The sequence below is a fragment of the Paenibacillus solisilvae genome (assembly GCF_042656405.1).
Taxonomy (GTDB): Bacteria; Bacillota; Bacilli; order Paenibacillales; family Paenibacillaceae; genus Paenibacillus_Z; species Paenibacillus_Z solisilvae.
In genome coordinates this window covers 1-57,671 of record NZ_JBHSOW010000079.1, presented here as the reverse complement: position 1 = coordinate 57,671, position 57,671 = coordinate 1, and the positions used below count along the sequence as shown (strand labels likewise).

Here is a 57,671-nt window from a genome sequence, read left to right as displayed (position 1 = left end):
CTTGGCACAACCGTAGCGATCCTTCTTGACACGAAGGGTCCTGAAATTCGTCTTGGCAAGCTGGCGGATGAGTTTGAACTTGTACAAGGCGAAACGGTTACACTGACAACTGAAGAAATCATAGGGGACCGCAGCCGCATTCCGGTTACGTACTCCAATTTGCCTGCTGATGTTCATGTGGGTTCGACGGTCCTAATCGATGATGGTTTGATCGGCCTTACCGTTGAGAGCATTGAAGGCACAGAAATTCACTGCCGCATTGTGAACAGCGGTCCGGTCAAAAGCAAGAAGGGCGTCAATGTTCCGGGAGTGCATATCTCCCTGCCTGGTATCACGGAGAAGGATGCCAATGACATCGTGTTCGGTATTGAACAAAATGTTGATTTCATTGCAGCTTCTTTTGTCCGTAAAGCGACGGACGTGCTTGAAATCCGCGAGCTTCTTGAGAAGCATAATGCCAGCCATATCCAAATCATCTCCAAAATCGAAAACCAGCAAGGTGTCGATAACCTTGACGAGATTCTAGCAGTTTCTGATGGTTTGATGGTTGCGCGCGGTGATTTGGGCGTAGAAATTCCGGCTGAAGAAGTGCCGCTCGTTCAAAAACAAATGATTCAAAAATGTAACCGCGCAGGTAAACCGGTTATAACAGCAACTCAAATGCTCGATTCCATGCAGCGCAACCCGCGTCCAACCCGCGCAGAAGCAAGCGACGTAGCCAATGCGATATTTGACGGTACAGATGCAATTATGCTCTCAGGCGAGACTGCTGCCGGTAAATATCCGGTTGAATCCGTTCAAACGATGTCCCGTATCGCCGTTCGTGCGGAATCCGCTCTTGACTACCGTGAGATTTTCACGAAGCAGGCCAATGCGCAGCAAACAACGGTTACAGAAGCAATCAGCCAAGCGGTAGCTAATTCCGCATTGGATCTGCAGGCCAAAGCGATTATCACTTCAACTGAGAGCGGATATACGGCCCGTATGGTATCCAAATACCGTCCGAAATCGCCAATTATTGCTGTAACGCCTATTGAGCCTGTCATGCGCCGTCTTGCATTGACTTGGGGTGTTGTTCCAGTGCTTGGAACATCGGCTGAAACAACGGATGAAATGTTCGATATCGCGGTTCGCGGCGGAATTGATTCCGGTAACGTTAAATTAGGTGATACGGTTATTATTACTGCTGGTGTACCGGTGGGGCGTTCAGGTTCCACGAACTTAATCAAGATCCACACGGTCGGTGAAATGATCGCAAAAGGACAAGGTATCGGTACGCAAAGCGCGACAGGAAGAGTAGTCGTGGCACGTACGCCGCAGGAAGCGATCCAAAAAACAACAGAAGGCTCCATTCTAGTTACCGTTTCGACGGACAAGGAGTATATGCCGGCGATTCAAAAAGCTGCAGCTGTTATTACGGAGCAGGGCGGAATCACGAGCCATGCTGCGATCGTAGCTTTGAATCTGGGTATCCCAGTCATTCTTGGCGTACAGCACGCTCTTGAACTTCTTCATGACGGTTCAGAAGTAACGGTATATGCGGAAGTGGGAATTATCTACTCCGGTCAAGCAAAAGTGCTGTAAGAAACCTGAGCAAGAATATCGAGCTTTGACAATACACATACAGGGGCGATGGTGCGAGGGCACCGTCGCTTTTGTTCATCTTATGCCTATTAAGTGTTGGGAAGGTTGTGATGAGATTGACAGAGCCGGATGCTGCGATATGGCATTTGCATGCACTCAGAGTGAGATATCAAGAAACCGATCAAATGGGAGTCGTATTTCACGGGAACTATGTGACCTGGTTTGAAATTGGCCGTACGGAGTTCGTAAGAACGCTTGGGATGTCTTATCAAAAGATCGAGCAAGCGGGGATGCTGCTTCCGGTAGTTGATTTGTCCTGCAGCTATGTATCGCCAGCCCGCTATGATGATCTTGTTGTGGTCTGCACCGCCATCGAGAGCTTCTCACCGATTCGGATATCGTTCCGTTCTGAAGTCAGACGAATAAGCGTAGGCGAAGAAGCAGGCCTGCCTAAGTTATGGTTAGGAGCTGAGCCGGCAGGCGAGCTGCTGGTCAAAGGCGGTACGAAGCATGTATGGGTGAATGCGCAGTTTAAGCCTTCGCGTCTGGACAAAGCTATGCCTGAGCTGCACAGGCTGCTTGCGCCTGCAGCCGACGGGACGCTTGTAATCGAGGGAGGTAATTAGCATGCTGAGATGGATAATAGCGGCAATTATTATCATACCTGCCGTAGAAATTTGGGGCATTATCAAGATGGGACATTGGATTGGCGGCTGGGCGACATTCTTATTGATTCTGTTAACCGGCTTTGCAGGTGCACAATTTGCAAGATCAGAAGGCCGCAAGGCATTATTGGATGTGCAGCAGCAGCTTCAGTCCGGTCAGCCTCCAGGCCATGCAATGCTTAACGGATTATGTGTGCTCATAGGCGGTTTGCTGCTCATGCTTCCGGGGTTTCTGACCGATATTGTCGGTATTACCTTATTATTCCCGCTCACCCGCCCGTTCTATCGTCTTCAGATGCTGCGGTTTCTGGAGAAGAAGCTTCGTAATGGATCCTTCATCATCCGAAGAAGGTAAAATAAAAAGCAGCTCCCAAGGATGATCGGCGTTGACCTGATCACAGCAGGAACTGCTTTGAATGGATTTATTTGGCAGCGCCCTTCATAATAAAGGCATATAAGTCTTTAAATACATTCGCCCTATGAATAGCGGACAGAATAACGAGCGATACGGGTCCAATAATAAGACCTATGACGCCAAAGAGTTTCAGTCCGACAAACATCGCGATAAGAGTCGGGAGAGGATCCAGTCCAACGCTGCTGGCCAGAACCTTCGGCTCCAGAATTTGTCTTGTAACGAGAATGACGCCATATAGAATCGATAATCCAATACCAAGCTTAATGTCGCCGTAGATAAAGGTGAAAGCGATCCATGGTACCATGGCAGCTCCTACACCCAGATAAGGGAGCAGATCGACAAGTCCGATGAGCAAACCGATGGATATGGCATAATCGACCCGCAGAATCGACAGGCCAATAATGACAACAACCGCAGTAATAGAGATCATAATGAATTGGGCGCGGAAATAACCGAACAATGCTTTTTGCAAATCTGTCCAAACTGCGTTTGTTGACTTCCGGATGCCGTCAGGGAACCAATCCTTCATTTTGTGAAGATGACGGTACCAATCCTTGCCGATGAAGAAAGCGGCGAGCATCACGACGACCATAATGGTCGCCACATTAGGCAGAGATGAGATCAAATTGACGACTCCGTTTAAGATAAAAGTAATCACGTATGTACTTGTCTCTGCAAGCAGATTGGCGGTGCTGGAAATGCGTGCGTTAATGGTCTCATGATAGCTGGGGTTGTTCTTGTAAAAGTCATTGACTTTGCCAATCAAATCTTGAATGTCAGGCGATGCGATAATGGCCTGAAACTTTTCCCGCCACCATTCGATGGTTGAATTGAGCGATTTGGAGAGATGAATGATCTCAACGACCATTTTGGTGACCAGAGCGGTGGCAATCGTAATCACACTGGTTACAAACAGGAGAAGGGTTACGCAAACGGCCAGCCAACGCGGAAATTTAAGCTTCCGGGTCAGCATGTTAACGACCGGATTGACAAAATAAGCAAGCAGCCAGCCGATTATGAACGGATAAACAAGCGGCGTGACATAAATGAGCGCAAGTACAAATACTGCAATTCCCAGCAGAACAAGCAGTGAACGGCCAATACGCCTCCAAACAATGCGGTCCATTTGATCCCTCCTAGTAAGAGCTTCACGAAGTGAAGCTGGCATCGAAAGCGTTACAGAGCTTCACGAAGTGAAGCTGGCCTCGAAAGCGTTATTGAGCTTCACGAAGTTGTTACTGAGCTTCACGAAGTGAAGCCTGCGCCGATCCATGCACAATATTCTATGTCATATTGTAACATGCCGGTTTATGTTTACCAATAAAACGCAAATGAGAACCCAGACTTTACGCTGTATTTACAATTCTATAACATATTGCAAATAGTGAACCTACATAATAGAGATACTCGGCATTTTTTTATCAGGAGGATTCGCATGAATAAACCATTGTCCCAGTATGTCAACCGCGATCTAAGTTGGATTGAGTTTAATCGAAGGGTTCTCGAAGAGGCTCAGGATCCAAATACTCCCCTGCTGGAGCGGGCTAAATTTCTATCCATCATGTCCAGCAACCTCGATGAATTTATGAGTGTCCGAGTGGCAGGCATCCAGGATCAAATGAAAGCCGGCTATACCAAGAAGGATTTTACCGGTTATACACCTGCCGGTTTATGGAAACGGCTTATGAAACGGGCCTCCCAAATGGTTGCTGATCAATATCGCACCTACCGCGAAGTACTGAGAGGACTGGAAAGAGAAGGCATTTGCTTTCGCTCTATAGATGAATTGAACCTCACTCAGCTCGAAGCAGTCGATCGGTATTTTCACGAAATCGTATTCCCGGTTCTCACTCCGATGGCTGTGGACCAGAGCCGTCCATTTCCGCTGCTTCATACGAAAGAGCTCTATTTAGCCATACTGCTCGGGCGTGAAAATATGCCACCTGAAGAAGAACCTTTTTTCGCAATTGTTCAAGTTCCTTCCATTCTTCAGCGTTTTGTTCCCGTTCCGGGACGGCCTGCAAGTAAGAAGCTGGACTTTTTGCTTCTTGAGGATCTCATCGAACGTAATATTAATACGCTATTTAATGGATATACGATGATAGATGTGAATCCGTTCCGTCTCACGCGAAATGCGGATTTGACGTTAAACGAAGAGGGTGCGGAAGACCTGCTCGAAGAGATCGAGAAGGAGCTGCGCCGCCGCCGCTGGGGGATGCCGGTAAGACTGGAGTATGCAAAGGGGATGCACCCCTATGCGCTTCAGATGCTTAAAGAAGAGCTCGAGCAGGGAGATAATATGATTGAGATTGACGGACCGCTCGATTTAACTTTTCTAATGCGGTTTGCCGGCTCTCTTCAAGGCTTCGAGCAGCTGAGATATGACCGTATCGAGCCTGTTTATCCGCATGAGCTTGAGGAGACGGATGATATGTTCGCCCTGCTCCGGCAAGAAGATGTATTGATGTACCATCCGTATGAGTCCTTCGATGCTGTGAATGATTTCGTGACGGATGCGGCTCATGATCCGGATGTGTTGGCAATCAAAATGACACTTTATCGTGTCAGCGGCCAGTCTGCTCTTGTACAAGCGCTAGCTAAAGCGGCCGAAGCCGGTAAACAGGTTACGGTGGTCGTTGAGCTGAAGGCGAGATTCGATGAAGAGCGCAACATTGCATGGGCGCGCCAGCTGGAGAAGGCAGGCTGTCATGTTGTTTATGGTCTGGTCGGCTTGAAGACACATGCCAAGATCACACTTGTCGTTCGCAGAGAGCAGCATATGCTGCGCCGGTATGTCCATGTCGGTACGGGCAATTATAACGATAATACGGCCAAGCTTTATACAGATATTGGTCTGTTCACCTCTCATCCGATCATAGGTGCGGATGCCTCAGCGCTGTTCAATGAGGTCACAGGCTATTCATCTCCTTACGAATGGAAGGCCTTCGGCGTTGCTCCGACGGATTTGAAGCAGAAGCTGTTTGGCTTAATCGACCGGGAGAAGGAGCATGCGATTGCCGGGAGAAAGGCGCATATCATTGCAAAAATGAACAGCCTATCGAATCAAGAGATGATCGATAAGCTGTACGAAGCTTCGCAAGCGGGTGTTAAGATTGAGTTAATTATCCGCGGTGTATGCTGTCTAAGACCTGGAGTTCCAGGGCTTAGCGAGAATATTCGAGTCATTAGCATCGTCGACCGGTATCTGGAGCATTCCCGGATTATCTATTTCCTTAATGGGGGAGAAGAAGAGCTGTACTTATCCAGTGCAGACTGGATGACAAGGAATTTGACCCGCCGGATCGAGCTGATGTGTCCTGTGTTTGACGCAAGGCTGCGTAAAATGCTTGTGAATGTGCTTCAGCTGAACCTCAATGATAATATCAAATCACGTGAGCTGCAGCCTAGCGGCGATTACGTACCTGTAAGGAATGAGCTGCCGCCGTTCAGAAGCCAGTTCGAGGCGAAAACAATTCGTAAATGGAAGAGCTACCTGTAGTCGGGCAGCAAGAGGACGGGAGTCAGGCCCCACATTTTTTTGAAGTCGCCGGCTAATGTATCCACTTCCTTGCGCTCTACAGCGAGTGAGCCATCGGCACGAACAGCACGCAGAAGAAGCCTGCCGCCCGTGTTCTCGATCACCAGGCGGCCGATGGCCTGCGTCTGGCTCCTATCAAGCGCTACAGCGAGCTGCAGCAGGGAACCCAGCCGGCATATCATCATCACGTCTTCCTCGCTTAGCAGCGGCTTATAAGCCGCTGCCAGCTGCCTTGCCCGATTCTTGCTTTTGTAAGAAGCTATTCCGGCACAGAGCAGAATTTCCCTATGGGTCAATCCGTTCATATGGGAATTAATCATCAAGTAAAAGGTGTGTTTCGTGTAATCGTTATAATCGATGCTGGCTCCGATACGATAGAGGGTCGAGGCGGTATCCATCCACAGCCTCGCCTGCCCGGGAAAGACAGGGGGCTCCTGCTTCAGCGAATCGTATAACTGCAGAGCGGCTCTATTCACCTGCATCATATGCTGCTGGGGCGCTTCTGGATGAAGGGCGGCGATATTGTTTACGCTGTAGGTCAGAACGTCATCCATACGCGGTTTTGCGGGAAATCTTGTGGAGAAGAACAGACCATCCCGAAGGCCTGCACCGCAAATGATATACGTGGAAGCCCCGATTATCCGGTATATGGTTCGCAGAATTGCAATGCCGGGTACGATAATATCAACACGGTCTTTAGACAGACCGGGAATTTTGTTGCGTTTATCCAGCGGCTCTTTGCGGATCAGCTCGAACAGATCATCGGTGTCTTTACCTGACATAGGGTAGTTGTGAAAGCTTTCAAATGGATATCTGACATGAGCCTGATGGACTTTGCCAAGCGCCCGAATCGTTCCGCCCACACCTACCAGAGGCAGACCAGGAGACCATTTGAGCCAGCCTTCACGTTCCGCTGCTTCTGCGACAAGCTTCTCAAGCGCCCGCAGCTGATCTTCCGAAACTACGCCTTTGGAGGAGAAACGGCGTGTCAAGCTTACGCAGCCAAAAGGAAACGAGACAGCCTGTACGAGCGTTCTGTCTTTGAAAACAGAAACCTCCGTGCTGCCGCCGCCGATATCGATCAGAAACCCGTCTTTGATATCCATGGAATTGATCATGCCGAGGAAACCGTAGCCCGCTTCCTGCTCTCCGGATATCAGCTCAATAGGCAGACCGGATTCGGCTTCTATGCGGTGAAGCAAATACTCCCGGTTCGAGGCATTGCGGACAGCAGCAGTAGCAACCGCACGGATATGTCCCGTTCGATGATGAGCGCATATGAGGCGAAAATGGTTAATGGTCGCCACCAGCTCATCAATTCCTTTATCGGGCAAGGCGCCGGTGTCATCTATTTGTTCGCTCAGCCTAGCCGCACGTTTGCTTCCATCAATGACACGATGTGCCCCAGTTGCAGTCCGCTCGTATACAACTAGGCGAATGGAGTTGGAGCCGATGTCAATAATGCCGATGCGTTGTTCAGTCATGAGAAGCCTCCGGTTTTAAAAAACTTATTTTTTCTGCTAAAGTACATATTACCACTTGTCCGCTCGATGCAAAAAGAAATGTTTTGGTTGGATTAATTGGAGTGATTTAGGGAAAAATAATGGCAGCATTTGCGCACCAATTATGGCAGAAAAAAACTTTATGATGCCGATAAAGCATTTTTATGTCCAATTTTATTCACTTCCCTGCCGAAATCCGATATGATTAGAACGATGATACGGAACCGAAGCCCTTTTTTGTTATCCACGTCATGAGCAATTGAGCTCGAAGCGCTCTGGCAATTGTTCATTACAGTGCCCTGGGAACTGCCGCTGCTTTGATTACAACGTATATTTAAACGAGCTAAAAGGAGAGAGAAACATGACAGCAACCAAAGGTCTAGAAGGCATTGTCGCTACGACATCCTCAATTAGTTCCATTATCGATGGCGTGTTGACATACCGCGGTATTGATATCGACGATTTGGCAGAACATGCTTCTTTTGAAGAAGTCGCTTATTTACTTTGGTACGGCAAATTGCCTAACCAGTCTGAACTGGATCAGCTGGTCAAACAGTTTGGCGAATTGGCAGCAGTACCTGCCGGAGTAATTGACCAATTGAAACTTTATCCTAAAGATACGAATTCCATGGCTGCGCTGCGCACAGCAGTTTCGAGCCTTGCTTTGTACGATGCGTCTGCAAACGACATGTCCAAAGAAGCGAACATTCTTAAAGCGATTAAGCTGCAGGCTCAAATCCCTACGCTTATTGCGGCATTCGCCCGTATTCGCGAAGGCAAAGAACCGGTAGCTCCTAAGCAGGGAGTAAGCATTGCTTACAACTTCCTTTATATGCTGACAGGTCAAGAACCGGATCAAGTTGCTGTTAAAGCGCTTGACCAAGCACTCGTTCTTCATGCGGATCACGAATTGAATGCTTCTACATTCGCTGCACGTGTTACCGTGGCGACGTTGTCTGATATTTATTCCGGCGTAACTTCAGCAATCGGCGCTTTGAAAGGACCTCTTCACGGAGGTGCTAATGAAGCGGTTATGGTTATGCTTGAAGAGATCGGATCGTCTGCGAACGTTGAGCCTTATATCAACGAGAAGCTTGCGAATAAAGTGAAAATCATGGGCTTTGGCCACCGTGTTTACAAAAACGGCGACCCGCGTGCAAAGCATCTTCAAAAGATGTCCCGTGAGCTTGGTAAATTGACAGGCAACATGGAGCTTTATGAAATGTCCGTTAAGATTGAAGAGCTGGTAACAGGTCAAAAAGGATTGAAGCCTAACGTTGACTTCTACTCCGCTTCTGTTTATACAACGCTTCAAATTCCGCGCGATCTGTTCACACCAATCTTTGCGATCAGCCGTGCATCCGGATGGACGGCCCACATTCTTGAGCAATACGAGAACAACCGTCTAATCCGTCCGCGTGCCGAGTATACAGGTCCAGTGGATCAAGAGGTAACACCAATCGCTCAACGTTAAACGGTTCGCTGATCCGTTAGCGGAAGCCGCCGCCCTGACGGGGTGTCAACGAGCAGCGCCTATGAAGCTGCCAAAGTTGGCTCCCGTCATGCTATGTTAGGGTCCATTTAGCCTCATCACTACAAATTCATTTCTAAAAGGAGAACAACTATGCAGCTCGAAAAATTCGCAATGCCTACAGAAGGCGACAAAATCACGATTGACAATGGTGTTCTGAACGTTCCTAGTAACCCGATTATCCCTTTCATCGAAGGTGACGGCACTGGCCGCGATATTTGGAAGGCTTCCAAACGCGTCCTTGACGCAGCTGTTGAAAAAGCATACAACGGCGAGAAAAAAATCGCTTGGTACGAAGTATTTGCCGGCGAAAAAGCATTCAATGAATACGGAGAATGGCTGCCGGCAGATACGTTGACTGCAATTCGTGAATACATCGTAGCGATCAAAGGACCTCTTACAACGCCAATCGGCGGCGGTATCCGTTCCCTGAACGTTGCACTTCGCCAAGAGCTTGACCTGTATACTTGCCTTCGTCCGGTTCGTTACTTCACCGGTGTGCCTTCACCGGTAAAACGTCCTGAGCTGGTTGACATGGTCATCTTCCGTGAGAACACAGAAGATATCTATGCAGGTATCGAATATCAAGAAGGCTCCGATGACGTTAAGAAAGTTATTGCTTTCCTGCAAAATGAAATGGGCGTTAACAAAATCCGTTTCCCTGAAACTTCAGGTATCGGTATTAAACCGGTTTCTGCTGAAGGTTCGAAACGTCTTGTGCGTTCCGCTATTGAATATGCACTGAAACATGGCCGCAAATCCCTTACACTCGTTCACAAAGGCAACATCATGAAATTCACAGAGGGCGCCTTCAAAAACTGGGGTTACGAAGTGGCTGAACAAGAATTCGCTGACAAAACATTCACTTGGGGCGAATATGACCGCATCAAAGAAGCTCAAGGCACTGAAGCTGCGAACAAAGCTCAGAAAGATGCAGAAGCTGCCGGCAAGCTGATTGTTAAAGATGCAATTGCGGATATCGCACTTCAGCAAGTTCTGACACGTCCTACTGATTTTGACGTTATTGCTACATTGAATCTGAATGGCGACTACCTCTCTGATGCACTTGCTGCACAAGTAGGCGGTATCGGTATCGCTCCAGGCGCTAACATCAACTACTTGACTGGACATGCGATCTTCGAAGCCACTCACGGTACAGCTCCTAAATATGCTGACCTTGATGTTGTAAACCCTGGTTCGGTTATCTTGTCAGGTGTTATGCTCCTTGAGCACCTTGGCTGGCAGGAAGCTGCTGATTCGATCTACAAAGGTCTGGAAACAGCAATCAACAACAAAACCGTTACTTATGACTTTGCCCGTCTGATGGATGGCGCTAAAGAAGTGAAATGCTCGGCGTTTGCTGATGAAATTATTGCAAACCTATAGTTGATAATGACCCCCTAAATTCCCCTGGAAGAGGGACCCCAAGGGCTTTGGCTTTGCCCTTTGGAATCCCTCTTGACTGACGTGGGAGCTGGACTAGCGCCTTGAAGGTGCTTGGGCAGGGGCTTACGCCAATAACGGACTGCTTCACATTGCGTTATTGGCACGCTTGCTGTGTTCGAGGAGAGCCGCTTGATGCGGCTTTGAATAATCGCTGTCGCGATTGTAGAACATGTACAGACAAGATCAACGACAAGATCAAGACTCGCGAGATCAAATAAAAGCTACTGGAGGCAATTCGATCATGGCGATTAAACGTAATAAAATTACTGTTGTTGGTGCTGGTTTTACGGGTGCTACTACTGCTTTGATGCTTGCGCAAAAAGAACTTGGAGATATCGTGCTTGTTGATATTCCGCAGCTGGAGAACCCAACTAAAGGTAAAGCGCTTGATATGATGGAATCCACACCTGTTCAAGGCATCGATGCCAAAATCATCGGTACTTCCGACTATGCGGATACGAAGGATTCCCAAGTGGTTATCATCACAGCCGGTATCGCTCGTAAACCAGGGATGAGCCGTGACGATTTGGTTAATACAAACGCCGGCATCGTGAAATCCGTATGTGAGAATATCAAAGCTACCAGCCCGGATGCTTATGTTATCATCCTCTCCAACCCAGTTGATGCCATGACTTATGTAGCTTTCAATACACTTGGTTTCCCTAAGAACCGTGTTATTGGCCAATCCGGAGTACTTGATACTGCTCGCTACTGTACATTCATTGCAGAAGAGCTGAACGTGTCCGTTGAAGATGTTCGCGGCTTCGTGCTTGGCGGTCATGGCGACGATATGGTGCCATTGGTTCGTTACTCCAACGTAGGCGGTATTCCTATCGAGAAATTGATCCCGGCCGATCGTATTGAAGCAATCGTTCAACGTACACGCGTTGGCGGCGGCGAAATCGTTAATTTGCTCGGTAACGGCAGTGCTTACTACGCACCGGCTGCATCCCTTGTGCAAATGACAGAAGCTATCTTGAAAGATAAAAAACGCATTACACCTGTAATCGCCCTTCTTGAAGGCGAATATGGTTACGATAATCTGTTTATGGGTGTGCCCGCTATCCTTGGCGGCGACGGCATCGAGAAAGTTTTTGAGCTTGAACTGACTGCAGATGAGAAAGCAGCGCTTGATAAATCAGCTGTCTCCGTTCGCAATGTCATTGCGATTGTTAACGGTTAAGGATCAAATTCGAAACAGACCTCGTGAAGCACATGGGACCCTGACTAATTCGTGTCAGGGTCTTCATTTTTTCATCGATGAAAGGAGGGAGTTTCATTGAGTAATCAGGCACGGCAAATGTTGAAGCAGGTGTACGGCTTTGATTCCTTCCGCAAGGGACAGGAGGATATCATCTCCGGATTGTTGGAGGGAAAGGATACCTTGGCTATACTGCCGACCGGCGGAGGTAAATCCGTCTGCTACCAGCTGCCCGCACTGCTGCTCCCAGGCACGACGATTGTGGTGTCGCCGCTTATTTCACTCATGAAAGATCAGGTGGACGCGCTTAACCGGCTGGGTATCTCGGCTGCTTATTTGAACAGCTCACTGGATGCGGCTGCATATCGGGATGTGGTCAGGCAAACCTCGCAGGGCGTCTATAAACTGCTCTACGTTGCGCCTGAGCGTCTGGATGGAACGATGTTCGAATCGCTTGCCAGCCAAATGCATATTCCGCTCATAGCAATTGATGAAGCGCACTGCGTCTCCCAATGGGGACATGATTTTCGGCCAAGCTATCGTCAGCTTGCCAGCTGGATTGGCCGCCTGGAGAATCGTCCGCCCGTTGCAGCTTTCACGGCAACAGCTACACCGGAGGTATCGCAGGATATTGCCGATATGCTCGGGCTCCGCAAACCTAATGTATTCGTTACCGGATTTGCACGGACGAATTTATCCTTGTCGGTCGTAACAGGAACGGATAGACGCAAATTCCTTCGTGATTATTTGGCACAGCGCCCGGATCAGTCAGGTATCGTATATACGGCCACTCGTAAAGAGGCGGAAGAAGTTTGTGAGGATTTAAACCGATTAGGAGTTCCGGCGGCCAAATATCATGGTGGACTGAGTGACCAGGAGAGAGCGGATGCGCAGGAAAAATTCCGTTTTGACGAAATCCGCGTCATGGTCGCGACGAATGCTTTTGGCATGGGAATTGACAAGCCGAATGTCCGGTTTGTTGTTCACTGGCAGATGCCCGGGGACGTGGAGTCTTATTATCAGGAGGCGGGAAGGGCCGGACGCGATGGCGAGGAAAGTGAATGCGTGCTGCTTTTCGAGCCTCAGGATGTTCAGGTCCAGCGGTTTCTCATTGAGCGCAGTACGGCGGATGCAGAGCGCAGAACGATTCAATTAAACAAGCTGTATACGATGATGCATTACAGCCGTTCAGATCGATGCTTGCTCCAGTTTATCGTTAGTTATTTTGGGGAGGCCGATGTACCCTCCTGCGGCAAATGCAGCAACTGCCTGGATACTAGCGCGAGAGTAGATATTACAGAGGATTCACGTAAGGCGTTATCCTGTGTGGGACGCTTGAAAGGAAGATTCGGCGTTTCACTCGCGGCTAAAGTGCTTAAAGGCTCCAGAGAAAAACGCATTATTGAGTTCGGCCTCGATCGTCTATCCACCTATGGCTTGCTGCGTAATTACGTTGAGAAGGATATTACGGATTTATTGTATTACCTCGTAGCCGAAGGTTATCTCCGAATTAGCGAAGGGGAGTATCCGACTGTGTCGCTGACTGCAGAGGCTTTGCCTGTGCTGGAAGGCAAAGTAACGGTGTCGCGTAAACAATCCGCTGCTGTTAAACGCAGAACAAGCGAGAGCTCGGCTGTATCAGCGGCGAACTCACCGCTCTTTGAAGCATTAAGAGAGTGGCGAAGAGAGGCTGCGGCGCGAGAGCATATTCCGCCTTTCATGTTGTTCTCTGATGCAACGCTTAGGGAGATTGCCGACCGGCAGCCGGTGGTGACCGAGCAGCTGCTTGAAGTCAAAGGGGTAGGTAATGCAAAAGCAGGCAAGTACGGCAGTGATGTTATTGCGCTTGTCCGGAATCATCGTGGAGATCATTCAGCCCAATTGGAGAGTGGAACGGACAGCAGCAGATCCGCATCCGTTAAAACGGTCAAACCAGCCGCCGCGTCTGCCAAAATTTCTGGTGAACCGGCCCGGTCAGATGGCCAATCGAGTCATATGCAAACCTTGATGATATACAATGAAGGTCAATCCATAGCCGATATTGCCGCGCTGCGCGGGATGAGCCGGGTGACGATTGAGAATCATTTGCTCCGCTGCGCCGAGGAAGGCGAAACGCTCAATTGGGATGATTTTATCCCTCAGCAGCATGAGGTGCTTATTGTAGAGACAATTGCCGCGATTGGTGCGGAGAAGCTGCGTCCGATCAAGGATGCACTGCCCGGGGATATCGATTATTTTGCAATTAAGGCGGTCATGGTCAAACATAACTTGACTCATCAGCCGGAATAAACCGTTCTCTTTGAATTTGGCTGTCCATTCTAGTATACTTGAAACGATAATAAAGGTTAAAGAGCGGATTGAAGGCAGAATCGAACAAACTTGGAAGTATCGCAAAAATCGAAGCTTACGCTTACGAAGCGAGTTTTTGCTGAGGCATTCAAGGGTTGAATGTCCAGGCAGAGCCTCGCAAAAACTATGCCGATGCTTCCGAAGCGAGTTTTTGCCGAGACATTCAAGGTATTCTTGAATGTCCAGGCATAGCCTCGCAAAAACTTTTAGGAGGAGAATGAATGACGGATTTTTTGTTGTTTTTGCATGTGGTTGGCGCAGCGGGGATGGGATTATATATCGTGCTTCCGGTTATTATTGGCCGCGCTTCCAAGCTTGACGGCGGTGGACAGGCTGGTCTTGCGGAGGGGCTTGTTTCAGCAAACCGGGTTGCGCAGTATTTTTTAGTGCTGCAGCTGCTTACTGGCGGATATTTGATGTCGCAAGGGGAGTACAAAGTAATCTGGATGATTATTGTGACGATCCTTTTCTTAGCGATTGCAGCACTTGGCGGTATTATAAGTAAACCGCTTAAGCAAATTGCGGTATCCATTCAAACCGGGAAAAGCGCTTCTTCCGATATTGCTAAAGCTCGTGTACTAAGCATCATTATTCTACTGATCTACTTGGTGATTATTTACTTTATGAAATTTCCAATCTATAAACAACTATAATTTACTGAGCTGAATGGGGGCGGAGAATCGTGACAAAGATTACACCGGATTTATTGACATTCGGTGAGACGATGGCGTTATTCATGCCGCAGGAGTACCGCGGTATTGAAGGGGCAGCCTCACTTGAACAAAGCTTTGGAGGAGCTGAGAGCAATGTAGCGATTGGGGCTGCCCGGCTTGGCTGCTCTGTGGGCTGGTTCGGCGCTCTGGGCGACGACCCTTTTGGCAGGTCGATCTTGAAGCGGATCCGTGGAGAAGGCGTTGACGTTTCGCGTGCGAAGCTGGTTTCCTCTGCACCAACCGGCATGATGTTCCGCGAAATGATTGCCGGCAAGCTGGCGGTTCACTATTACCGTAAACATTCAGCTGCCAGTCAAATGCAGACTGGTGATCTTGATTTGGATTACATAAAAAGCTGCAAGCTGCTTCATGTGACCGGCATCACGCCGGCATTAAGCGAAAACTGCCGCGATACGATACTGGCGGCTGTCGCAGCCGCTAAAGAAGCTGGAGTTAAGATCAGCTTCGATCCGAACCTGCGGCTTAAGCTGTGGTCCATCGAGGAGGCACGGCGTGTCGTATTGCCGCTGGCCGAGCAGGCGGATTACTTCCTGCCGGGCTGGGACGAGCTGCGGATGCTTTACGAGACAGATGATTTTGAAGTAGTCAAAGACAAACTGTCGCATTTGAAAGCAATCAGCATAGTGAAGGGTGTCGGAGACACAACTGTTGTTATGGATGGCGGACAAACGGTAGAAGTGCCTTTCTACCCGGCGGATAAAGTCGTAGATACAGTTGGAGCGGGTGATGGTTTCTGCTCGGGCTTTCTGGCAGGCATCCTGAAGGGGATGACACCGGTGGAAGCCGTACGTTTAGGCAGCATCAATGGCTCGTTGGTCGTTCAAATGCGGGGGGACTGGGAAGCGCTGCCTGATTGGCCGACCGTTGAGCGCCGTCTCTATGACAAAGGCTGGGTGGAACGGTAATGGCAGATGCACAATCGTCCAAAGGTCATCGGCGCCGTGAGCAAGTGATGAACCTGTTAAAGCGGCAGGGCCGAATTACGATCCAAGAAGTAGTGGAGCGGTTTGGTGTTTCGGAGGCCACGGCAAGGCGGGATCTCGAGCTCATGGAGAAATCAGAGCCGGTAATCCGGACGATTGGCGGAGCTATGTACGATGGCATGAACACGGTGCGTGAGCTTCCCTTCGCCGAGAAGGAAGGTCTTTCTTTCCTGGAGAAGGAACGGATAGCGGAGGCTGCTGCTGCTTTAATTGAAGAAGGCGACGTGGTTGGATTATCCGGCGGCACGACGAATTATTATTTGGCTAAGCTGCTCAAGACGCGCAGGGGAATCACCGTAGTCACGAATACAGTCAATGTGGCGATGGAGCTTGCCGGAAGCGATATTCAAGTCGTCGTTACCGGCGGCATGATGCGCCATAACAGCTTTGAGCTGTGCGGACCGCTGGGCGAGGGAATGATCGGACAGCTCAATCTTGGCAAAATGTTCCTGGGTGTAGACGGTGTCTCTTCAACCGGCGGTATTACGACCTATTCGGAGCAGGAGGCACAAATCGCCAAAGCGATGATCCGCCGTTCACAAGCGACCTATGCCATGTTCGATCATACCAAAATCGGCCGAACCTCGTTATTCTCGATTGCTCCCCTGTCAGAGCTGCAGGGCTTCATTACGGACATGCCGCTCCCGCAGCAGCTTGCTGCAGCAGCGGAATCCTTCGGCATCCAAGTCTTTCTTGCGGACAAGGAGCGCCATTCGACTGATTGACCGACTAGTTAAGCAATGTCAGCCTGGGAATTGTATCCAGTGGCATTGCATTTTTTATTGAGGCATACGATTATAGATTGCTGTAATTATTTTCCTTTCTCAAAAAAATGATAAAAAGATTGAATAATCCCTGTTATTATGAGCTAATTTTGATATACTTCCTCTTGGGCGGTCTTTGTTTGCGCTTTCGCGGGCTGACAGGATCGTTATGAACCAGATGATATACGAAGTTAATGTTAATCTGCAGGATACTTCGTCAAATTTGAGGAGGAATTGCTATGTCTGAGAAACGAATCGTCGGAAATGCGTCTCATTCCTATGAAGTGGCAGAGGGCTGGGGAAAGCTGCCTGAAGGGATCACTTACGGCTATACGCATGGTATTGTGGTGGATGCTAAGGACAATGTGTATGTACATAACACAAGTAAAGACGCCGTTGTAGTATTTGATAAAGAAGGTCAATTCATAACCTCTTGGGGGGCGGAGTTCGAAGGAGGGGCACACGGTTTCTACCTGCATACGGATGCTGACGGGATCGAGTACTTATACTTCGCAGATACGAACCGGGCGCTTGTCGTGAAGACAACCTTAGATGGCAAAGTACTGCTGGAGATCGGGATTCCTGACCGGTCAGACCTGTATGATTCAGAGCGCCGTTACGTGCCGACGGATGTGTGCGTAGCGCCAAACGGGGATATTTATGTTTCCGATGGCTACGGCCAGTATTATATTCATCATTTCGACGCTAAGGGCAATTATATCCGCACTTGGGGCGGACGCGGTTCGGAACCGGGACAGGTTATCGAGCCTCATGGGATTTCAATTAATCTGCGCGGAGACGAACCGGAAATTTATGTAGCTGACCGTGCTAATCATCGTATTCAAGTGTTTACCTTAGAAGGCGAGCACAAGCGTTTCATTGATCATGATCTGGACCGCCCTTGCAGCTTCTATTTCTTTGGTGATGAAGTTTATCTGCCGGATTTAGACAGCCGGATTACTGTTTTGGATAAGAACGACAGACTCATCACACACTTGGGTGAAGATCAGCAGGCCTATAAGCAGCAAGGCTGGCCTAACCTGCCTAAAGATTATTACCGCCCTGATAAGTTTAGTTCGCCTCACGGTGTGTGCGTGGATTCACGCGGCGATGTGTACGTGGCAGAATGGATCTTCGATGGACGGGTTACGAAATTAGTCAGACAGAAGTAGTAAAAGCTTTTACCAGCTATCTGTCTTCATAAAGAGTAAAAAGCCGACGGTGATTGTATCTCCGTCGGCTTTATTAGGATTAGGACGATTGTGAGCTATAAATCTGTTTGCCATTGACCCAAGTCGAATGAACGGCCGTAAACGTCTCATCCGTCAACACAAGGTCAGCCAGCTTACCAATTGCTATGGTTCCGGTTTCCTGCAGCAGTCCAAGCTGCTTGGCCGGGTTGGTGCTGGCAAGCGTACTCACTTGAGGCACGGTTAGTGAGGTATTGGCAAGCATGAAGCGAAAAGCATCGATCATGGTCAGGGTGCTTCCTGCCAAGTTGCCTCCAACCCGCAGTTTAGCGACACCGGCAAGGACATCCACGGTCATTCCGCCCAAATCGTACTGCCCGTCACCGAGACCTGCGGCAGACATGGCATCTGTAATAAGGATGACTTTATCTGTTGTTTTGGCTGACATTAGGAGCCGTATTGCAGCAGGGTGAACATGATGGCCATCCGCAATAAGTTCCGCATAGATACGGTCTTCTGTCAGAACAGCGCCAAGCGTTCCTGGCTCGCGGTGATGAAGGCCGCGCATGGCATTATAAGTATGAACGGCTTGGGTAAGTCCAGCCTCCGCTGCGGCGATAATGTCTGCGTACTTCGCATCCGTATGTCCGCAGGCGGCTGTTATACCTTGTTCAGCCAGCCAGGAGACCAGCTCCAGTCCGCCTTCCTTTTCAGGTGCGAAGGTAAGCTGTTTGATGATGCTCGGATGCTGCTTGTTCCATTCCTGCAGCCAGTCCACTCGGGGCGGCGAGATAAAGCTGGGGTTTTGTGCGCCCGGCCACAGTTCGCTTATGAATGGGCCCTCCAAGTGAACGCCTGCGAGCGCTGCATAAGGCATGGGATGCTGGATGTATGCTGATGCTGCCCGAAGTACGGAATCAATATCCTCGCGCGAAGCCGTGACCGTTGTTGCCAGCATTCTGGTTGTACCTTTAGAAGCGTGAAACTTGGTTATTGTATCGTATGCATCCTTGTTTGCCTCCATAAAGTCAGCTCCATAGCCGCCATGAACATGCACATCGATAAAACCCGGCAGCAGCCAGCCGCCATCGCCGTCAATGGTTGGGATACCGGAAGCAGAAGCTCCTTCACAGCTCCCGCCTGCAATTTCTGTTATAACTCCGTTTTCGATCGTCAGATGCCCTTCCAGTATGGAATCTCCGATAACCATTTTCACATGATTAATACGCCATTTACCAGCAGCTTCGTTCATATCTCACAACAACCTCCCAGCCTCTTTATCCAGCAGTACGATAACATTTGCATGTGTTTGCAGCAAGGATGCCGGGCACTCTGTCGTAATTGGCCCCGTCAGAGCCCGCTTTACAATCTCGGCCTTATCAGCGCCTTTAACGACGAGCAGCACAGTTCGAGCTTTCAAAATCGAACCAACACCCATCGTAACGGCCTGCTTCGGCACTTCATCCAGGGAGCCGAAGAAGCGCGCGTTCGCCTCTCGCGTCTCCTCTTTAAGCTCGACAATATGGGTACCGCCCTGAAGCTCTCCATTCGGTTCATTAAAGCCGATATGGCCGTTATGCCCAAGTCCGAGTAATTGAATATCTACAGGCTGTTCTTCAAGCATACGGTCATATTCTTTGCATTCAGCCGCCAGATCCGGGGCTGTTCCTTTGGGTAAATGAGCCTGCTTACCTGGCAGATCAATATGTGCAAACAGATGCTGCTTCATATAATAAGCATAACTTTGGTCATGTTCAGGCGGCAGACCGACATACTCATCGAGGTTAAATGTAGTTGCATCTCTAAAGGAAATCTCGCCTCTTTGGTACATCTCTATTATTTTTCCATAAATACCGACTGGTGTCGAGCCTGTTGCAAGGCCCAGAGCCGCGTGTGGTTTATTGGCAAGTGTGGTTGCGAACAGCTGTGCAGCGTACTGGTCAAGCTCAGAAATCGTATCAAAAAATTTTAATTCCATCGGTGAACGCCTCCCAGTTGATCGTATTGAGTTAATTGTAAATCAAATCGACATCTATGACAATTAAAATGATTAAAAAATTCATTATAGTGATTTATACAATCATAATGTGGAAAGAGTGGTGAAGCTTAGCTTGTCCTAAATGGGGTACCGAACCTGGCAGGACCTTGTATTCACAGGAAGTTAAGGAATCAGTTTGCTGATTTTGCGCATCCACTGTTCGGGCCATGGAAATGGTTTGGACGTATATGGCGTTTAGGTAGGAATCTGCGTTATAGTAGAAGCATTCGCATGGTTGGTCGGAGCCTCATTGGAGGCGGAACACCTGTTGTGACACAATCGGGGCAGATGATTGTATTGTCAGAATATAAGCATTGTTAACAATGAATAGCATAGTAGCAGTGGCATTTCAGCTGGAGGAGATATACAGATGGCAGAAGATCGGACAGATGGCCCGGACAATGAAGAGCAGTACAAGACGACGGTTAAGCGCAAAGGCGAGCATATCCGCATCTGTTTGCAGGAGCAGGTGCAGAGTGTAGGAGTTGATACTGGCTTCGGGCGATACCGGTTTCGTCACGCTGCACTTCCTGAGATTAGTTTTCAAGAGATAGATACTGCAGCTTCTTTTCTGGGCAAAAGCCTGCGCGCTCCTCTGCTCGTAAGCTCTATGACCGGGGGCACAGGTGAAGCTTCAGCGATTAACCGCCGGTTAGCGGAAGCGGCAGAAGCCAGAGGCTGGGCTATGGGACTCGGCTCCATGCGCGCTGCCATTGAGAATGAGCGGCTCGCCGATACATTCGACGTACGCAGAGAAGCGCCTACTATACCGCTGATAGCGAACCTTGGCGCCGTGCAGCTCAATTACGGGTATGGCGTCGATGAGTGCCGGCGGACTGTAGAGCTTGCCGGGGCGGATGGGCTCGTCCTGCATCTGAATAGTCTTCAGGAGGTGTTTCAGCCTGAAGGAAATACGGATTTCCGCGGTCTGCTGGCGCGAATCGGTGAAGTTTGCCGCTATGCCGGCGTACCGGTAGGCATTAAAGAAGTCGGCTGGGGTATTGATGCCGGGGCGGCAGCAGCACTTGCTGCTGTGGGCGTAGCTTTCATTGACGTTGCCGGAGCAGGAGGAACCTCCTGGAGTCAGGTAGAGAAATACCGTTCGAGCGACCCTCTTCGTGAAAAAGCGGCAGAAGCTTTCGCGGATTGGGGGATTCCAACTGCGGAATGCGTGCGTGATGTACGTGCCGCCCTGCCTGAAGCCTGCATCATTGCAAGCGGCGGTATGTGCAGCGGAGCCGATGCGGCAAAAGCCTTGGCGCTTGGGGCTGATTTGGCCGGTTATGGGCGGATGCTTCTAAGCGGCGCAGCCAAGCGGGATGATTACACAAGCGGGCTTCATGCGCAGATGGAGCAAATTGAATTTGAGCTCCGCACAGCTATGTTCGGCATTGGAGTCCGTACGATCGGAGAGCTTCGTGCCACCGATAGACTGACAGAACGATAAAGCGTATGAGACTCGAGCTGACTTTAACTCGTTATCCCCGTGCCTTCAATTTTGACCGTTGCGTTAACCTCGAATTTCAATCTTGGATAGATGAACTGCCAATCCTTCCATGTTTTCTCGCTGCCGGCATGCGTTGCGCGGTAATGAAGCCCAAACCCGAATGGATCCACGCCAGCCTGCTGCACCTTAATAAGCAGGCGCTTGGCTTCCTGTGAGACCTGAGTCTTGAACGCCTTCTCCAGTCTGTCCCAGTCCTTGTTATAGATACCGATCGGAGCTTCCTCGAATATACCGCTGATAAGCATGTTCAGTTTCAGCACATAGTCTCCATCTGACGATTTCATAATCCGGTAGTGATTAGTGATTTGACTGACGGAGAGCACAAGTTCTACCCCATCTACGTTTGCCGTAACCGTGGATTTATCGTACGCGTTGTGGATCTGATTGTACATTTCGGTTTCATGAGGGTTCAAGCTCAGGACAAGCTTCTGCTTGTTAAGCAGCCCGACTCTTGTAATGACATAACCATTTTTTTCACCCCTCATAATCGGGAGAACCGGATCAAGCCCCTTCTCCTCCACTTTACGCATGAAATCAAAGATGTACTGATAAATGATGTAAGAGGATTCGGTTCCGTCTTTGCCGAAGATTAGGAAGATTGTATTTCCGGGATACCGTTCAGTGGTCGGATTAATATTCAGAACCGAGGCGGCATCCGGTTTTCCGATGGCTATATAGGCAACGTTCTGAACATCGCGCCGCCGGCCCAACCAGTTGATGATATCGTTGAAATCATTTTTGACCAGACCTTCGCCCAGCAGGTACAGCTTGCAGTGGCCAAAATCCAGTTCCTTATCGACATGGGATTTGATTAACCGCACCGCCTCGGCAATGGTCGTTGCATGGAGCGTTTCGATTTGGGTCTTTGCAGCACCCGGCTCGATTTTCGGAGAAGTTACCGCCAGGCGAAGCGTGACGATGAACCCTTTGGCATTTTCTCCAGTAGGTTTGTCTATGCCCATAGCGACGACAAAGAAGCGTTTATCGATATCTTTGAAGCCGCAGCCGGTAAGCGACAGGGCGATTAACATGAATACGGCTGCAAGCTTGAGAGATTTGCTGGTCATGTGGAAGTTTTCCTCCTGAAGGCTAGAACGAATAAGAATAGGACGCTTCCGATCTCAATAAACATGCGAAAAGTCAACCAATACGACGAGATACTGAAGTTCTCCTTCTCATTCAACAGAATGGAATACGTTAAAGTAATCACGGCGAAAACCGATGTGATGATCCAATTTTTTTTGGGTGTCTGGATGCAATCGACCTGAGGACTGCTCTTGGGCAGGCAGCTCTTCACGAACTCCATGGCCTGATGCCAGCCGGAGGTCGTGTAGATGAGCGTTAAGTTCAAATAGAGCAGCAAAAAGAAAAACATAACCCGCTCAATGAAACCATACCCCATAAGCATAGAATCTGCTGTGACGCTCCAGATGTACAAATAATTATCCACTGTTTCGGTACCGTGAAAGCCGATCGGAACGAAGAAGGTCATCAACAGTATGAAAGTACCGGTTAATGGAATTAACCATCTGTAGCGGATTCGGAAGTTGGGCGGATTCAGCCGGTTATAGATGGCATAGTTAATATAGCCTGTAAACACATAGGTTGCGGCACTCACCGGCTGCAGCTTCGGAGGCTTTGTCCAATAATTCGCAATCGTTCGTATGGCATCCCAATCAATGGCAGTGCTCCTCGTGGCTTTGATCAATATAAACAGCAGCAGAGGTGCATTAATAATGAGCCCAATTTCGATGACGAATATAACGGTCAAGGTCGACCGGCTGGAAGTGTAGATACAGATTAAACACAGAAATGCAAGTACGACAATCGGACTGGTATCCGGATTGAAGAAACGATTGATCAGAACTGCATAGGACACCAGCGCAATGGAAGAAGCGACCAGCCACAAGACAGCCATGAACAGCAGGAAAGGAACGATCACGAACTTCGGGAAGAATTCCGCTAAGATTTCCGGCAGGCCTTTACCGGGGAAGCTCTTCATCACTTTTGTAAACATAAGAGCAAGCGAAGAGCCGATAACAATAGCGACCCCCATGGAGCTGACGGCTCCATCGTAACGAAATCGCAGCAGAATATGCGGAACGAACAGCATCAGATTCAATAGACTGACTAGAAAAACATTGTAGTAGAAGTAACGGTTCATGGTTCGTTCACCTGTCCGATGTCACCAATTGGGGGTTTTGTCTTTCCGATAAATCGAAAGTAAGGCTTGCCGAAGCTTCTGAGATCGGACATATAGACCATGTAGACAAATATGCCGAGCGCTACACCGGTTATGCCGAAGAAGATTGCCGGGACGATTAACGGGTACTTCAAGAACCTTATGGCTGCTGACATATTATTGACGGGTACGACGAAGTTAGAGATGGCGACAACAGAGGTCACAATGATCATGATACTGCTGACAAGCCCGGCCTGCTGCGCCGCTTGACCTAATATTAATCCGCCTACTGTCGTAGCTGTGGAACCGATATATTTGGGCAGCCTTAAGCTGGCCTCGATCAGAGACTCAATCATGAATAACATGATCGTTACCTCGATAAAAGAAGGATAAGGCACGGCGGAGCGGCTCCCTGCAATAGAAAAGGTGAGCTGCACGCGGAAAATCTCCGGATTGTACGAGACGATGGCCACGTATAATGCAGGCAGCGTTATCGTCAAGACGACAGCCGTATACCGCAGCAGAATCAAGAAACGGGTCATCCAGAAGGAATCGTAGTCATCATCGACCGCATGAATGAAATCATAAAACGTAGCCGGCAAAATGAGGGCAAACATAGAGCCCTGCATGATCAAAATGACCTTCCCTTCCTGCAGGCTGCTGCATACGCGATCCGGACGTTCTGTAATCATCATTGTTGGGAATAACCGGTACCGGTCGCCGAGCTCTTTCTCCAGCTGTCCGGTAGCCATGAGGAAATCCACTTGAATACTAAGCAGCTTAGTGCGTACATTCGACAGCACGTTTGGATCTACTCTTTGATTGTCATACAGCATTTGAACCCGGGTTTTGGACATGGAGCCGACCGTCTGCTCCTCGATGCACAGCTCTGGTGATGGATAGCGGCTGCGGATAATGTTGATCGAATCAATTAAATCCTCGCTAAGTGCGATCTGCGGTCCAAGAATAGCGGTCTCGACGTTTGTTTGCGGATTCTCATTGCGGATGATCCGGGCGGCATCAAGGGTATAGACAGCGCCGTTTAAGCTGAAGAGCACGAAGCCGCGAAGCAGCGTATCGGCCCATTTTGCCGAATCATCCAGCTTCTTGTAGGAAGGGTTCTGATTCACAACTTGATCGAAGGGCTGCGTTTGCTTCATGAACGGAACAAGAATATAATCGCTCACTTTACTTTCATCACATAAGGTAGATATGTAGGCCACTTCAATGATTAACGTATCATTACTCACCCGATGCGTCGTAAGGTCTTTTGCTTTTGCAAATAATGTTTCAATCCTGTTCAGCATAGCGGCAACCTTCCTTTGCGAGAGCATAATCAACGTAAGCTGGATTAGTATGGAACAAAAGGAAGAAAAATATGCCACAAGGCACTTATTTTTGCCAGAATGGTCAGCATTGAAGTACAATTTAATAATCATCATTATTAAGAATGTATTAATTTCATAGGAGTGAACCGCATGACGGCAGCATGGTACGAGCAGAGCTTTGGCTCTGATTATATGATTGTTTATCGCCATCGGAACTGGCAGCAGGCTGAATCCGAAGTACAGCGGATGGTGGGGTGGATGGAGCTTCCCGAAGGTGCAGCCGTGCTGGATATAGGCTGCGGCATGGGCAGACATGCGCTTGCGCTTGCAGGTCTTGGTTATCGGGTAACGGGAATCGATCTATCGGAAGCGCTGCTGGAGAAGGCGATAGAGCATAACGAAGGGGGATTGATTGAGAGACTTGTTCAAGGGGATATGCGCCGGCTTCCGTTTGAAAACGGTCAATTCCAGGCAACTGTCAATTTGTTTACTTCCTTCGGCTATTTTGCAGATGAAGCTGATAATTCATGCGTGCTGAAGGAGATTCGGCGGGTGCTGAAGAAGGATGGACGGTTTTTGATCGATTTTCTTAATCCGGCTTACGTGGAAGCGAATCTGGTGCCGTACTCCGAGCGGATAGATGTGGAGTCAGGTTTACATATTGAAGAAATCAGAACAATTAAGGATGGCTGGGTCTTAAAGAAAATCAAGATTGGCCCTGCCGGCAGCGGCAGCAGCGGCAAGCAATCCCGCAGCTATCAAGAGCAGGTGAGGCTGCTTTCTCTGCAGTGGTTTACGGCTGCGCTGGCAGAAGCCGGGCTCTCCCTTGAGCATGTCTATGGGAACTATCAAGGCGATGAGTACCAAACAGAGCAGTCTCCCCGAATGATAATGATTGGGAGGGTATTCGATTGACCGAATCGGGATTAAAGGTTGTAACGCTGTGGCCAGGCGATATCTTGCAGGTTAAGGTGCCGCTGCCTTTCTCGCTCAAGTGGGTGAACAGCTATCTGATTAAGGATGAGAGAGGCTTCACCCTTCTTGATCCGGGGCTTCACACCTCCGAGGCAAGAGCAGTTTGGGCGGCCGTCATGGCTGATTATGATATTGCATTCAAACATATTCATACGATTGTGCTGACCCATCAGCATCCGGATCATTACGGCCTTGCAGGCTGGTTTCAAAGCCAGACCGGTGCTCCGGTGCTAATGTCGGAGAAGTCCTATGCTTACACGCAAAGACTGTGGGGAGATCGCCGGATATTCGGTGCTGATCTCGCTGCGCTTTATTCGCTTCATGGCACTCCGCAGCTGCTGCTGGAGCAGATTAGCCCCCATTTGGAGAGCTTTGTTGAGAAGGTTAGCCCTCAACCCGAAGTGACATTTATTGAAGCTGGCCAGTCGCTGAAGTTAGGTGGATTGCATTATGAATTAATCGATGCACCGGGACATGCGGGCGGACAGTTATGCTTCTATTCGCGGGAGAAGAAATGGATGTTCTGCGGTGATCAGGTGCTGCCGAACATTACTCCGAATATTAGCGTTGTGCCCGGCGAGGAGGGTGATCCCCTCCAGCAGTTTCTTGACAATCTGGCCGGGCTTAGAAACTTTGAGGTTGAACTGGCTTTCCCAGGGCATAGAGATCCGTTCTCAGCCTTTGACGGACGCATCACGGAGATTATCGAGCATCATGCGCGCCGACTGGATACGATGGAGCATTTGCTCGCGGAACGATCCTACACGGGTTTTGCCATGTGTGAAAAGCTGTTCGGTACGCGAATTGCCGGGAATATCCATCAGTTCCGGTTTGCCATGTCGGAGACGCTGGCCCATCTCTATTATCTGGAACGCTGCAGCCGAATTAGTCATGAGGATCAATCCGGAGTAATTGAATACAAAGCTTGATTGGTATGAGACAGCTCGTATCAACAGTAGGCAAATGCTGGTATAATGAGTGGGATCGTCCATATCCCACTTTTTCTTTTTTTATCCTACTCGTTCAAAAGGAGCTTACTTAACCATGTATGTATCTCGTTCTGAATCGCATCAGCATAATAAAAAACGCAAAGCGCGCAGGATGAAGCGGCTTCTTGTCATAAACTTGATTATGATCGGCATTATAGGCGGACTGGTTATCGTTTATTTTACATTGGGAAGTAAGAACGGAGCGAAGAATGCAGCCGACGGCATTACGCAGCAGCAGACGACGGATAAGCCGTCCGTCACCGACGATCATCCATCCTCTGAGCAGCATTCTGATGATGGCGGTGATGCGCCGGCGAATGGATCGAATAGTTCGCACCAGCCTTCCGATAACGGCGGAGGAGGGACTGCCCCAGGCACAGGAGCTGACGCTGGAGCGGATAATGGAGCAGTTAACGGCAAGGGGACAGATACTGGCTCGGGCTCAAACAATGGAGCAGTTAACGGACCAGATGCAGGAACGAACGTAAACAGCGGAACAAATGGTGGAACAGCTGGCGGAACAAATGCAAACAGCGGTTCCGGCAGCGGGAGCGATCCGGATAACTCCGGAGATGCTGCAGGAGGACTTGAAAACGACAATAAAGTGACGCTGTCCTTCGTGGGGGATATCCTGCTTGCCGGCTCGGTTGATGCGCTCATGAAGAAGAATGGTTATGAATATCCTTATCTAAAGGCGCTGCCTTTCCTGACGGCACCCGATCTGACGGCAGCCAATCTGGAAACGCCAATTACAGAGCGCGGCGTGCCGGCACCCAACAAATCCTTTGTATTCAAAGGATCGCCCAAATCTCTTCCGGCATTTAAGCAAGCAGGCTTTGATATCGTGAATCTTGCGAACAATCATACGCTCGATCAAGGCGTAGAGGGACTGTTCGATACGATAAACCATCTCGGAGGGGCGAAAATCCCTAATATGGGTGCAGGGCGCAATGATTCTGAAGCCTTTAAGCCTATGATTCTGGATGCGAAAGGTGTACGCGTTGCTTATCTGGGACTGACCAGGGTAGTACCGGTCGGTTCATGGAAAGCGGAGAAGAATCGTCCAGGGCTTGCGGAAACTTATGATGCAAGGCGGGCCCTCAAAGCAATTAGAGAGGCGAAGAAGCAAGCGGATATCGTTGTCGTTATGGTTCATTGGGGCATTGAGCGTGCCGACAAACCGAATGCCGTACAGAAGGAACTGGCACATGCTTATATTGATGCCGGTGCGGATCTGATTATCGGCAGTCACCCGCATGTGCTTCAAGGATTCGAACAATACAAAGGCAAATGGATTTCATACAGCCTTGGTAATTTTATATTCAATATGACAGCCACTGACAGGACCAAGGATACGGGAGTGCTGGACGCCGTTTGCTCTCAGAAAGGCGACTGCTCCTTACGGTTTCACCCGATGCGGGCTGTGAATTCTCAGCCTATTCCGCTTGTGGGTGACAAGGCCGCGGCTCTTCTGAAGCGAATATCCGGCTTATCGTTCAAGGCTTCGTTAGACCAAGACGGATATATCAATGCTAAGGGGTAATAGAATGAGCGTGATGATGAATTCATGTGTGGCGCATCGCGGTGCATCAGGACTTGCGCCTGAGAATACGATGGAAGCCTTTCGTGAGGCGCTCAGCTTCCCCTACGTGGAATGGATTGAGCTTGATGTTCAGCTTTCCATGGACGGCGTTCCGGTCGTTATTCACGATGATACATTGAGACGGACGACCAACGGCTCAGGTCGTGTAAGGGATTATACAGCTGAGCAGCTGGCTGGCCTTGATGCAGCGCGCTGGTATTCCAAGACGCTTGCCAGAGAGGGGATCCCGACGCTTGAGGCTGTGCTGGACGCAACGATAGGCCGCTGCCGGCTAAATATTGAGCTGAAGACATACGGGGGCCGTTATCCGGGGATGGAGAAGAAGGTTGTTGATCTGCTGTACGCAAAAGGGCTTGAGCATGATACCGTTATTACATCGTTTGATCAAGCGGCCCTTCGAACGGTCAGGCAGCTGTCAAAGGATGTGAAAACCGGCTTGATTATTGATGCAGCTCCATGGATGCTTGTGTCCAATTTAAAGGAACTGGATGCGGGATTCCTTTCCATTGGCTACACCCGCATTTCCTCCGGCTTAATGAAGGCCATGCACAAGGCAGGAATCACCGTTATGGCATGGACGGTCAATGATATTGCAATGATGAAGAGGCTTGCAAAGCTTGATTCCTCGATCTTGATCTGCACCAACTATCCGAATCGTTATGGAGAAGCATTCAACGTCACCGTCAAATAATAAGCAAAGGGATGTTCCGCAGGTCAAGTTGACCCGTGGAGCATCCCTTTCTTTGGTATGATTTATAAGTCCTCTAGGGCGATCGTAGTATATATCTCCTTGCTGGAATGTGCTGAGTCAATTTTACATGAAAGCACTAATCCTGGGAAAGCGTGGAGCAAGCATTGTGGCAATTAAACCGAATCTACTGGAAGGAAGAGAGATGCTTATGAACGATTGGCTGTCTGAATGGGGGATCCGGCTTATAATCGGGGCAGGGGGAAGTACATTAATTGCCGCCGGCGCTTATCGACTGCGGTCCTTGTCACGCTCAGGAATGTGGTCGGCAATTATTATGGGAACCAGCTATGTTGTACTTGGAAGCCCGGTATGGGTGGGGGTCCTTCTAGCATTTTTCCTGTCGTCACCCGGATGGTCCAAATGGAAACGGCATCACCGAATGAAGCAGAAGGCAGAGAGCAGCTATGCAAAAAGCGGCCGCAGGGACGCGTGGCAGGTGTGGGCCAACGGCGGACTTGGCCTTATCCTCTGCGCGTGCCATGCCATATGGCCAAGCGAAGGGTGGCTCTATGCTTTCGTTGGTGTTATGGGGGCAGTGAATGCCGATACGTGGGCAACGGAGATCGGCGCGCTTAGCCGAACCTCAACGCGCGCGATACTAAGCGGTAAGCCTGTCACACCGGGCACGAGCGGCGGTGTCACGCTGCTTGGCAGCTTGGCTGCGCTGGCTGGCGCCGTCTTTATCGGCCTCGCCGCCGCGCTGCTGGCGCCGCAGGCTTCAGCCTCGCCAAGCACGCTAATAGCCGCTGCCGCAGCAGCCGGTTTTGCAGGCGCCTTTGCGGACTCGCTGCTAGGCGCGACAGGGCAAGCCATGTACCGCTGCAGCCTTTGCGGCAGCGAGATGGAGCGCGCCGAACACTGCGGTGCTCCCGCTGTACAAACACGCGGCTTTGCCTGGATGACGAACGATGCCGTGAATATGGCTTCCTCTGGAATCGCCGGCTTTTTAGCCTGGTGTATAGGCTTATGGCTTCACTGATGCTTAACAAATATATTAACTCGAGACTTTGGTTGACAGCGCATTCATTCTGCTAGTATTCTAACTCTAATATAGAAGTATTTTGGAAATTTTCTAGTAGTTTAACAGAATTATTGAAAGGGGCTCGAACAACGTTGAGAATTGAAACGGCAGATACGTTTCCGACCAAGGAGACCATTCTGCGTGCAGTTAACGTCAAGAAAGTATTTGGACGCGGCGACACAGCCGTAACTGCAGTTAGAAACATCAATTTGGATATTAAAAGGGGCACGATGATAGCGCTTAAAGGACGGTCCGGCTCCGGAAAGACCACGCTGCTCAATTTGCTCTCAGCACTCGATCAGCCGACGGAGGGACAAGTTTATTTTAATGGCCAAATCATATCCAAGCTGCCCGAGAAACAGCGCAGCGCCTGGCGGAGATCTAATATCGGCCTTGTGTTTCAGGCATTTGGACTCATACCGCTAATGTCTGCTTACGAGAATGTGGAGTTCGGGCTTCGTATTGCGGGTGCCCCGAGCAAGCTCAATAAGGAGCGCGCGGAGAAGGCGCTCGAGTGGGTAGGCATGAAATCGCGCATGAAGCACCGGCCGCCGGAATTATCCGGGGGTGAGCAGCAGCGTGTTGCCATTGCCCGCGCGATTGCGCATCAGCCGCTAATTTTACTAGCGGACGAGCCGACTGCCGAGCTCGACAGCCGAATGGGGCTTCAGGTTATTAAAGTATTTCGGGATTTGGTACAGAACCTAGGGATGACGGTCGTAATGACGACACATGATCCGGGTATTATGGAAATCGTCGACCACGTCATTGCATTGGAGGATGGGGAGATTGTTACAGAACCAAGCACATAAACGAACGAATCGGCTTGTTAAGCAGACGGCTGCTGCCTTACTTGCGGTTACCCTGCTTTCAGGCTGTTCGCTGCTGCCGCAAAAGGAAAAAACACTGCAGCCGCCGCTGATTAAACCGGCAACGGAAAAGGTTGATGCCGTTGAAGTCAAGAAGGGGACGATTGAACGATTACTGAAAGGTGCGGCAACTGTCGTATCCAGCCATAAAGTGCCCTTATTTTATAAGCAGAACGGCCGGCTCAAGGATGTGTACGTGAATCAAGGTGATGTGGTAAAGGCGGGTCAAGTGGTAGCAGATCTCGATCTGGGAGATTTGGAGCTGCGAATTCAGCTTCAGAAGCTCAGTGTGGAGCGTGTAAGCATTCAATATTATCAAGCCAAGCAATCCGGAGCGGATGATAAAGAGCTGCGGCTCCGTCAGATCGATTTGGAGCGGGAGCAGATTGCTTTGGACTCATTGGAACAGCAGCTGACCGGATCTAATCTGACTTCGCCAATCAACGGAATCGTTTCTTATGTGGATGAGAAAAATTCGGGCGATGGTGTAAACGGCTATGTACCGCTCGTATCCATTGATGATCCGACTCAGCTTTATCTCGTTTATACCGTAGATGATCCGAAGCTGCTCTCCGCCGTACAGCTCAATATGGATGTAGAGGTAACCATTTCAGGTGTGAAAACGAAAGGTAAAGTGTTACAGTCACCTTCCAGTGCACCGTTTACCGATAACAAGGATCTCTCCGACCGTAATTCCAAGCTGCTGTATATCGGGGTTACCGATAAGAATGCGAAGCTTGAGCTTGGCAAAAGCGTCGACATCCTAATTTCACTCGAGAAGCATGATAATGTTATCGTTCTGCCTCGCAGCGGTCTGCGGACCTATCTGGGAAGAACCTATGTGCAGATTATAGACGGAGACCGCCGTAAAGAAGTCGATGTAGAGCCGGGTATTATGACATCGACTGAGGTTGAAATAAACAAAGGTCTGGAAGTCGGCCAACAAATTATTTTGAATAATAATTAGTCCGTGATAGGGTCGATAGAAGGGACAGAAGAGGTGAAATGATGGCCTTATGGACGATGATTTTTCGGAAAATGGCGAAAAATCGTTGGCTTCAGCTTAATTTGTGGTTTGGACTAACGATTTGCGTTGCACTTTTCAGCTCGATGCCGTTGTATTCGCATGCCATTCTCCAGCGAACGTTATTTAAAGAACTTCAGCAGCAGCAGATCGATTCGAATATTTATCCTGGATTATTGCGCGTCTCCACCTCTATTAGCGGAGGCAGGGAGTTCGATATGCTTCGCAGCCAAATTGCGAAAGCGGATACATATATGAAGAATGCCCCCGAACGGTTGGGACTTGACTCACAGTCCTATCTAATGATGCGCGCTACCCAATCCTTCCGGGTGCTGCCAGCCAATGCAACGGAACGGGAAGCGAAAGAAATGACCATTAATGGCAGCATCCGTACGGTTTCTGATCTGGAGAACAGGGTTCATCTGATCGATGGGAGAATGCCGGATCAGAAGCGCAGTGATGGCGTATATGAAGCGCTGGTCACACAGAAATATTTAATTGACCTCAAGCGCGACTTGGGCCAGGAATTCATTTATACGAATAAGGATAATGGGAAAAAGATTAGAATTCTGCTCGTCGGTCTGATTGAAACGAAGGAAAATAACGGCTACGATCAGTTCAATGTGGAATATTACAACTCATCTTTTTATATCCCATATGATCAATTCCAGCATGATTTTGTACAAAATGAGAGCATCCTGAAGCTTTCCGTTCTGATGTGGCAGTATTCGCTCAATTACCAGCAAATCAATATCGATTCCATAGAATCGTTTTTGGCTCAAAATGCGGCGATAAACAATTATTTCAATATGCGGCTTGGCATTGCTTCCGTAGAAATGCCGGCTAAAACGTCGATTGCCACATTCATCGAGAAGAAAGAGAAGCTCGATATCATGCTCTGGTCGCTGTACTCGCCGGTCATGTTCATGCTTGCTTTCTACTTGTACATGGCTGCTAATTTAATTATTGACCGTCAGAAAACAGAGATCTCTGTTCTTCGCAGCCGCGGCGCAAGCAGATGGCAGATTATGTCCGTTTTTGCGGCCGAAAGTATTATTCTCGGAGTGCTGGCACTTGCAGTAGGACCTTTTATCGGTATTTATTTCACAAAGATATTAGGTGCTTCCAGCGGATTTCTTGAATTTGTTCAGCGATCCTCGCTGCCGGTTGCTATGAACAGCACGTCTTACAAAATTGCTGCATTAGCCGTAGTTGGATCGATCATTCTTATTCTGGTTCCTGCTTTTCTGGCGACGCGTATTTCCATTGTCGGCCATAAGCAGCAGCTGGCCCGCTCGAACAAAATGTCGTTTTGGCATAAAACCTTCATCGATATCGTTTTGCTGGGCATATCAATCTACCTGCTGGTTGGCTTCAATCAGCGCTTGGATCAATTGAAGGAATTGGCGCTTGATCCTAACGCCATTCAGGTTGACCCGCTTCTGTTCTTTATGCCGGCTATTTTCTCACTTGGCTGCGGGTTGTTTGCACTGCGTATCTACCCATGGTTTATTAAGCTCATCTTCTGGCTTGGCAAACGCTGGTGGACACCGGCACTCTATTCGACCTTGCTGCAGATCAGCCGTTCCTCCTCGCAATATCTGACGATAAAGGTCTTTCTTATCATGACGATCGCGATGGGTCTTTTCAGTGCGAATGCCGCACGTACCATTAACGGTAATATGGAAGATAAAATCCATTATACGACAGGGTCGGATATCCAGCTTAGTATCCACTGGGATAACGATGCCCCGCCGCCTCCGCCGCCGGGTGGAGCACCGGGAGCACCGGCTGAAGATCCTTCAGGTATCGCAGCACCCAAACGGGTTTCGTACACCGAACCTCCTTTTATCACCATGACGGAGCTTGCGGGTGTGGAGACGGCAGCCCGGGTGTTTAAGAAGGACGATGCCCATTTCAGTTCGGATGGGGGAGAAGACGTTACAACCCTGTACGGAATCGATACGTTTGATTTCGGACGAGTGGCCTGGATGCGCGATGGGCTGCTTAATTATCCGATCAACAGCTATTTGAATTTGATTGCCTCTGATCCCAAAGCTGTACTTATTTCTAGATCCATCGCAGACAAATACAAGGTTAAACCGGGCGACCGGATCTCGGCTAACTGGAGCGGGCTGGATTATACAGGCTTTATCGTTTATGGCATTATTGATTATTGGCCGGGCTGGAATCCGCTTCCGGTAGGAGGCGTAAGTGAAGAGAATGACAGTAATGTTCAGAAACCAAATCTGATTGTCGGTCATTTATCCTACATTCAGAATCATCTCGCACTTGAGCCCTATCAAGTTTGGATCAAGCTGAAGGAAGGCGCGGCAAGCAAATTAATCTATGATGATCTCGTGAAGAAGGAAGTACCTGTAGAAGAGATGATCGACGCCAATCAGCAGCTGATCCGTTCCAAGAACGATCCGTTCCGGCTTGCGATTAATGGGGTTATGACGCTCGGATTTGTTATATCAATGATGATTAGCTTCTTTGGTTTCCTCTTGTTCTGGGTATTGACCTTAGCAGGAAGGACGCTGCAGTACGGAATTCTGCGGGCCATGGGGATCTCATTCCTGCAAATTATCGGCATGCTCTTAAGTGAGCAGGCATTGACATCAGGCGCTGCGGTGCTTATCGGCGTATTTATCGGCAACGGGGTCAGCGACATGTTTGTGCCTCTGTTCCAGCTGTCATTCAATGCATCCGAGCAGGTTCCGCCATTTGAAATTGTGCGGCAGCTAAGCGATTATATGCAGCTGTATGGTGTTGTAGGGTTCATGCTGACAATCGGCCTTGCCGTGCTGGGTATCCGTATTTCACGCATGAAGATTACGCAAGCATTGAAGCTCGGGGAGGAATAGGCGATGATTCATTGCGACGGACTTGTCAAAATTTATAAGACCGACGACCTTGAAGTCGTCGCGCTGCAGGGACTTGATCTCCATGTTGAAGCTGGAGAACTGATGGCGATCATCGGAAACAGCGGAAGCGGGAAGTCGACGCTGCTTAACATGCTAGGAGGGCTTGATCGGCCCTCCGCAGGTCAGCTGCTTGTCGATAATAAGGATTTGCTGAAGTTTAATGAACGGGATCTTGTGAAATATAAGCGGGAGACGGTTGGCTTCGTCTGGCAAAACAATGCGCGCAATCTCATTCCTTATTTGACGGCGCTCGAGAATGTGGAGCTGCCTATCCTGCTGAAAGGGCGGCGTAAACGCCTTCGCGCCCTGGAACTTCTAGATGCGGTTGGGTTAAGCCACCGCATCAAGAATAGGCTGAGCGAGCTCTCGGGAGGGGAACAGCAGCGGGTAGCGATAGCGATTGCACTTTCGAATGAACCGAAGCTGCTGCTCGCGGATGAACCGACAGGTTCACTGGATACGAAGATGTCCAATCAAATTCTCGATTTGTTTCGAGAGCTGAATCGGAAGATGGGCATTACGATTGTTATCGTAACTCATGATCCGCTGCTTGCCCGTAAGGTGGATCGTGTCGTCGCGATTCGCGATGGCAAGACATCCTCCGAAATTATTAGACGGACATCGTATGCGGAAGAACTGGCTGCCCTGTCGAACGGTGAAGTATTCACACATGAGGAAAGCCACGTCGAGTATGCGGTAATTGATAAGGCTGGAAGGCTGCAGATTCCTTCTTCATACCTGCAGGCTGATGAATTCAAGGAAAAGAACAAGGTTCGTGTCGAGATGGAAGAAGGCCGAATTATTCTTTACCCGCCGGATAAATAAACGAGCATGCGGAAAGCCGCTAAGCCAATTTGGTTCAGCGGGTTTTCTGCTCTTTTAATTCATAGTTTACAGGGTGGATTAATGAATGTATAATGACAGCATAGAAGTAATAATTTTCTTATTGAATCTACCGGTCAACCGGAGATTCCCGTATCTGCACCTCCCTGATAAGGGGGGGCTGAATGGGGATCTCCTTTTTATTAATATTTCATGCAAATGGAGAGTGATCATGTTATGCCGAAAGTAGTTATTATATCAGGGAGCCCCAATCCAATTTCGCGCTTAAACGGTATTCTGAATCATGTGGAAGGGAGGCTTGCGTCCCTTGGGTGGACTGTGAATCTGCTTCATGTCGCAGCGCTGCCTGCAGAAGATTTGATTCTCGCTCGTTTTGACAGCCCGGCGATCGTAGAAGCGAACAATATTGTTGCGGAAGCTGATGCCGTAGTTATTGCAAGTCCGGTGTACAAAGCAGCTTATACGGGGGTGCTCAAAACCTATTTAGATTTGCTTCCACAAAAGGGATTGGAAGGCAAGGTAGTGCTTCCATTATTTATCGGAGGCACAATTGCGCATTTGCTTGCGATTGACTACGCACTGAAGCCCGTATTATCTGCTTTATATTCACGGCATATTACGGCCGGCGTTTACACCGTAGATACTCAGATTCAGAAGTCCGATGACGGGTCGTTTCTACTTGAAGAAGAGCTTGTTCAACGGCTTAATGCTGCTGTAGCCGGCTTCGTGGAAGCGACTTCCTTGTTTGTGCCTCATGTAGAGCCGCAGCCTGCAACGTAAAACCGCATTGTCCACGAAGGCAGTAAGTGTCAGCGTGCTGCATTAGTAAAGTGTGCTTAGATTATGAGCAAATACTTCGCTATAGCTATTAGAAGGTTGCTGGAGGAGTTCATACACACGGAGATTATCTATGAAACAAAAACAGCGAATCCGCTCTCGCAGGATTCGCTGTTTTTATATCGCTTATTATTTTGTCAGCTGCTCCATTTGGCTGATCAATTCCTCGAACACGCTCATGGCTTGCTCGATTGGCTCAGGAGTGGACATATCGACCCCGGCTTTTTTGAGGATGTTGATGGAATAATCACTTCCACCGCTCTTCAGGAAGCCCAGGTATCGTTCAACAGCCGGTGCGCCTTCTTCTAGAATTTGCTTCGAGAAGCTTGTTGCTGCCGAGAAGCCTGTCGCATATTTGTACACGTAGAAACTTGTATAGAAATGCGGAATGCGCGCCCATTCCATTTCGATGTCTTTATCAATAACCATGCCTTCCCCGTAATAATGCTTGTTCAGGTCATAGTAGATTTTGCTTAGTTCCTGCGGAGTAAGCGAGACACCTTGTTCTGCTTGCTCATGAATAATTTTCTCAAACTCAGCAAACATCGTTTGTCGGAATACCGTCGTCCGGAACTGATCCGCATAGTAGGTTAGCAGATACATTTTCTCCTTCGGATCCGTCGATTTCTTGAGCATGTAATCCATTAGAAGGGCTTCATTGAGAGTAGAAGCGACTTCAGCTAAGAAAATCGTATACTGTGCATCACGGTAATCTTGATTGCCGTCGGAATAGTACGAGTGGAGGGCGTGGCCCATCTCATGTGTCAATGTAAACATGCTGTTCAAGTTATCTTTATGGTTCAGCAGTACATATGGATGTGTACCGAAGGCTCCCCAGCTGTATGCACCGCTGCGTTTTCCTTCATTCTCATAGGTATCGATCCATCCGTCCGTGAAGCCCTGCTGGAGGACGTTTAAGTAATCTTCACCAAGCGGCTTCAAGCTCTCGCTGATTGTCGCTTTGGCTTGATCAAATGTAATATCCATCTTAAATTCATCAACCAACGGAGCGAAAAGATCGTACATATGCAGCTCATCAACCTTAAGCAGCTTCTTGCGAAGCTCCATATAACGATGCATGAGCGGCAAATAGTTGTGAATGGTATTAATCAAGTTCACATAGACGTCCTTCGGAATATTATCTCCGTAGAGTGACATTTCAAGGGTAGAAGGATATTTACGAGCATTTGCATAGAAAACATTCTTTGTGACATTCGCGCTGAGAGTTGCAGCAATCGTGTTTTTCAGCTTGCCGTAGGTCTCGTACATCGCGGTAAAGGCGGCTTTTCGGACTTCACGATCCTTGCTTTCGAGGAACTGTATGTATCTGCCTTGGGTCAGTTCAATCTCTTCGCCTTTCTCGTCCTTTACTTTAGGGAATTTAAGGTCAGCATTGTTAAGCAGGCTGAAGATCGTTCCAGGTGCCTGGCTGATGTTGCCGACTTGAGCGAGCAGGGCTTCTTCACCCTTGGACAAAATATGTGCTTTCTGACGGCGCATTTCCTCCAGTGTATGGCGGAATTTAGCAAGCTCTTGATTATTAATGAATGCTTCTAACTCTTCATCAGTCAAGCTGAGCACTTCAGGAGTAATGAAGGAGAGCGCTTCGCCGGTTTCGACGCTTAGCTTCTTGGACTTATCCGAAAGAGCCATAAATTCAGACTCGGCCGTATCTTCATGATGCTTCATGTTGGCGTAAACATAGAGTCGTTCCACGTGGAGGGAAAGCTCGTCCTCAAGCTCGAAGCAAGCCTTCAGCTGATTTGGATCGGCAAGCTTTCCTTCGAATGCCGCCACTTCTTTCATCTGCTTTTTGGCTTCAGCGTATTCTTTATCCCATGCGGCTTGATCCTCAAACAAGTCTGAGAGCTTCCAGCGGTGTTCAGGTGCTGTTTCGGAACGTTTCGGTACTTGATTCATCGGAATCCTCCTCGATTGGTGGTATGTAGATGGTGAGGCTGCGGGACCTGGGACAGTGCGGTAGGACGCACCGGTAATAGGCAGCAGGGTTAGAGACAATACGAGGGGAAGCCATTTCATTATGCTCACTCTCCAGCAATCGTTTGCCCCTAGTGTAGCCCGCAAGGCGCCTCGTTATGAACCCATTGTTGCTAAACTATAAACAATCAGGAAAAAAGCAAAAGCAATAAACGCGATAGCCGCCAAAGCGACGCCTCTGCGCATGCTTGCGGGCATGTTATTCCGCTGCATAATAACAATGATGCCTAAAGAAAAAGCAGCGATGATGAAAATAATCGTAGCTGTCGTATCCACTTTCGTATGAGCTCCCCTCCGCACAACCTATGCATACCCGCATATGGATATGTTCGATATGCAGGATGATTTTTCCTTCTGCATTATTCAGACAGAACGGAAGGCTTCGAATATCGCTTCGCGTTCTTCCTCACGGCCGGCGAACTCTTCTGGCTTAAAGCGGTTTTGCGCCCAATGAAGCATTTCAGGACGGCTGACGAAGGTATGGCATTCCTCGCCCCATTGATCAGAGATCTCTCTCACGATAAGGGTTTTACCCTGAACCTCAACATTCAGCATGTTATACTTGTCCGTTTTATAAATTTGTACTTTTTTAAACATTACAATCATCCCTTCAGCTTTAAGCTTATATCCTTCAATCATAGCCATAATACGGGGTAGAAATCAAATCATTCGTATGTTAGAATATGTAAATCCTTCGTCTGCGGATTTCAATAGTGGAATTCGGGACGATGCAGATGGGTTTCTAGTCGAGAAGAGCAGAGGAGAGATGAGTCCATGAAACAAGGTTATGAGCAAACAGGAGTTGCGGTGACTTGCAGGAGTTTTGAAGAATATGTACGCATGTTCGATTTGCAGGAACATGAGCTCTCAGCTGGTTATATCTTGGATATTGCTGCCGGAGCGTCATCCTTCACGGCAGATGCTGCGATCCGCGGGCTTGAGGCTTTCGCAATTGATCCCCGTTATGCCATGGAGCCCGATCAGCTCATTTGCGATGCTGAAGCAGAAATTGCAGTTTCAACAAGCAAGCTTGAGAAGTTGGCTGATCAATTAGATTTATCCTATTATGGTGATTTGATCAAACACAGGGCTGGCCGGGAAGCTTCATTAACCAGATTCTCCGCCCACTTCAGGAATGAAGAAGAGCGTAATCTTCGATATCAGGCTGGAAGTCTTCCGAGACTGCCGGTTGCAGACGGGCAATTCTCACTGATTCTTTGCAGTCACTTTTTGTTTCTGTACGAGGAGCAGTTCGATTACAGCTTTCACCTGGCAGCTATAATCGAGATGATGCGCGTTTGTAAGCCGGGCGGCTGTATCCGAATTTATCCCATTATGTCTCTTCAGTGGGAGCCATACCGCTTTTTAGACCGACTGATTCAAGATATCGAGAAGAATGGCGGAACGACGGGCTTTTTCAAGTCCAAGCTGCCCTTTATTCCAAGGTCTGAATTGGGAATAATTATTCATATTTGATTGAATATGGACACATCTCTAGTGTATAATAGGAGCAGTCACCGGTTTAATCGGTGTTCATTCTAGGAGGTTGTTCAATTTGAAAGGAACTGTTAAATGGTTTAACGCAGAGAAAGGCTATGGCTTTATCCAAGTTGAGAACGGAGAAGATGTGTTCGTTCACTATTCTGCGATCCAAGGCGAAGGCTTCAAATCATTGGACGAAGGTCAGTCGGTTGAATTTGATATTACGCAAGGTAATCGCGGACCTCAAGCTGCTAATGTAACGAAGCTGTAGGCATCATTTTCTCATATAACGTAATCCACTTATTTTTTAACATATAGATGCAATCATGCTTACAAATTTACCCGACAATTCATTGTCGGGTTTTTTTATGAAATATAGCCCGTATTAGCTTTGACCGAGGGGGCCGCATGATGATAAACTGTTTATTGGAATTTAACGAAGGGGAGAGGTCGTCATGAAGTTTAAGCTTTTTAAAGATCGTAAAGGTAAGGCCGATCAGGCTAAAAATAATAAATTTGTTAAATTAGCGCGTGAAATTTATGTACATGCCCGCAAGGGAGGACCGAATCCGGAGTCTAACTTTGCTTTGAAAACGGCTATTTCTGCCGCACGCGCAGTGCAGATGCCGAGCGATAATATCGAGCGTGCCATTAAGAAAGCGGCCGGAGCTTCGGACAGCGTTGAGTATGAGGAAATCATGTATGAAGGCTATGGACCGGGCGGAACAGCGATTATGGTACGCTGTTTAACCGATAACCGGAACCGTACAGCTGCTGATGTCCGTTCGATTTTTAATAAACGCGGCGGCAACATGGGTGAGAGCGGCTGTGTGGCTTATATGTTCGATCACAAAGGTCTTCTCGTTATTGATCGTGAAGAATTTGACACCGATGAGGATACCATGATGATGCAGGCGCTTGAGTATGGAGCCGAGGATGTCATCGTTAATGAAGACAGCTTTGAGGTTCTTACGCATCCGCATGAATTTGAGCAGGTGAAGAACGGCCTTGAGAAGGAGAACTACACCTTCTTAACCGCTGGAGTACAGTGGCTTCCGCAGAACACAATCAAATCGGATGGCGAGAATGCCGAGAAGCTGCAAAAAATGATGGATGCTTTCGAGGATAACGAAGATGTGCAGGACGTTTACGTTAACTTTGAAATCGAAGGCGAAGATGAATAATGATTTGCCAAGCAAACAGCCTTGCTTCTTCCGGTACCCGGAGTGAAGCAAGGCTGTTTTTGACTGTATCTTCGCTGCCCCAGAACGTCTTATCCGTTGCGATTGAACAAATGCTTCACCAAGAAGCAGGCAGAAGCGATTAGCGCAAGTGCCATTGCCAGATGGAAGAAGGTTGATCTGCCAAAATGCTCATAGACGGACCCGCCAATTGTGCCGCTTATTAGACCGGCGAAGCCGCTGAATACGACTGCATAAACGGCTTGGCCGGATGCCCGGTATTCATCAGGAATGATGGAGGATAAATAGCGCAATGCAGTGGAGAAATAGATACCGAAAGAAATGCTGTGCATCGCCTGAATCGGGATGACCATAAGGGGTGATTCGACTTCACTGATCAGCCAGAACCGGACTGCATACATCAAGCTGGCTATAGCAAGCAGAGGCAATTCCTTAAATTTATGACCGTATTTTCCAAGAAAGAAGAGAACTGGAATTTCACTGCATGCCGAGAACAGCCAAGCGATACCGACTAATGAGTCGCTTGCTCCCATTTGGCGCATAGTGACGGCCAAGAAGCCTTCGTACATGCGGTGGGAAATCGAAACAATAAGTACGATGGCGAAGAAAGAGACGATGCTCGGCTTGCGAATAAGCTTATAGAATCCGGAAAACTCGATTTTACGCATAGAGCCCTGATAATCTTTAAGTCTCAGCGTAAGTAAACAAGTTAATCCGACCGTGCCAAGTGTCAGAGCTAGAGTAGCGGATGTGCCGGTAAACTTAAGCAGCTGTCCCATAGTAAAAGCGGTGAATGCAAAGCCCAGTGAGCCAAAGATACGTATCAATGCATAAGGCGTGCCTGTAAATTGGCTGGACAGCAGGATTAAACTGTCACTAAGCGGATTGACAGGGGTTTGGAAGAAATAGAATGCAAGCATGATGATGCAGACGGTGAAGAAGGTATCTGTAGTGAACAGCAATGATATCATAACGAGCTGGCCGAACAAGAGCAGGGTCATGATTTTCTTGATGGTCCGGTATTTGTCACTGACTGCTCCGAACATCAGATTCGCAAAGATGGAGATAAACGGTCCAGTCGAATAAATGATACCGATCTGCGAGGCTGAGTATCCCCGGTCTAAGAAAAACAGCGGAAAGTAAGAGACGATCATCGCCATTGTCATATAAGAGGTGAAGCTGAACGACCTTAGAGCGAATACTTCGCTCCGGGCCGATTCTGCTTGTGCAGATGTTACAGAAGAACTCGTCATTTCAGGTGCTGCTGAAGAACTCGGTATACTCATGCTGTGTTGTCACTCCATATCCATTACCTTTCCAGCAATAATGCGGTTTTTCCGGCTGCCGCGCTGTACGGCGTAAGCGACGAATACACATTCTGCCGTAAGTCCGATCGACTGTGCCCAGGCCCCGATCATTCCGTTCCAGCCTGGCGTCAGCAAGACGAAGATGAGCATTGTGGATACGGTGAACACTAAATTTGCCGATTGTGAACCGAGCATGACCCGGGTATGGCCGCGAACCATAATGATCCCGTTTAAGGCATCCAGCCAAGGCATTGCAAGTGCGAATAAAACGAACGGTCTGAGCGCGCGAATCGTTTCAGAGTACAAGCGTCCCTTAACACCCATGATGTGCCCGATTAAGTAAGCGCCTATTGGAGTAAATGCAAGAAGACAAAGTAAAATGGCGGGAATAAATCCGAACAGCATGGTGAAGCGGCGCACGGCAGCACGATCGATTTTATAGAAATTTAGAACGATCTGGTGAAAGTAGCTGAAGAAACTGACAACCAGCTGAATCAGGCTGGCTGCAAGGGCAAATGAAGCAATGGATAAGGCTGCGTCGCTCGTTTTGCCAAGCAGTGCATTAATGGAGGGTCCAATCCACACGGTCACTAGAGTGGAAATCAGCATAGGACGGTAAAAAGAGAAAACGTGTCTGCCCGTTTTTATGGAATATTCGGGACTCTCATCTGGCATTTGCTTCACGAGAGAACGTCCTTCCAGATAGCTGACAGCAGCTTCAATCATCATGCCAATCAGAAAAATGACTGCGCCGACTGCTCCGCTGGTGATGCCGCTGTGCAGGAAGAATAGCGATACGGCATACATGCCGATGAGCCGCACGGACATCCCGATGGTCAGCCACTTGGTATGCAGATTATAAATGATAACGCCCTGATAAATGCAGCGGATGCCGGAGAATAAGCTGACGAACATGAGCACCTGATAGACATCGACGATATCCGGAATGAGTGATTGCTCCGCGCCGAATAAGCCGCTGAAGATAAAGCTGCCCAGTGGAGTATAGCAGATAAGGAAGCCGAGCATCATGATAGCCGCGAATACCGTTTGACCGACAACAAGCATCGCCCGGAAGGATCGCCTGTCCCGTACAAGAGCGGAGCTGGTTTGCCTTAGGAGAACGGCAGGCCGTTCTGTAATAATCAACAAACTCATAGCGATTGCATAGCTTGCTATGATGTTCTCGGGATTCTCTGCCCGCGATAGAGTGCTGTTAATAATAACATGTGATATTGTAACAAGAGTTGCAGAAATGCCAAGCGGTAAAAAAAACCGCCATAGCTGTCCCATCGAGATGGAGCCGGGCTGTTGAATCATCAGATGATCTCCTCATGTCGTGACTATAAACCTCAGTATATCATATGGCGAACATGTTTTCGCGCTGGATTTGTACTCTCTGAAATGGTACATTAATGCATGGAGGTTTTTGATTGTGAATCAATATTTCATATGGAACGAGCGTCTTGGCATACCGATTCCTGAACTGGATCGCAGCTGGGAAATGTTCAGAGAAGAAGAGCAAACGTTCATTGTTACACAATGGGAAATCATCCGCGGCTCGATCCCCGACCGAATCTTTGCTTTAGAGCGGCTAATCAACTTAAAGCAGGCTGAATTGAATGAGGAGGAAGATTTTGAGACCTCCTGTATTATCAATTCGGATATTGCTGAACTCGCAAGCCAAATCAATGATTTACATATTTGGTACCGCATCAATCAAGAGATTGAATCGCGGCGCCATTCCTAACGGAATTGGTCAAGGAGGGCGCCTACTTACTATGAAGTTATCAACTCGCCATATTCCACAGTCGCCCATTCGTTTAATGATACGGGTTTATAAATATGTACTGCCAGAAGTAAATGCAGAGCTTAACCGGCTAAGGGCCATTGCTCTGTGTATACCTGATGACGAGCTCCGGACACAAGCTATTGCGAGCATGGACGGCAAGAAGTTCCATTGTCAAGGCGGCGGTGTATATGCAGCAGCCAAATTAGATCAGCGGCATATTCTGATTCCGCTCATCGTTGCGCTGCAGACCATTAGTGATTATTTGGACAACCTGTGTGACCGAAGCACCTCATTGGATCCGGATGACTTCCGGCTGCTTCATCAGTCGATGCTTGATGCGGTCGATCCTCAGGCACCTTTGCGCGATTATTACGCTCTGCGCAATGAACGGGACGACGGTGGTTATTTGCATGAACTTGTTCAAACTTGCCAAGCCTGTATAAGAAAACTTCCTTCTTATTCCAGCGTTCAGCCGTTCGTGACTCAGCTTGTAGGCTTGTATGGCGATTTGCAGGTATACAAGCATATTAAGAAGGATAAAAGAGAAACAGAGCTGCTTGCTTGGTGGGACAAGCACCGTGGGCTGACGCCCAGGCTGCATTGGAATGAGTTCGCTGCAGCAACGGGTTCAACATTAGCCATGTTTTTGCTGTTTCTTGTTGCCGCCGAAGAAGGAGTAACAGAAGCAGTGGCCAGAGGGGTTCGAGATGCTTATTTTCCGCATGTATGCGGTCTTCATATCCTGTTGGACTATTTAATTGATCAAGAAGAGGACCGTATCGGCGGTGATTTAAACTTCTGCAACTATTATGAGGATCAGATGAAGCTGGTAGAAAGAATCGGCGATATCGTAGAGAATGCAAGGCAGGATGTATTGGCGTTACCTGCCCCGCGGTTCCATCGAATGGTCATCGAAGGGCTGCTCGCGCTTTACTTATCTGATCCGAAGGTGAGAGGCCAGGAGGATGTCAAGCGGGTTTCCAAACGGCTAATGAAAAAAAGCCCGCTCACACGGCTGTTCTTCTGGGGGAATAGTGTCCTCATTCGAAACAGCAAAGCTAACCGATAGATGATAAAGAGATATTAGAGGAGTGGATGGGAATGTCAGCAGTTAAATCGATTGCCGTATTAACAAGTGGCGGAGATTCGCAGGGGATGAACGCAGCGGTTCGCGCGGTTGTAAGAAGCGCACTCTATCACGGGCTCGAGGTTTACGGTGTACAACGGGGTTACCAAGGCTTGATCAACAATGATCTGCGTCAAATGGACTTGCGGAGTGTTGGTGATATCATCCAGCGCGGAGGCACTATTCTGCAAACAGCTCGCTGTAAAGAGTTCATGACTCCGGAAGGCCAGCAAAAAGGTGCCGAGGTCCTGAAGGAACGCGGAATCGACGGTCTTGTTGTTATTGGCGGAGACGGCTCTTATCAAGGTGCCAACAAGCTGTGCAAGCTTGGTATCAAGACGATGGGACTTCCCGGCACGATTGACAATGACATCCCTTTCACAGATTACACAATTGGCTTTGATACATCGGTCAGTATCGTTGTTGACGCCATTAATAAGCTTCGTGATACAATGACTTCTCATGAACGCTCTTCAATTGTAGAAGTTATGGGCCGGCATTGCGGAGATATCGCCTTATATGCAGGACTTGCAAGCGGCGCCGAAACGATCATTGTACCTGAGGTCCCGTTCGACATTGATCAAGTTGCCAATCGAATGAAGGAGAATTTCGCTTCGGGCAAACGCCACAGTATTATCGTCGTTGCTGAAGGAGCCAGCACTGGTGAGGAAATCGGCAGAGGAATCACGCAGCGCTGCGGCATGGAGCCGCGGGTTACCGTACTCGGTCACATTCAGCGCGGTGGCTCACCGACTCATAATGACCGGATTCTTGCCAGCCAGCTTGGCGATTTTGCGGTACGCAAGCTGATGGACGGTGAATCAGGCAAAGGCTGCGGCATCGTCCGCGGCGAGCTTGTCACGACGGATATCGATAAGGTTGTGAATACGAAGAAACCTTTCAATATGGATCTGTACAACCTGGCACTGCGCTTATCCCAATAATAGAATGAAAAAAGCCTTATAAGGACACAAGAAGTCAGTGCTTGCTTGAGTCCCTGTAAGGCTTTGATTATGGTATGAATCAGGAGGAAAATCAATCATGTTCCTATATAAAATCGAAATCGAAATGGAATCGACCTCGGCACATCTTATCATTCTTGCCGAAACCGATGAGAAGGCTTTCTCTGTAGTCGAGAGTCATGTTGCCCGGCATTACATCAAATCGCCGGTGATTACATCGGCCGCGATTGTAGAGAAGAAGCGGACAGAGGCTGGCGCAGGCTATTTTATCCCTCAACAATAATCTATTGGTTTATATTTAAAAGCCCTTCAGTGCTGCCCGGATCTGTCATCCGCATCAGCAATGAAGGGCTTTATTATTATCAATAAATTAGTAATTAGTGCCAGGAGAGTATTTGTTGCCTGCATTCCAAAGCAGATATTCCTCTACGTTTGTATCCTTGAGCGCTTTAATTTGTGCGTTAACCTCTGTCTTGGTGTAAGGGATATAATGTCCTTTGCCGAGCCAGCTTGCCGTGAAATCCTGAATCCATGGCCGTATAATAGGCTTGAATGATCCGATCGGGTCAAGCTTCTTATGGGTATCCACCATGGAGCCTTTAATTGTGGCATATGGGTTTTTATCCGGATCTTTAACGCCGAACCAACCCGTGCTGTAGTGACTTGGATAAACCATTGGAGAAATAACATCGACGTTCTTTGATATTTTAACGAAGTCCTGGCCAATGCCTTCGGCAGCGGGGACGGATGCGGCATATCCGAATATATCAACCGATACCCTAACGCCAAGAGGCTCCAGCTGGGTTTTGGCATATTTGACGAAGCTGGCTATCGTATCCACCCGCGAATCCTTTGTTTTGTTAAAAACCAGTGAATCCGCTTTCTTCTCGAAGCCTTCCGGGAACCGGACATAGTCAAACTGGATCTCCTTAAAGCCGAGCTTTGCAGCTTCCTTGGCCATTGCAATGTTGTAATCCCATACTTCCTTCATATATGGGTTTACGAAGCTGTCTCCTTTACCATTCTTCCATACGCTGCCGTCCTTATGGCGGAAGGAGAACTCCGGGTGGCTGCGGGCAAGCATCGTATCTTTAAAAACAACTATCCGGCCTATAGGATAAACTTGATGTTTCTTGAGCTGCTCCATAAGCGCATTCATATCCCGAATATACTTCTGCGGTTTACCTAACTTGAGCAAATCAGGATTTTGAGTCGGGTAAGTTATGTAACCGGTATCGTCTTTCAGATCGATGACCATGCTGTTTAAAGCGGTTTCATCCAAGAGCTTCAGGAGCGTATTCATTCTAGAACCGCCGGCACTATGAGCGGTGACATAAATGCCTTTTACCTTAGGTGCGTCCGGCTGCGGATCATGTTTGACAAATTCAGCTCCGCTTCCGCCAGGTTGTGGCGCTGCTCCAGGGGCAGTTGGATCGGTAGCTGAGGAACCAGGTTTGTTCGTACCTGATTGCTGTGCAGCTGATACCGTTAAGACGGTCGAAAGAAGCCGCTGCGTGGCGGCACTCTCATGACCGGCGCCGGCAGTTTGGACACCGCCTGTCAAGACGTGAAAAAGAAATAAAATCGTAGAAATAATAGCGTCCATTTTGTTCTCTCCCATCAGCTCTGTACGTCAAATTATAAAGCAGTTTTAAGCTCTGGCACAGAGGTATTTTGTAGGATATTAAACGAGCTTGGACGATTGTGACGCAAAAAACGGATGCTGCTGAACAGACAAAAAAAGAACGAGAACGGATATTGTTCTCGTTCCAACTGCTGCCAGAAAGCAGTTGAATATGCTTTCCGGTCCTCGATTGAAGAGGACAGCAATTTCATAATATCAGATAGTTTAAAAACGCATCCTATTCTGATATTTCTAAGGGAAGAAACTGACAGCTTCGCCAACGGGCGGCGCTAGCCGTTTCTTCTTGTCATTATTGCAGAAGCATTTTTCTTTGATGCTCGCAAATACTGTGCTGAACAATCTCCATCGCGTCCTCCGGTTCCAGTAAGGCCAGTCCATCCCGCAGCACAATGTTCAAATTCAGTTCGTGCTCCGTGAGGAAAGGCACTAGCTCCGGCGCCAGCTTTTCTACAATCCGCGACAGTCTAACCGTTTCCATATCCATCGAAGCATCACCCTTTCATCGTAATGGAGGGCAAAAACGTATGGCATGAAACAATAACCACGGGATAGTTATATTATAGCAGTAGCCGCTGAAAAAACTAGGGGTAACCAGAAAAATCCATGTTTGCGGATGCCTGATATATCATTTTCCTCTTTTCTAAAGTCTTAGTGGGTAGGCTGCCGGAAATCGCCCATGATTCCTACCGTTTCTACAATGTTGACGAATGCTTTGGGATCAATCGATGCGATGATTTTGCGCAGCTGGTTAAGTTCGAACCGGGTCGTGACCGTCATTAACATGTCATATTCCGTATCGGTGTAACCGCCTCGTGTGCGGATGACCGTAATCCCTCTGTGAAGCGGCAGGAGAGCTAGGCGAAGGGGCTCTGCTTCACTGGTTACAATAAATGCTGTGATTTTGACTTGCTGAACATGAATGAGATCAATAATTTTACCAGCCGTAAATATAGAAAGAAGGGAGTAAAGAGCGATATCCCAATTCCGGGTCAGGAAGCCGAGAGCTGCAATAACCGTACCGTTCATAACAAAGATCAGCATGCCTACAGACAGATTATATTTGCGAGTCAGAATGGTTGCTACAATATCGAATCCACCTGTAGAGGAGCCTTCGCGCAGGGATAGTCCGCTGCCGAATCCGACAACTACCCCACCGAAGACAGCGCCGAGTGTGAGATCAGATACTAAGGGTCTGACTGGTATCAGCTGCATTGCAATCGTCGTGATGATAACAGAAAACATACTCCATCCAACAAAACGCACACCGAGAACCCGCCATCCCCAGACTAAGATAGGTACGTTTAGAATAAAATAAAGCCAGCCAATGTTTAAGCCTGTCGCATAACCAAGAATCATTGTGATACCCGAGACACCGCCGCTTATCATTTGATGGGGAATGAGCAATTGGTTGAAGCCAAAGGCTATAAGCAGGGCACTCAAAAGCATAGAAATGGCAGTTCGAGTCATCTTCAAAATAGTCACCTCATACCAGTTTTAGGTAGATCTTAGTATGCCTTATTTAGACTTGCTGGTATTCGCGAAGGTAACTGTGCTATAATGAACTGTATATTTTCTGTAGGATGCAGATAGAAGGAGATTGAAAAAGTTTGAAAACATTTGCTGAATTCGGCTTGGAACCCAAGGTTTTACAAGCCATCACGGAGCTAGGATTTGAAGAATCCACTCCAATCCAATCAAAAGCCATTCCTATTGCGCTGACCGGTACCGATCTAATTGGTCAAGCTCAGACGGGAACGGGCAAAACGGCTGCCTTCGGAATACCTCTTGTTAACAAGATTCCGGTAACCGAAGAGCGTATCGTTGCATTGATCATGACCCCGACCCGCGAGCTTGCTATTCAAGTTTCGGAAGAAATCGGAAAGCTTACCCGTTACAAAGGTTTACGTTCACTGCCAATTTACGGCGGACAAGAGATCGGAAGACAAATTCGCGCTTTGAAAAAGAAACCGCAAATCATCATCGGAACACCTGGACGTTTGCTGGATCATATCAACCGCAAAACGATTCGTCTCGACGATGTCCAAACGGTTGTATTGGACGAAGCGGATGAAATGCTGGACATGGGCTTCATGGAGGATATCACTTCAATCCTCAAGCTCGTACCGGAAAACCGTCACACGATGCTGTTCTCGGCAACAATGCCTCCGAACATTCAAAGATTGGCACAGCAATTTTTGAAAAACCCTGAGCATGTGTCTGTTATTCCAACACAAGTAACCGCGCCACTTATCGACCAAGCGTATATTGAGGTTCACGAACGTCAGAAGTTTGATGCGCTCAGCCGTTTGCTTGATATGGAATCTCCGGAACTTGCAATCATCTTTGGCCGTACCAAGCGTCGTGTTGACGAGCTGAGTGAAGCTCTTCAAAAACGAGGTTATTCTGCAGATGGATTGCATGGTGATTTGTCTCAGAACCAACGTGATAACGTAATGCGTAAATTCCGTGACGGTAGCATTGACGTTTTAGTTGCAACTGATGTTGCAGCCCGTGGTCTTGACGTTTCCGGTGTATCTCATGTTATCAACTTTGACTTGCCTCAAGATCCGGAAAGCTATGTACATCGTATCGGTCGTACGGGTCGTGCAGGTAAAGAAGGTACAGCGTGGTCGTTTGTTACTCCTCGTGAGATCGATCATCTGCACTTCATCGAGAAGGTTACTCGTCAAAAAATCGCTAAGAAACCATTGCCTAGCATTGCGGAAGCGATTGAAGGCAAACAACGTGTAACAGCTGAACGTATTCTCGAGTTCGTTGAGAATGACGCCATTAATGAATTTAAAGCTATTGCCATTCAATTGCTTGATCAATACGATTCCGTTAATTTGTTGGCATCAGCGATTAAACTCATCACTGGTGAGAAGAAAGACGTAAACATTGAATTGACTCCGGAAGATCCGATTCGTGCGAAGAAACGCAAACCTGATGTTCGTACAAGCGGTCGTCGTTTCTCCGGCGGCAATTTCGGAAGCGGCAACCGTCCTGGAAGCAGCGGCCCTCGTGGACGCAGCGACAGCGGCAGCCGCGGTGGTTACGGCGGTCGCAGCAGTGCTAGCGGAAGCAGCACTGGCGGCTACAACCGTGACCGTGACTCCAAGCCTAGAACTGAAGGTCGCAGCGAACCACGTCGTCCGCGCCCATCTTCTAACGAATAATTAATTGAAGAACCGGGGCTATCCCTTAACCGAGTGATCGGCTGGATAGGGATGCCCCGGTTTTTTAACGATTATGAACGAATGGGATGAAGGCGGTTATACAGAATTCCTCGATGGATTGGAAAATGTGCGTTGGCTTATTAGGCCAACCTATATTATAGTAGAACGTATAAGAAAATATGTAATCGCTTGCTTTAACCATGCTTTCGATGACGTTTTCTAAAGAATCGCCAAGCTAACGCTTATGATGACGTGTTTTCTTTGAAAACACCTTAGGAGGAAAGGCAACCATGGAAATGAGAGGCTTAATGGGTGGTTTTTACAAAATTTCGGAATGGATTATGCGGTTATCTGTAACGAACTTGCTGTGGATAGTATGTTCGATACCGTATATCTTTCTTATTTTCCCCGTTATCGTAGCCCAATCAAGTGACGCTTTAATGACCAGTTTAATTCTATCGAGTATTATCGCGCCGTTTACGCTATTTCCGGCTACTGCAGCATTGTTCTCTGTTGCCCGCAAATGGGTAATGGGTGAGGTTGATGCACCGCTCCTGCGAACTTTCTTCAGAAACTACAAAGAATGTTACGTTCAAAGCATGGTGGGCGGTATTCTGTATGTGATTATTTTTACCATTCTTATTGTTGACTTCCGTGTTTATTTAGTTAAATTGGAGTCTCTGCAGCTTATATCGTACTTGTTCATCGCTTTAATGGCGCTGCTGGCGGTATCGCTCTTCAACTTCTTCTCCATGGTTGTTCATTACCAAATGAAGACGTTCCAATTGCTGAAGAATGCTCTGCTGCTTACAATCGGCCGTCCTTTTCGTTCGCTTTCGACAGCAATCATGTGTGGATTTGTCGTTTACATCAGCTTTAGCTCGGCTAAACTGATGTTCCTGGTGCCTTTCTTTACAGGAAGCATCGTAGCAGCCATTGCCTTTTGGAACTTCTACGCGATCTATATGAAGCTGCAGCAGCAGGCTGAGAAAGCCGCCGCCGCTGAGGCTGAAGCGCTTCAGGAGAAGATAGATAATGAAGGTATTGAATTCCTCACAGAAGAAGGGCACAGCGCCAAGAAATAGCTCTTTGGTCCGCGTTTACTTTTCTTTTGATTGAGGCTATAATAACTATACATCCTGCGATGTTCGTTACGGCTTATAACTTGTTTTGAACCAATGGCTGTTTTACGGGAGACCTAGATTGAAACGCAGCTGACATGCCCTCGAAAAGGGACCTCAAAAACGTTTCTGCGGACACCCACCTGCGAGAGCGGGTTCAGAAACAAGCAAGTCGGACGGCATGGCGGGTTTACTTTTAACAAAAGAAGAAACGGCTAACACGTCCTCTGGCGAAGCTATGTGTTTCTTATTAGATAAATATCAGAGATGAATTCAAGAATTTATGCAATCTGATATTTTGAAAAGGGGGCAACCCCTTTTTTTTATGCCTGAAACTATGTTATGATATTTCCTAGTGTACATAGAAGTTGGAGGGGGAGATTACCTTTGTTGAAGCGGACCCTAATTGGGTTGCTGCGCAGTCACGAGATGACTGGCGATAAAGCGAAAGATCCATTGCTTAAATCCCATTTTTACAAACTATCAAGGGAAAGATCGTGGGAAGAAGTCGTCTCCACACTGAAAAAGATGCAAGGCTACAAAATTCTTCATGAGGTGCCGTCTGTTGGTGAAATCGTGATTGAGAAAAAAACGATGAGCGGACGTACAATGGATATTACGGTTTCGGTTATAAGTGTTAACCCGGTGACATCAGCCGTAGATATTTATTCCGCTTCACGCGGATCTTTTGGGGACCTAGGTTCTAATTATCGGGTCATCATTGATATTTACCGAACACTTGATAAGAAGCTTGCTCAGTATAAGACGAGCGGGGCATAATCAAAACAAAAGCGAGGAAAGGTTGTCCCTTTTCTCGCTTTTGTTGTATGCACAGGCTTATTGTGACTGTAGGGATATGTATAGCCTATACAAGTGCTTTTACAGCGTTTAATGCTTCTTCGTAGTTAGGATGCTCGGTCATTTCCCCAAGAATCTCTACGTATTGAATAGTGTCGTTTTCGTCAATAACGAAGATGGAGCGGAAATCAAGATGAAGGTCTTTAATAAGGACGCCGTAAGCTTCTCCGAAGTTATTGTTGCGGTAGTCGGATAGCAAGGTAACTTTATCAATTCCAGCAGCCCCGCACCAGCGAGCTTGTGCAAATGGAAGGTCAACGCTGACTGTTAATACTACAACATTGTCACCCAGTTTGCCGGCTTCTTCGTTAAAACGACGAGTTTGCGCATCGCATACTCCAGTGTCGATGGATGGTACAACGCTGACCAATTTGACTTTACCTGCGAAATCTTTCAAAGTAACAACATCAACCAGTGATTTGTTTAATTGAAAATCAGGTGCTTTATCACCTTTCTTCAGTTCAGGTCCGATCAGTGTAAGAGGATTGCCTTTAAGTGTTGCGACGCCAGTACGTTCTTGTGCCATGTAAATTGCCTCCTTGAAATTGGATTATTCAATAACAAATTTATTATAATCATAATGAATTGCCGTTGTCCAATTACGATCTGAGAGGAGCATGTTATGATTTTTTTAAGATATGAAAGTTTTCGCGGTTATTTGCGGATGTACCCGGTGACAGCGGGAATTATTGCGATCAATATTCTCATCTATTTTATCGATCTGTTGAGCGGTAATCACGCTCTCCTTCAGCGTGGAATATTTTTCAGTTCACCAGATCAAAATCATTTTTCACTTTCAGAACCATGGCGGTATGTCACAGCTGTGTTTTTGCATTTGGACTTTCAACACGTGTTCTTTAATATGTTTGCTATTTTGATTTTCGCGCCGCCTCTTGAGCGGATGCTTGGGCATATAAGATACGCAGTGTTCTATCTGTTATGCGGCATCGTTGGTAATTTGTTTAGCGCTTTGGCAGAGCCTGTTAGTATGGGAGCAGGTGCATCCGGTGCGATATATGGCATTTATGGGGCATTTCTGTATTTGGCGGTTATGAAGAAGTCGCTGGATGATGCTTCACGGAAAACCGTCTATACGATTTTAATATTTGGACTTATTTATTCCATCTTTGTGCCGGGAATCGGGATTTGGGCGCATGTTGGAGGACTGTTTGCAGGTTTTGTCTTCGGTTATGGTTACGACAGATACTTGTTCAGCAAACAGAATCGACATCGATGATCATTATTCGAGTATGAGGAAAAGGGGATGTTATGGAGCTTCGTCAGCTGTATTATTTCGTCAAAGTCGCCAAAAGAGAGCATGTAACGAAAGCGGCTGAAGAGCTGCATGTGGCGCAATCCGCAGTAAGCAGGCAGATTCATCAGCTCGAGGAGGAGCTTGGAGCCAAGCTCTTTCTTCAGAAGGGGCGGAATCTGCAGCTTACTCCCGTAGGGGCGCTGTTTTTGAAGCGTGCGGAAGTGATTATAGCGGATTTGGAACGTTCTGTCCTGGAGGTACAGGAGTTTCTGGATCCAGAGAAGGGAGAGATTCGGCTCGGGTTCCCGCACAGCTTAGGATTTTCCCTTATACCTGAGGTGGTTTCTGCATTCCGCAAGCTGCATCCCAATGTAAGATTTCGGTTTAAGCAGGGGATGTACCCGTCACTTATTCATGATGTGGTCAAAGGCACCGTTGATCTTGCTTTCGTTTCCCCTTGTCCGGAGCAGCATGAGCATGTAACAGGGGAGACGGTATTAACGGAGGAGTTATTCGCGATTCTGCCACCTAACCATCCTCTGGCAGGTGAAAAAGCCATTGATTTGATCCAGCTTAAAGAAGAAACCTTCGTTTTATTTAGTTCGGGCTATTCGCTCAGACCTATTGTATGGGATGCTTGCCGGGAAGCGGGCTTCACGCCGAATATTGGATTTGAAGGGGAGGAGACGGATACCATTCGGGGGTTAGTAGCTGCTGGAATGGGGGTCAGCTTACTTCCGGAAATGGCTTTATACGCCTCGGGGCCGCTTCAGCCGGTAAAGGTGAAATTACGCTCCCCCCACATAACCCGCACAATCGGACTTATCTACCGTTCGAATGAGAAGCTGCCGCTGGTTGCCAAGGTTTTTCAATCGTTCCTGCTCGATTTCTTCAGCTGCAAACAGAGGAAGATGCAGGGAAAATCGAAGGTTGAATGCAGCGAATCAGGGAGATAATGAGAGTAAGCTAGGTTATGCTTACGAAATCGTTTTTGCTTGTAGAATCCCTAACAGCATTCAACAAGGACAGGACTTTAGGAGGAACGGATGAGTACAAAAGAACGTCGGATGGAGAGGAACCGGCGGGTTTTTGTCGTTCTGCTTGCGATGAGCTTCATCATTCTGCTTCTGATGTTCAGGCTTGCTTGGCTGCAATTGATACCGGCAGCTCCGGCATCTGCTCGCAGTGCAGATTGGAAACGGGAGGCGGTTGCGCAGCGCGAGCGCGGCCTCGTTCTCGATTCGGGCCGGGGGGACTTTCTGGATCGCAATGGTGAATCCATTACGGGAGAAACGTACAAGGCACTTGCAGTCTTTCCTCTTCAGGCGCACTCAAGAGGGCTGCATTCGGCTGATTTTGCTGGACTGGCACATGCACTTAACTGCAGCGAGAAGACGCTTGAGGAGTGGATGAGGGGGCTTAGGGAGCCTGCGTTTTGGCAGGCCAAGGATGAGCGCTCGCCGCATAAGCTTTCCGATAAGCAAATACGCGCATTAAGTAAGCTCCATCTCAGCGGCGTACGAGTGCTCCCGTATCGAAACCGCTATCCGTCTTCTTTTGATCCCAAGCATGTCATTGGTTACTTGAGTCAGCATCCGGAGCTGCTGCGGACGAAGTTCCGTCATGAACTTTCCTCCCGTACAATGACGGTAACGGATTTGATTGGCGGGGCCGGATTGGAGCAGTCTTTGGACCGGCTGCTTCATGGAACTGGTCCAACCTCAGTATCGTATTTTACCGACGGTTCGGATAAGCCATTAAACGGTTTGGATATGAGGCTGACAAGTCCGAATAATCCCTATTATCCTTTGAAAGTGATGACAACGCTTGATCTATCTATACAGAATGCAATTGAGGCTTATGTGGATCAGCAGGGACTAAAAGAAGGTGCTGTCGTTGTGCTCGATGCGCATAACGGAGATATTGTCGCGATGGTGTCAAGGCCGCATTTGGCGGTTTATTCGCTTCATTCAGAAGGGTCGGATGTAGCTAATCATGCGATTCGTGCCGCAACTCCGGGTTCAATCTTTAAACTGATAACGGAAGCGGCTGCTCTTGAAGCGAAGGTGACCGATGAACAGGAGACCTTCATCTGTAACGGCGTGTATGGCCGATACGGACTTCACTGCTGGAAGCAGGGCGGACATGGGAAGCTGACGCTGCGAGAGGCTTTAGCGAACTCGTGTAATGTGACGTTTGCAGCGGTTGCTGAGCGGCTGACCACCGAGCAGCTTAGGAGAACAGCCGATCAGCTTGGCATAGGCCGCAAGATAGGCTGGAGTACTGAAGAAGCGCTGGCACCGCTTGGGAAGCCGCTCCGGCTGATTGGGGATGAAGAAGCAGGACAGCTGTTCGTTGGCAGTCCGAGATCAAGAGACGGAGGCCTGTTGGCGCAGACAGGCATTGGACAGCGTGACGTTCGATTATCTCCCCTGCAAGCGGCTAATTTGGTTGTATCCCTGCTGCATGATGGAAGAGTCGCAGAGCCTCGCCTTGTCAGCGAGATTCGCTATGCAAACGGGCAGCGGATGATCGCTTTACCCCGGCAATATGCACCTTCCCCTTATGGACAGATTGCTCCGGCAACGGCTGCGGCGCTTGTACGCGGCATGGAGGCTGTCGTTACGGCAGGGACGGGGAGATCTATATATGAAGGAAAGTGGGCAGTTGCAGGCAAGTCAGGCACAGCAGAAACGCTTCTGGCTGGGCAGGCACGTAATAATCAATGGTTTACGGGGTATGGACCTGTAAAGGCGCCTCGTTATGTGGTAACGGTACTGTCTGAAAATCGTTCAACTCATTCTGCTAATCAAGCCACCGCTGTTTTTCGGGGGATTATGGATTTACTGGCTGATTCTGAGCCTGCACAACACAGAAAATAGATCAAAAAGGGGCTGTCCCAAAAGCATGTAAATTCACACCAAAGGACAGTCCACTTTCTTAAAAAATGACCA

General features: G+C 48.4%; 52 protein-coding genes and 1 other RNA gene (1 of these 53 running past the window's edge). 37 read left to right on the top strand and 16 right to left on the bottom strand.

Going from position 1 to position 57,671, the window contains the following annotated elements:
* The 3 genes from pyk to ACFPYJ_RS20940 all read left to right on the top strand — a co-directional run.
* Nucleotides 1-1,584 carry the 3' portion of a pyruvate kinase gene (pyk, locus tag ACFPYJ_RS20950; RefSeq protein WP_379190165.1) on the top strand. It extends 168 nt beyond the left edge of the window, so 1,584 of the gene's 1,752 nt are visible here — the last part of the coding sequence; its start codon lies beyond the left edge, outside the window; it ends in the stop codon at nt 1,582-1,584.
* Nucleotides 1,585-1,694: 110 nt separating this feature from the next.
* On the top strand, nt 1,695-2,210 hold the full coding sequence (locus ACFPYJ_RS20945; RefSeq protein ID WP_379190164.1) for an acyl-CoA thioesterase: 516 nt from the start codon (nt 1,695-1,697) through the stop codon (nt 2,208-2,210).
* A gap of 1 nt (nt 2,211) precedes the next feature.
* Nucleotides 2,212-2,604, top strand: coding sequence for an FxsA family protein (locus ACFPYJ_RS20940; RefSeq protein ID WP_379190163.1), 393 nt, complete (start codon nt 2,212-2,214; stop codon nt 2,602-2,604).
* A gap of 67 nt (nt 2,605-2,671) precedes the next feature.
* On the opposite strand, the gene ytvI is transcribed toward ACFPYJ_RS20940, so the two are convergent.
* Entirely contained in the window at nt 2,672-3,790 is a 1,119-nt protein-coding gene (gene ytvI / locus ACFPYJ_RS20935) for a sporulation integral membrane protein YtvI (RefSeq protein ID WP_379190162.1), read from the bottom strand.
* Between the two features lie 309 nt (nt 3,791-4,099).
* Here ytvI and ppk1 point away from each other — a divergent pair, with 309 nt between their 5' ends.
* A complete protein-coding gene (ppk1, locus tag ACFPYJ_RS20930) occupies nt 4,100-6,163 on the top strand; it encodes a polyphosphate kinase 1 (protein ID WP_379190161.1) in 2,064 nt (687 codons plus the stop codon).
* Here the strand turns inward: ppk1 and ACFPYJ_RS20925 are convergent.
* Entirely contained in the window at nt 6,154-7,686 is a 1,533-nt protein-coding gene (locus ACFPYJ_RS20925; protein WP_379190160.1) for a Ppx/GppA phosphatase family protein, read from the bottom strand. The two genes, ppk1 and ACFPYJ_RS20925, sit on opposite strands and share 10 nt — an antisense overlap.
* A 379-nt stretch (nt 7,687-8,065) precedes the next feature.
* On the opposite strand from ACFPYJ_RS20925, the gene citZ reads away from it, so the two are divergent.
* The 8 genes from citZ (at nt 8,066) to ACFPYJ_RS20885 (ending at nt 17,884) form a co-directional block, all read left to right on the top strand.
* Nucleotides 8,066-9,178: a citrate synthase gene (gene citZ, locus ACFPYJ_RS20920; RefSeq protein ID WP_379190159.1), complete on the top strand. Its 1,113-nt coding sequence runs from the start codon at nt 8,066-8,068 to the stop codon at nt 9,176-9,178.
* Nucleotides 9,179-9,328: 150 nt separating this feature from the next.
* On the top strand, nt 9,329-10,621 hold the full coding sequence (icd, locus tag ACFPYJ_RS20915) for an NADP-dependent isocitrate dehydrogenase (RefSeq protein ID WP_379190158.1): 1,293 nt from the start codon (nt 9,329-9,331) through the stop codon (nt 10,619-10,621).
* A 301-nt stretch (nt 10,622-10,922) separates the two neighbouring features.
* The gene (gene mdh / locus ACFPYJ_RS20910) at nt 10,923-11,864 is read left to right on the top strand and encodes a malate dehydrogenase (protein ID WP_379190157.1); all 942 of its coding nucleotides are present in this window, start codon (nt 10,923-10,925) and stop codon (nt 11,862-11,864) included.
* A gap of 96 nt (nt 11,865-11,960) precedes the next feature.
* Nucleotides 11,961-14,171, top strand: coding sequence for a DNA helicase RecQ (gene recQ, locus ACFPYJ_RS20905; protein WP_379190156.1), 2,211 nt, complete (start codon nt 11,961-11,963; stop codon nt 14,169-14,171).
* Between the two features lie 281 nt (nt 14,172-14,452).
* Entirely contained in the window at nt 14,453-14,884 is a 432-nt protein-coding gene (locus tag ACFPYJ_RS20900) for a hypothetical protein (RefSeq protein WP_379190155.1), read from the top strand.
* A gap of 29 nt (nt 14,885-14,913) precedes the next feature.
* Entirely contained in the window at nt 14,914-15,870 is a 957-nt protein-coding gene (locus ACFPYJ_RS20895) for a sugar kinase (RefSeq protein ID WP_379190154.1), read from the top strand.
* Nucleotides 15,870-16,673: a DeoR/GlpR family DNA-binding transcription regulator gene (locus tag ACFPYJ_RS20890; protein WP_379190153.1), complete on the top strand. Its 804-nt coding sequence runs from the start codon at nt 15,870-15,872 to the stop codon at nt 16,671-16,673. Before ACFPYJ_RS20895 ends, ACFPYJ_RS20890 begins: the two co-directional genes overlap by 1 nt.
* Nucleotides 16,674-16,951: 278 nt before the next feature.
* Nucleotides 16,952-17,884 (top strand): 6-bladed beta-propeller, encoded by a 933-nt coding sequence (locus tag ACFPYJ_RS20885; protein ID WP_379190152.1) that lies wholly within the window; start codon nt 16,952-16,954, stop codon nt 17,882-17,884.
* 79 nt (nt 17,885-17,963) lie between these two features.
* Here the strand turns inward: ACFPYJ_RS20885 and nagA are convergent, their stop codons facing one another.
* Nucleotides 17,964-19,154 (bottom strand): N-acetylglucosamine-6-phosphate deacetylase, encoded by a 1,191-nt coding sequence (gene nagA / locus ACFPYJ_RS20880; protein ID WP_379190151.1) that lies wholly within the window; start codon nt 19,152-19,154, stop codon nt 17,964-17,966.
* A 3-nt stretch (nt 19,155-19,157) separates the two neighbouring features.
* Nucleotides 19,158-19,880, bottom strand: coding sequence for a glucosamine-6-phosphate deaminase (gene nagB, locus ACFPYJ_RS20875; protein ID WP_379190150.1), 723 nt, complete (start codon nt 19,878-19,880; stop codon nt 19,158-19,160).
* Between the two features lie 430 nt (nt 19,881-20,310).
* Here nagB and fni point away from each other — a divergent pair, with 430 nt between their 5' ends.
* The gene (gene fni, locus ACFPYJ_RS20870) at nt 20,311-21,387 is read left to right on the top strand and encodes a type 2 isopentenyl-diphosphate Delta-isomerase (RefSeq protein ID WP_379190149.1); all 1,077 of its coding nucleotides are present in this window, start codon (nt 20,311-20,313) and stop codon (nt 21,385-21,387) included.
* A 23-nt stretch (nt 21,388-21,410) separates the two neighbouring features.
* Here fni and ACFPYJ_RS20865 read toward each other — a convergent pair whose 3' ends face one another.
* Genes ACFPYJ_RS20865 through ACFPYJ_RS20855 form a run of 3 tightly spaced genes read right to left on the bottom strand, consistent with a single transcriptional unit; the run spans nt 21,411 to nt 24,936 of the window.
* Nucleotides 21,411-22,514: a Ger(x)C family spore germination protein gene (locus tag ACFPYJ_RS20865; RefSeq protein ID WP_379190148.1), complete on the bottom strand. Its 1,104-nt coding sequence runs from the start codon at nt 22,512-22,514 to the stop codon at nt 21,411-21,413.
* Complete coding sequence (locus ACFPYJ_RS20860; protein WP_379190147.1) at nt 22,511-23,611, bottom strand: GerAB/ArcD/ProY family transporter; 1,101 nt, start codon at nt 23,609-23,611, stop codon at nt 22,511-22,513. The genes ACFPYJ_RS20865 and ACFPYJ_RS20860 overlap by 4 nt, the downstream gene beginning before the upstream one ends.
* Nucleotides 23,608-24,936 carry a spore germination protein gene (locus tag ACFPYJ_RS20855; protein WP_379190146.1) on the bottom strand — a complete coding sequence of 443 codons (1,329 nt, stop codon included), beginning with the start codon at nt 24,934-24,936 and terminating at the stop codon, nt 23,608-23,610. Before ACFPYJ_RS20855 ends, ACFPYJ_RS20860 begins: the two co-directional genes overlap by 4 nt.
* Before the next feature lie 171 nt (nt 24,937-25,107).
* On the opposite strand from ACFPYJ_RS20855, the gene ACFPYJ_RS20850 reads away from it, so the two are divergent.
* From ACFPYJ_RS20850 to ssuE, 10 genes are all read left to right on the top strand, one after another.
* Nucleotides 25,108-25,872 carry a class I SAM-dependent methyltransferase gene (locus ACFPYJ_RS20850; RefSeq protein ID WP_379190145.1) on the top strand — a complete coding sequence of 255 codons (765 nt, stop codon included), beginning with the start codon at nt 25,108-25,110 and terminating at the stop codon, nt 25,870-25,872.
* A complete protein-coding gene (locus tag ACFPYJ_RS20845) occupies nt 25,869-26,861 on the top strand; it encodes an MBL fold metallo-hydrolase (RefSeq protein ID WP_379190144.1) in 993 nt (330 codons plus the stop codon). The genes ACFPYJ_RS20850 and ACFPYJ_RS20845 overlap by 4 nt, the downstream gene beginning before the upstream one ends.
* Nucleotides 26,862-26,976: 115 nt before the next feature.
* A complete protein-coding gene (locus ACFPYJ_RS20840) occupies nt 26,977-28,464 on the top strand; it encodes a CapA family protein (RefSeq protein ID WP_379190143.1) in 1,488 nt (495 codons plus the stop codon).
* Between the two features lie 13 nt (nt 28,465-28,477).
* Nucleotides 28,478-29,215 (top strand): glycerophosphodiester phosphodiesterase, encoded by a 738-nt coding sequence (locus ACFPYJ_RS20835; protein WP_379190172.1) that lies wholly within the window; start codon nt 28,478-28,480, stop codon nt 29,213-29,215.
* A gap of 166 nt (nt 29,216-29,381) precedes the next feature.
* Complete coding sequence (locus ACFPYJ_RS20830; protein WP_417629240.1) at nt 29,382-30,254, top strand: DUF92 domain-containing protein; 873 nt, start codon at nt 29,382-29,384, stop codon at nt 30,252-30,254.
* 134 nt (nt 30,255-30,388) lie between these two features.
* Nucleotides 30,389-31,108: an ABC transporter ATP-binding protein gene (locus tag ACFPYJ_RS20825; protein ID WP_379190142.1), complete on the top strand. Its 720-nt coding sequence runs from the start codon at nt 30,389-30,391 to the stop codon at nt 31,106-31,108.
* Nucleotides 31,086-32,132 (top strand): efflux RND transporter periplasmic adaptor subunit, encoded by a 1,047-nt coding sequence (locus ACFPYJ_RS20820; RefSeq protein ID WP_379190141.1) that lies wholly within the window; start codon nt 31,086-31,088, stop codon nt 32,130-32,132. Before ACFPYJ_RS20825 ends, ACFPYJ_RS20820 begins: the two co-directional genes overlap by 23 nt.
* A gap of 41 nt (nt 32,133-32,173) precedes the next feature.
* Nucleotides 32,174-35,056, top strand: coding sequence for an ABC transporter permease (locus ACFPYJ_RS20815; protein ID WP_379190140.1), 2,883 nt, complete (start codon nt 32,174-32,176; stop codon nt 35,054-35,056).
* Nucleotides 35,057-35,059: 3 nt separating this feature from the next.
* Nucleotides 35,060-35,941 carry an ABC transporter ATP-binding protein gene (locus tag ACFPYJ_RS20810; protein ID WP_379190139.1) on the top strand — a complete coding sequence of 294 codons (882 nt, stop codon included), beginning with the start codon at nt 35,060-35,062 and terminating at the stop codon, nt 35,939-35,941.
* Nucleotides 35,942-36,175: 234 nt separating this feature from the next.
* Entirely contained in the window at nt 36,176-36,739 is a 564-nt protein-coding gene (ssuE, locus tag ACFPYJ_RS20805) for an NADPH-dependent FMN reductase (protein WP_379190137.1), read from the top strand.
* A 186-nt stretch (nt 36,740-36,925) separates the two neighbouring features.
* On the opposite strand, the gene pepF is transcribed toward ssuE, so the two are convergent.
* The 3 genes from pepF to ACFPYJ_RS20790 form a co-directional block, all read right to left on the bottom strand.
* Nucleotides 36,926-38,716, bottom strand: a complete 1,791-nt coding sequence (gene pepF, locus ACFPYJ_RS20800; RefSeq protein WP_379190136.1) for an oligoendopeptidase F — start codon at nt 38,714-38,716, stop codon at nt 36,926-36,928.
* A gap of 174 nt (nt 38,717-38,890) precedes the next feature.
* Nucleotides 38,891-39,070, bottom strand: a complete 180-nt coding sequence (locus tag ACFPYJ_RS20795) for a hypothetical protein (protein ID WP_379190135.1) — start codon at nt 39,068-39,070, stop codon at nt 38,891-38,893.
* A gap of 87 nt (nt 39,071-39,157) precedes the next feature.
* Nucleotides 39,158-39,391 (bottom strand): hypothetical protein, encoded by a 234-nt coding sequence (locus ACFPYJ_RS20790; protein WP_379190134.1) that lies wholly within the window; start codon nt 39,389-39,391, stop codon nt 39,158-39,160.
* Between the two features lie 177 nt (nt 39,392-39,568).
* Here ACFPYJ_RS20790 and ACFPYJ_RS20785 point away from each other — a divergent pair, with 177 nt between their 5' ends.
* From ACFPYJ_RS20785 to ACFPYJ_RS20775, 3 genes are all read left to right on the top strand, one after another.
* Complete coding sequence (locus ACFPYJ_RS20785) at nt 39,569-40,270, top strand: class I SAM-dependent methyltransferase (protein WP_379190133.1); 702 nt, start codon at nt 39,569-39,571, stop codon at nt 40,268-40,270.
* A 79-nt stretch (nt 40,271-40,349) separates the two neighbouring features.
* On the top strand, nt 40,350-40,547 hold the full coding sequence (locus ACFPYJ_RS20780; RefSeq protein ID WP_090981718.1) for a cold shock domain-containing protein: 198 nt from the start codon (nt 40,350-40,352) through the stop codon (nt 40,545-40,547).
* A gap of 184 nt (nt 40,548-40,731) precedes the next feature.
* Nucleotides 40,732-41,460, top strand: a complete 729-nt coding sequence (locus tag ACFPYJ_RS20775) for a YebC/PmpR family DNA-binding transcriptional regulator (protein WP_379190131.1) — start codon at nt 40,732-40,734, stop codon at nt 41,458-41,460.
* Nucleotides 41,461-41,549: 89 nt separating this feature from the next.
* Here the strand turns inward: ACFPYJ_RS20775 and ACFPYJ_RS20770 are convergent, their stop codons facing one another.
* Nucleotides 41,550-42,764: an MFS transporter gene (locus ACFPYJ_RS20770; protein ID WP_379190130.1), complete on the bottom strand. Its 1,215-nt coding sequence runs from the start codon at nt 42,762-42,764 to the stop codon at nt 41,550-41,552.
* A 9-nt stretch (nt 42,765-42,773) separates the two neighbouring features.
* Nucleotides 42,774-44,102, bottom strand: coding sequence for a multi antimicrobial extrusion protein MatE (locus ACFPYJ_RS20765; RefSeq protein ID WP_379190129.1), 1,329 nt, complete (start codon nt 44,100-44,102; stop codon nt 42,774-42,776).
* Nucleotides 44,103-44,217: 115 nt separating this feature from the next.
* Here ACFPYJ_RS20765 and ACFPYJ_RS20760 point away from each other — a divergent pair, with 115 nt between their 5' ends.
* From ACFPYJ_RS20760 to ACFPYJ_RS20745, 4 genes are all read left to right on the top strand, one after another.
* Entirely contained in the window at nt 44,218-44,532 is a 315-nt protein-coding gene (locus tag ACFPYJ_RS20760) for a hypothetical protein (protein WP_379190128.1), read from the top strand.
* 31 nt (nt 44,533-44,563) lie between these two features.
* Nucleotides 44,564-45,643, top strand: a complete 1,080-nt coding sequence (locus ACFPYJ_RS20755; protein WP_379190127.1) for a tetraprenyl-beta-curcumene synthase family protein — start codon at nt 44,564-44,566, stop codon at nt 45,641-45,643.
* Nucleotides 45,644-45,675: 32 nt separating this feature from the next.
* A complete protein-coding gene (gene pfkA / locus ACFPYJ_RS20750; RefSeq protein WP_379190126.1) occupies nt 45,676-46,644 on the top strand; it encodes a 6-phosphofructokinase in 969 nt (322 codons plus the stop codon).
* 97 nt (nt 46,645-46,741) lie between these two features.
* Nucleotides 46,742-46,945 (top strand): DUF3906 family protein, encoded by a 204-nt coding sequence (locus tag ACFPYJ_RS20745; RefSeq protein ID WP_379190125.1) that lies wholly within the window; start codon nt 46,742-46,744, stop codon nt 46,943-46,945.
* An 87-nt stretch (nt 46,946-47,032) separates the two neighbouring features.
* On the opposite strand, the gene ACFPYJ_RS20740 is transcribed toward ACFPYJ_RS20745, so the two are convergent.
* The 3 genes from ACFPYJ_RS20740 to ACFPYJ_RS20730 all read right to left on the bottom strand — a co-directional run bounded on the left by ACFPYJ_RS20740 (nt 47,033) and on the right by ACFPYJ_RS20730 (nt 49,774).
* A complete protein-coding gene (locus tag ACFPYJ_RS20740; RefSeq protein WP_379190124.1) occupies nt 47,033-48,268 on the bottom strand; it encodes a putative glycoside hydrolase in 1,236 nt (411 codons plus the stop codon).
* A 328-nt stretch (nt 48,269-48,596) separates the two neighbouring features.
* Nucleotides 48,597-48,791, bottom strand: a complete 195-nt coding sequence (locus ACFPYJ_RS20735; RefSeq protein ID WP_379190123.1) for a hypothetical protein — start codon at nt 48,789-48,791, stop codon at nt 48,597-48,599.
* 164 nt (nt 48,792-48,955) lie between these two features.
* Entirely contained in the window at nt 48,956-49,774 is an 819-nt protein-coding gene (locus ACFPYJ_RS20730; RefSeq protein WP_379190170.1) for a YitT family protein, read from the bottom strand.
* A gap of 140 nt (nt 49,775-49,914) precedes the next feature.
* On the opposite strand from ACFPYJ_RS20730, the gene cshA reads away from it, so the two are divergent.
* The 4 genes from cshA to ACFPYJ_RS20710 all read left to right on the top strand — a co-directional run bounded on the left by cshA (nt 49,915) and on the right by ACFPYJ_RS20710 (nt 53,384).
* The gene (cshA, locus tag ACFPYJ_RS20725) at nt 49,915-51,483 is read left to right on the top strand and encodes a degradosome RNA helicase CshA (protein WP_379190122.1); all 1,569 of its coding nucleotides are present in this window, start codon (nt 49,915-49,917) and stop codon (nt 51,481-51,483) included.
* A 290-nt stretch (nt 51,484-51,773) separates the two neighbouring features.
* Nucleotides 51,774-52,568: a YesL family protein gene (locus ACFPYJ_RS20720; RefSeq protein WP_379190121.1), complete on the top strand. Its 795-nt coding sequence runs from the start codon at nt 51,774-51,776 to the stop codon at nt 52,566-52,568.
* A gap of 48 nt (nt 52,569-52,616) precedes the next feature.
* Nucleotides 52,617-52,799: non-coding RNA, 6S RNA (gene ssrS / locus ACFPYJ_RS20715), on the top strand.
* 192 nt (nt 52,800-52,991) lie between these two features.
* Nucleotides 52,992-53,384, top strand: a complete 393-nt coding sequence (locus ACFPYJ_RS20710; protein ID WP_379190119.1) for a DUF1499 domain-containing protein — start codon at nt 52,992-52,994, stop codon at nt 53,382-53,384.
* Nucleotides 53,385-53,469: 85 nt separating this feature from the next.
* On the opposite strand, the gene tpx is transcribed toward ACFPYJ_RS20710, so the two are convergent.
* Nucleotides 53,470-53,988 (bottom strand): thiol peroxidase, encoded by a 519-nt coding sequence (tpx, locus tag ACFPYJ_RS20705; RefSeq protein WP_379190118.1) that lies wholly within the window; start codon nt 53,986-53,988, stop codon nt 53,470-53,472.
* Nucleotides 53,989-54,084: 96 nt separating this feature from the next.
* Here tpx and ACFPYJ_RS20700 point away from each other — a divergent pair, with 96 nt between their 5' ends.
* From ACFPYJ_RS20700 to ACFPYJ_RS20690, 3 genes are all read left to right on the top strand, one after another.
* Nucleotides 54,085-54,699 carry a rhomboid family intramembrane serine protease gene (locus tag ACFPYJ_RS20700; protein ID WP_379190116.1) on the top strand — a complete coding sequence of 205 codons (615 nt, stop codon included), beginning with the start codon at nt 54,085-54,087 and terminating at the stop codon, nt 54,697-54,699.
* 32 nt (nt 54,700-54,731) lie between these two features.
* Nucleotides 54,732-55,673: a LysR family transcriptional regulator gene (locus ACFPYJ_RS20695; RefSeq protein ID WP_379190115.1), complete on the top strand. Its 942-nt coding sequence runs from the start codon at nt 54,732-54,734 to the stop codon at nt 55,671-55,673.
* A 90-nt stretch (nt 55,674-55,763) separates the two neighbouring features.
* Nucleotides 55,764-57,599, top strand: coding sequence for a peptidoglycan D,D-transpeptidase FtsI family protein (locus ACFPYJ_RS20690; RefSeq protein WP_379190114.1), 1,836 nt, complete (start codon nt 55,764-55,766; stop codon nt 57,597-57,599).
* The last annotated feature ends 72 nt before the right edge of the window (nt 57,600-57,671 follow it).

What these genes read in the sequence shown, in the direction of transcription:
- ACFPYJ_RS20945 (WP_379190164.1), top strand. Translation starts at nt 1,695, where the DNA reads ATGAGATTGACAGAGCCGGATGCTGCGATATGGCATTTGCATGCACTC.
- ACFPYJ_RS20940 (WP_379190163.1), top strand. Translation starts at nt 2,212, where the DNA reads ATGCTGAGATGGATAATAGCGGCAATTATTATCATACCTGCCGTAGAA.
- ytvI (WP_379190162.1), bottom strand. Translation starts at nt 3,790, where the DNA reads ATGGACCGCATTGTTTGGAGGCGTATTGGCCGTTCACTGCTTGTTCTG.
- ppk1 (WP_379190161.1), top strand. Translation starts at nt 4,100, where the DNA reads ATGAATAAACCATTGTCCCAGTATGTCAACCGCGATCTAAGTTGGATT.
- ACFPYJ_RS20925 (WP_379190160.1), bottom strand. Translation starts at nt 7,686, where the DNA reads ATGACTGAACAACGCATCGGCATTATTGACATCGGCTCCAACTCCATT.
- citZ (WP_379190159.1), top strand. Translation starts at nt 8,066, where the DNA reads ATGACAGCAACCAAAGGTCTAGAAGGCATTGTCGCTACGACATCCTCA.
- icd (WP_379190158.1), top strand. Translation starts at nt 9,329, where the DNA reads ATGCAGCTCGAAAAATTCGCAATGCCTACAGAAGGCGACAAAATCACG.
- mdh (WP_379190157.1), top strand. Translation starts at nt 10,923, where the DNA reads ATGGCGATTAAACGTAATAAAATTACTGTTGTTGGTGCTGGTTTTACG.
- ACFPYJ_RS20900 (WP_379190155.1), top strand. Translation starts at nt 14,453, where the DNA reads ATGACGGATTTTTTGTTGTTTTTGCATGTGGTTGGCGCAGCGGGGATG.
- ACFPYJ_RS20890 (WP_379190153.1), top strand. Translation starts at nt 15,870, where the DNA reads ATGGCAGATGCACAATCGTCCAAAGGTCATCGGCGCCGTGAGCAAGTG.
- ACFPYJ_RS20885 (WP_379190152.1), top strand. Translation starts at nt 16,952, where the DNA reads ATGTCTGAGAAACGAATCGTCGGAAATGCGTCTCATTCCTATGAAGTG.
- nagA (WP_379190151.1), bottom strand. Translation starts at nt 19,154, where the DNA reads ATGAACGAAGCTGCTGGTAAATGGCGTATTAATCATGTGAAAATGGTT.
- nagB (WP_379190150.1), bottom strand. Translation starts at nt 19,880, where the DNA reads ATGGAATTAAAATTTTTTGATACGATTTCTGAGCTTGACCAGTACGCT.
- fni (WP_379190149.1), top strand. Translation starts at nt 20,311, where the DNA reads ATGGCAGAAGATCGGACAGATGGCCCGGACAATGAAGAGCAGTACAAG.
- ACFPYJ_RS20865 (WP_379190148.1), bottom strand. Translation starts at nt 22,514, where the DNA reads ATGACCAGCAAATCTCTCAAGCTTGCAGCCGTATTCATGTTAATCGCC.
- ACFPYJ_RS20860 (WP_379190147.1), bottom strand. Translation starts at nt 23,611, where the DNA reads ATGAACCGTTACTTCTACTACAATGTTTTTCTAGTCAGTCTATTGAAT.
- ACFPYJ_RS20855 (WP_379190146.1), bottom strand. Translation starts at nt 24,936, where the DNA reads ATGCTGAACAGGATTGAAACATTATTTGCAAAAGCAAAAGACCTTACG.
- ACFPYJ_RS20850 (WP_379190145.1), top strand. Translation starts at nt 25,108, where the DNA reads ATGACGGCAGCATGGTACGAGCAGAGCTTTGGCTCTGATTATATGATT.
- ACFPYJ_RS20840 (WP_379190143.1), top strand. Translation starts at nt 26,977, where the DNA reads ATGTATGTATCTCGTTCTGAATCGCATCAGCATAATAAAAAACGCAAA.
- ACFPYJ_RS20835 (WP_379190172.1), top strand. Translation starts at nt 28,478, where the DNA reads ATGATGAATTCATGTGTGGCGCATCGCGGTGCATCAGGACTTGCGCCT.
- ACFPYJ_RS20815 (WP_379190140.1), top strand. Translation starts at nt 32,174, where the DNA reads ATGGCCTTATGGACGATGATTTTTCGGAAAATGGCGAAAAATCGTTGG.
- ACFPYJ_RS20810 (WP_379190139.1), top strand. Translation starts at nt 35,060, where the DNA reads ATGATTCATTGCGACGGACTTGTCAAAATTTATAAGACCGACGACCTT.
- ssuE (WP_379190137.1), top strand. Translation starts at nt 36,176, where the DNA reads ATGCCGAAAGTAGTTATTATATCAGGGAGCCCCAATCCAATTTCGCGC.
- pepF (WP_379190136.1), bottom strand. Translation starts at nt 38,716, where the DNA reads ATGAATCAAGTACCGAAACGTTCCGAAACAGCACCTGAACACCGCTGG.
- ACFPYJ_RS20790 (WP_379190134.1), bottom strand. Translation starts at nt 39,391, where the DNA reads ATGTTTAAAAAAGTACAAATTTATAAAACGGACAAGTATAACATGCTG.
- ACFPYJ_RS20785 (WP_379190133.1), top strand. Translation starts at nt 39,569, where the DNA reads ATGAAACAAGGTTATGAGCAAACAGGAGTTGCGGTGACTTGCAGGAGT.
- ACFPYJ_RS20775 (WP_379190131.1), top strand. Translation starts at nt 40,732, where the DNA reads ATGAAGTTTAAGCTTTTTAAAGATCGTAAAGGTAAGGCCGATCAGGCT.
- ACFPYJ_RS20770 (WP_379190130.1), bottom strand. Translation starts at nt 42,764, where the DNA reads ATGAGTATACCGAGTTCTTCAGCAGCACCTGAAATGACGAGTTCTTCT.
- ACFPYJ_RS20765 (WP_379190129.1), bottom strand. Translation starts at nt 44,102, where the DNA reads ATGATTCAACAGCCCGGCTCCATCTCGATGGGACAGCTATGGCGGTTT.
- ACFPYJ_RS20755 (WP_379190127.1), top strand. Translation starts at nt 44,564, where the DNA reads ATGAAGTTATCAACTCGCCATATTCCACAGTCGCCCATTCGTTTAATG.
- pfkA (WP_379190126.1), top strand. Translation starts at nt 45,676, where the DNA reads ATGTCAGCAGTTAAATCGATTGCCGTATTAACAAGTGGCGGAGATTCG.
- ACFPYJ_RS20745 (WP_379190125.1), top strand. Translation starts at nt 46,742, where the DNA reads ATGTTCCTATATAAAATCGAAATCGAAATGGAATCGACCTCGGCACAT.
- ACFPYJ_RS20740 (WP_379190124.1), bottom strand. Translation starts at nt 48,268, where the DNA reads ATGGACGCTATTATTTCTACGATTTTATTTCTTTTTCACGTCTTGACA.
- ACFPYJ_RS20735 (WP_379190123.1), bottom strand. Translation starts at nt 48,791, where the DNA reads ATGGATATGGAAACGGTTAGACTGTCGCGGATTGTAGAAAAGCTGGCG.
- ACFPYJ_RS20730 (WP_379190170.1), bottom strand. Translation starts at nt 49,774, where the DNA reads ATGACTCGAACTGCCATTTCTATGCTTTTGAGTGCCCTGCTTATAGCC.
- ACFPYJ_RS20720 (WP_379190121.1), top strand. Translation starts at nt 51,774, where the DNA reads ATGGAAATGAGAGGCTTAATGGGTGGTTTTTACAAAATTTCGGAATGG.
- tpx (WP_379190118.1), bottom strand. Translation starts at nt 53,988, where the DNA reads ATGGCACAAGAACGTACTGGCGTCGCAACACTTAAAGGCAATCCTCTT.
- ACFPYJ_RS20700 (WP_379190116.1), top strand. Translation starts at nt 54,085, where the DNA reads ATGATTTTTTTAAGATATGAAAGTTTTCGCGGTTATTTGCGGATGTAC.
- ACFPYJ_RS20695 (WP_379190115.1), top strand. Translation starts at nt 54,732, where the DNA reads ATGGAGCTTCGTCAGCTGTATTATTTCGTCAAAGTCGCCAAAAGAGAG.
- ACFPYJ_RS20690 (WP_379190114.1), top strand. Translation starts at nt 55,764, where the DNA reads ATGAGTACAAAAGAACGTCGGATGGAGAGGAACCGGCGGGTTTTTGTC.